Origin of the sequence: Cupriavidus oxalaticus, assembly GCF_016894385.1 — a bacterium.
Lineage (GTDB): Bacteria > Pseudomonadota > Gammaproteobacteria > Burkholderiales > Burkholderiaceae > Cupriavidus > Cupriavidus oxalaticus.
Map to the genome: position 1 here is coordinate 1,127,807 of NZ_CP069812.1, position 55,690 is coordinate 1,183,496.

Annotated in this window: 56 protein-coding genes and 1 tRNA gene (1 of these 57 only partly in view); 39 read left to right on the forward strand and 18 right to left on the reverse strand. The window is 65.7% G+C overall.

Annotation, left to right across the window (positions count from 1 at the left end):
* Nucleotides 1-196: 196 nt before the first annotated feature.
* The 10 genes from JTE92_RS17535 (at nt 197) to ftsB (ending at nt 10,433) form a co-directional block, all read left to right on the forward strand.
* The gene (locus tag JTE92_RS17535; protein WP_063238425.1) at nt 197-1,672 is read left to right on the forward strand and encodes a circularly permuted type 2 ATP-grasp protein; all 1,476 of its coding nucleotides are present in this window, start codon (nt 197-199) and stop codon (nt 1,670-1,672) included.
* Between the two features lie 67 nt (nt 1,673-1,739).
* Nucleotides 1,740-2,693 (forward strand): alpha-E domain-containing protein, encoded by a 954-nt coding sequence (locus tag JTE92_RS17540; RefSeq protein ID WP_029046887.1) that lies wholly within the window; start codon nt 1,740-1,742, stop codon nt 2,691-2,693.
* Nucleotides 2,694-2,746: 53 nt separating this feature from the next.
* The gene (locus JTE92_RS17545) at nt 2,747-3,592 is read left to right on the forward strand and encodes a transglutaminase family protein (protein WP_063238700.1); all 846 of its coding nucleotides are present in this window, start codon (nt 2,747-2,749) and stop codon (nt 3,590-3,592) included.
* Between the two features lie 143 nt (nt 3,593-3,735).
* Nucleotides 3,736-4,557, forward strand: a complete 822-nt coding sequence (locus JTE92_RS17550; protein ID WP_116386765.1) for a proteasome-type protease — start codon at nt 3,736-3,738, stop codon at nt 4,555-4,557.
* A 14-nt stretch (nt 4,558-4,571) separates the two neighbouring features.
* Nucleotides 4,572-5,375: an alpha/beta fold hydrolase gene (locus JTE92_RS17555; protein ID WP_063238427.1), complete on the forward strand. Its 804-nt coding sequence runs from the start codon at nt 4,572-4,574 to the stop codon at nt 5,373-5,375.
* Between the two features lie 183 nt (nt 5,376-5,558).
* Complete coding sequence (gene pyrG / locus JTE92_RS17560) at nt 5,559-7,211, forward strand: CTP synthase (protein WP_063238428.1); 1,653 nt, start codon at nt 5,559-5,561, stop codon at nt 7,209-7,211.
* Between the two features lie 27 nt (nt 7,212-7,238).
* Nucleotides 7,239-8,108, forward strand: a complete 870-nt coding sequence (gene kdsA, locus JTE92_RS17565) for a 3-deoxy-8-phosphooctulonate synthase (RefSeq protein WP_063238429.1) — start codon at nt 7,239-7,241, stop codon at nt 8,106-8,108.
* Between the two features lie 81 nt (nt 8,109-8,189).
* Complete coding sequence (locus JTE92_RS17570) at nt 8,190-8,483, forward strand: DUF1330 domain-containing protein (protein ID WP_063238430.1); 294 nt, start codon at nt 8,190-8,192, stop codon at nt 8,481-8,483.
* 88 nt (nt 8,484-8,571) lie between these two features.
* A complete protein-coding gene (gene eno, locus JTE92_RS17575; RefSeq protein WP_063238431.1) occupies nt 8,572-9,861 on the forward strand; it encodes a phosphopyruvate hydratase in 1,290 nt (429 codons plus the stop codon).
* Nucleotides 9,862-10,091: 230 nt separating this feature from the next.
* On the forward strand, nt 10,092-10,433 hold the full coding sequence (gene ftsB, locus JTE92_RS17580; RefSeq protein ID WP_063238432.1) for a cell division protein FtsB: 342 nt from the start codon (nt 10,092-10,094) through the stop codon (nt 10,431-10,433).
* Between the two features lie 36 nt (nt 10,434-10,469).
* Here ftsB and JTE92_RS17585 read toward each other — a convergent pair whose 3' ends face one another.
* The 3 genes from JTE92_RS17585 to JTE92_RS17595 all read right to left on the reverse strand — a co-directional run bounded on the left by JTE92_RS17585 (nt 10,470) and on the right by JTE92_RS17595 (nt 12,596).
* Entirely contained in the window at nt 10,470-10,901 is a 432-nt protein-coding gene (locus JTE92_RS17585) for a hypothetical protein (RefSeq protein ID WP_063238433.1), read from the reverse strand.
* Between the two features lie 114 nt (nt 10,902-11,015).
* Nucleotides 11,016-12,023, reverse strand: a complete 1,008-nt coding sequence (gene hslO, locus JTE92_RS17590; RefSeq protein ID WP_063238434.1) for an Hsp33 family molecular chaperone HslO — start codon at nt 12,021-12,023, stop codon at nt 11,016-11,018.
* Nucleotides 12,024-12,071: 48 nt separating this feature from the next.
* Complete coding sequence (locus JTE92_RS17595; protein ID WP_063238435.1) at nt 12,072-12,596, reverse strand: gamma carbonic anhydrase family protein; 525 nt, start codon at nt 12,594-12,596, stop codon at nt 12,072-12,074.
* A 147-nt stretch (nt 12,597-12,743) separates the two neighbouring features.
* Between JTE92_RS17595 and JTE92_RS17600 the strand changes: the two genes are divergently transcribed.
* Entirely contained in the window at nt 12,744-13,598 is an 855-nt protein-coding gene (locus tag JTE92_RS17600; RefSeq protein ID WP_063238436.1) for a ferritin-like domain-containing protein, read from the forward strand.
* Here JTE92_RS17600 and JTE92_RS17605 read toward each other — a convergent pair.
* Complete coding sequence (locus JTE92_RS17605) at nt 13,595-15,334, reverse strand: acetate--CoA ligase (protein WP_063238437.1); 1,740 nt, start codon at nt 15,332-15,334, stop codon at nt 13,595-13,597. The two genes, JTE92_RS17600 and JTE92_RS17605, sit on opposite strands and share 4 nt — an antisense overlap.
* 151 nt (nt 15,335-15,485) lie before the next feature.
* Between JTE92_RS17605 and JTE92_RS17610 the strand changes: the two genes are divergently transcribed.
* Nucleotides 15,486-16,379, forward strand: coding sequence for an alpha/beta fold hydrolase (locus JTE92_RS17610; RefSeq protein ID WP_063238438.1), 894 nt, complete (start codon nt 15,486-15,488; stop codon nt 16,377-16,379).
* 14 nt (nt 16,380-16,393) lie between these two features.
* Here the strand turns inward: JTE92_RS17610 and JTE92_RS17615 are convergent, their stop codons facing one another.
* Nucleotides 16,394-17,473, reverse strand: coding sequence for an NAD(P)/FAD-dependent oxidoreductase (locus tag JTE92_RS17615; RefSeq protein WP_063238439.1), 1,080 nt, complete (start codon nt 17,471-17,473; stop codon nt 16,394-16,396).
* Nucleotides 17,474-17,654: 181 nt separating this feature from the next.
* Here JTE92_RS17615 and JTE92_RS17620 point away from each other — a divergent pair, with 181 nt between their 5' ends.
* The 7 genes from JTE92_RS17620 to JTE92_RS17650 all read left to right on the forward strand — a co-directional run bounded on the left by JTE92_RS17620 (nt 17,655) and on the right by JTE92_RS17650 (nt 23,711).
* Nucleotides 17,655-18,500, forward strand: coding sequence for a 3',5'-nucleoside bisphosphate phosphatase (locus JTE92_RS17620; RefSeq protein WP_084254509.1), 846 nt, complete (start codon nt 17,655-17,657; stop codon nt 18,498-18,500).
* Nucleotides 18,501-18,540: 40 nt separating this feature from the next.
* Nucleotides 18,541-19,164 (forward strand): L-threonylcarbamoyladenylate synthase, encoded by a 624-nt coding sequence (locus JTE92_RS17625; RefSeq protein ID WP_063238441.1) that lies wholly within the window; start codon nt 18,541-18,543, stop codon nt 19,162-19,164.
* Between the two features lie 97 nt (nt 19,165-19,261).
* Nucleotides 19,262-19,927 (forward strand): site-2 protease family protein, encoded by a 666-nt coding sequence (locus JTE92_RS17630; RefSeq protein ID WP_063238442.1) that lies wholly within the window; start codon nt 19,262-19,264, stop codon nt 19,925-19,927.
* A gap of 12 nt (nt 19,928-19,939) precedes the next feature.
* Nucleotides 19,940-20,530, forward strand: coding sequence for a class I SAM-dependent methyltransferase (locus tag JTE92_RS17635; RefSeq protein ID WP_063238443.1), 591 nt, complete (start codon nt 19,940-19,942; stop codon nt 20,528-20,530).
* A 148-nt stretch (nt 20,531-20,678) separates the two neighbouring features.
* Nucleotides 20,679-21,563, forward strand: coding sequence for a 4-hydroxy-tetrahydrodipicolinate synthase (gene dapA, locus JTE92_RS17640; RefSeq protein WP_063238444.1), 885 nt, complete (start codon nt 20,679-20,681; stop codon nt 21,561-21,563).
* A gap of 48 nt (nt 21,564-21,611) precedes the next feature.
* On the forward strand, nt 21,612-22,850 hold the full coding sequence (gene bamC / locus JTE92_RS17645) for an NlpB/DapX family lipoprotein (RefSeq protein ID WP_063238445.1): 1,239 nt from the start codon (nt 21,612-21,614) through the stop codon (nt 22,848-22,850).
* A 72-nt stretch (nt 22,851-22,922) separates the two neighbouring features.
* Entirely contained in the window at nt 22,923-23,711 is a 789-nt protein-coding gene (locus JTE92_RS17650) for an MBL fold metallo-hydrolase (protein ID WP_063238446.1), read from the forward strand.
* Nucleotides 23,712-23,789: 78 nt separating this feature from the next.
* Here the strand turns inward: JTE92_RS17650 and JTE92_RS30445 are convergent, their stop codons facing one another.
* The gene (locus JTE92_RS30445) at nt 23,790-24,041 is read right to left on the reverse strand and encodes a hypothetical protein (protein WP_084254510.1); all 252 of its coding nucleotides are present in this window, start codon (nt 24,039-24,041) and stop codon (nt 23,790-23,792) included.
* Between the two features lie 200 nt (nt 24,042-24,241).
* Complete coding sequence (locus tag JTE92_RS17655) at nt 24,242-25,447, reverse strand: cupin domain-containing protein (protein WP_174544852.1); 1,206 nt, start codon at nt 25,445-25,447, stop codon at nt 24,242-24,244.
* Between the two features lie 11 nt (nt 25,448-25,458).
* On the opposite strand from JTE92_RS17655, the gene JTE92_RS17660 reads away from it, so the two are divergent.
* Entirely contained in the window at nt 25,459-25,992 is a 534-nt protein-coding gene (locus tag JTE92_RS17660) for an FKBP-type peptidyl-prolyl cis-trans isomerase (protein ID WP_063238448.1), read from the forward strand.
* An 85-nt stretch (nt 25,993-26,077) separates the two neighbouring features.
* On the opposite strand, the gene JTE92_RS17665 is transcribed toward JTE92_RS17660, so the two are convergent.
* The 6 genes from JTE92_RS17665 to JTE92_RS17690 all read right to left on the reverse strand — a co-directional run bounded on the left by JTE92_RS17665 (nt 26,078) and on the right by JTE92_RS17690 (nt 32,948).
* The gene (locus tag JTE92_RS17665) at nt 26,078-27,112 is read right to left on the reverse strand and encodes a metallophosphoesterase family protein (RefSeq protein WP_063238449.1); all 1,035 of its coding nucleotides are present in this window, start codon (nt 27,110-27,112) and stop codon (nt 26,078-26,080) included.
* A complete protein-coding gene (gene mutS / locus JTE92_RS17670; RefSeq protein WP_232353346.1) occupies nt 27,109-29,820 on the reverse strand; it encodes a DNA mismatch repair protein MutS in 2,712 nt (903 codons plus the stop codon). Before mutS ends, JTE92_RS17665 begins: the two co-directional genes overlap by 4 nt.
* A 216-nt stretch (nt 29,821-30,036) precedes the next feature.
* Entirely contained in the window at nt 30,037-30,471 is a 435-nt protein-coding gene (locus JTE92_RS17675; RefSeq protein ID WP_063238451.1) for a universal stress protein, read from the reverse strand.
* 64 nt (nt 30,472-30,535) lie between these two features.
* Nucleotides 30,536-31,657 (reverse strand): polyphosphate kinase 2, encoded by a 1,122-nt coding sequence (gene ppk2 / locus JTE92_RS17680; RefSeq protein WP_063238452.1) that lies wholly within the window; start codon nt 31,655-31,657, stop codon nt 30,536-30,538.
* Nucleotides 31,658-31,672: 15 nt separating this feature from the next.
* Nucleotides 31,673-31,888 carry an HP1242/YdcH family protein gene (locus JTE92_RS17685; RefSeq protein WP_063238453.1) on the reverse strand — a complete coding sequence of 72 codons (216 nt, stop codon included), beginning with the start codon at nt 31,886-31,888 and terminating at the stop codon, nt 31,673-31,675.
* Nucleotides 31,889-32,126: 238 nt separating this feature from the next.
* Nucleotides 32,127-32,948: an inositol monophosphatase family protein gene (locus tag JTE92_RS17690; RefSeq protein WP_063238454.1), complete on the reverse strand. Its 822-nt coding sequence runs from the start codon at nt 32,946-32,948 to the stop codon at nt 32,127-32,129.
* A 191-nt stretch (nt 32,949-33,139) separates the two neighbouring features.
* Between JTE92_RS17690 and JTE92_RS17695 the strand changes: the two genes are divergently transcribed.
* Together JTE92_RS17695 and cysE are read left to right on the forward strand one after the other, a co-directional pair.
* On the forward strand, nt 33,140-33,988 hold the full coding sequence (locus JTE92_RS17695) for an RNA methyltransferase (RefSeq protein WP_084254512.1): 849 nt from the start codon (nt 33,140-33,142) through the stop codon (nt 33,986-33,988).
* A 309-nt stretch (nt 33,989-34,297) separates the two neighbouring features.
* Entirely contained in the window at nt 34,298-35,041 is a 744-nt protein-coding gene (gene cysE / locus JTE92_RS17700; RefSeq protein WP_063238701.1) for a serine O-acetyltransferase, read from the forward strand.
* Nucleotides 35,042-35,085: 44 nt separating this feature from the next.
* Here cysE and JTE92_RS17705 read toward each other — a convergent pair whose 3' ends face one another.
* The 4 genes from JTE92_RS17705 to JTE92_RS17720 form a co-directional block, all read right to left on the reverse strand.
* Nucleotides 35,086-35,883, reverse strand: coding sequence for a UDP-2,3-diacylglucosamine diphosphatase (locus JTE92_RS17705; RefSeq protein WP_063238456.1), 798 nt, complete (start codon nt 35,881-35,883; stop codon nt 35,086-35,088).
* A gap of 99 nt (nt 35,884-35,982) precedes the next feature.
* Nucleotides 35,983-36,483 carry a peptidylprolyl isomerase gene (locus JTE92_RS17710; RefSeq protein WP_063238457.1) on the reverse strand — a complete coding sequence of 167 codons (501 nt, stop codon included), beginning with the start codon at nt 36,481-36,483 and terminating at the stop codon, nt 35,983-35,985.
* A gap of 20 nt (nt 36,484-36,503) precedes the next feature.
* The gene (locus tag JTE92_RS17715; RefSeq protein WP_063238458.1) at nt 36,504-37,088 is read right to left on the reverse strand and encodes a peptidylprolyl isomerase; all 585 of its coding nucleotides are present in this window, start codon (nt 37,086-37,088) and stop codon (nt 36,504-36,506) included.
* A gap of 72 nt (nt 37,089-37,160) precedes the next feature.
* The gene (locus JTE92_RS17720) at nt 37,161-37,925 is read right to left on the reverse strand and encodes a tetratricopeptide repeat protein (RefSeq protein WP_063238459.1); all 765 of its coding nucleotides are present in this window, start codon (nt 37,923-37,925) and stop codon (nt 37,161-37,163) included.
* Between the two features lie 205 nt (nt 37,926-38,130).
* Here JTE92_RS17720 and cysS point away from each other — a divergent pair, with 205 nt between their 5' ends.
* The 13 genes from cysS (at nt 38,131) to JTE92_RS30640 (ending at nt 50,709) form a co-directional block, all read left to right on the forward strand.
* Nucleotides 38,131-39,519: a cysteine--tRNA ligase gene (cysS, locus tag JTE92_RS17725; RefSeq protein WP_063238460.1), complete on the forward strand. Its 1,389-nt coding sequence runs from the start codon at nt 38,131-38,133 to the stop codon at nt 39,517-39,519.
* Complete coding sequence (locus tag JTE92_RS17730) at nt 39,516-40,355, forward strand: DNA-3-methyladenine glycosylase family protein (RefSeq protein ID WP_063238461.1); 840 nt, start codon at nt 39,516-39,518, stop codon at nt 40,353-40,355. The genes cysS and JTE92_RS17730 overlap by 4 nt, the downstream gene beginning before the upstream one ends.
* Nucleotides 40,356-40,470: 115 nt before the next feature.
* Nucleotides 40,471-41,442, forward strand: coding sequence for an acetyl-CoA carboxylase carboxyltransferase subunit alpha (locus JTE92_RS17735; protein ID WP_029046926.1), 972 nt, complete (start codon nt 40,471-40,473; stop codon nt 41,440-41,442).
* Nucleotides 41,408-42,847, forward strand: a complete 1,440-nt coding sequence (gene tilS / locus JTE92_RS17740; RefSeq protein ID WP_174544853.1) for a tRNA lysidine(34) synthetase TilS — start codon at nt 41,408-41,410, stop codon at nt 42,845-42,847. Before JTE92_RS17735 ends, tilS begins: the two co-directional genes overlap by 35 nt.
* A 134-nt stretch (nt 42,848-42,981) precedes the next feature.
* Nucleotides 42,982-44,232, forward strand: coding sequence for an aspartate kinase (locus tag JTE92_RS17745; RefSeq protein WP_063238703.1), 1,251 nt, complete (start codon nt 42,982-42,984; stop codon nt 44,230-44,232).
* A gap of 130 nt (nt 44,233-44,362) precedes the next feature.
* A tRNA-Ser gene (locus JTE92_RS17750) sits at nt 44,363-44,456 on the forward strand.
* Nucleotides 44,457-44,540: 84 nt separating this feature from the next.
* A complete protein-coding gene (locus tag JTE92_RS30785; RefSeq protein WP_354006090.1) occupies nt 44,541-44,984 on the forward strand; it encodes a DUF6538 domain-containing protein in 444 nt (147 codons plus the stop codon).
* 218 nt (nt 44,985-45,202) lie between these two features.
* Nucleotides 45,203-45,634, forward strand: a complete 432-nt coding sequence (locus JTE92_RS17755) for a hypothetical protein (protein WP_063238462.1) — start codon at nt 45,203-45,205, stop codon at nt 45,632-45,634.
* Between the two features lie 485 nt (nt 45,635-46,119).
* Entirely contained in the window at nt 46,120-47,838 is a 1,719-nt protein-coding gene (locus JTE92_RS17760; protein WP_169834804.1) for an FAD-dependent oxidoreductase, read from the forward strand.
* Nucleotides 47,839-47,847: 9 nt separating this feature from the next.
* The gene (locus JTE92_RS17765) at nt 47,848-48,798 is read left to right on the forward strand and encodes a succinate dehydrogenase/fumarate reductase iron-sulfur subunit (protein ID WP_084254514.1); all 951 of its coding nucleotides are present in this window, start codon (nt 47,848-47,850) and stop codon (nt 48,796-48,798) included.
* On the forward strand, nt 48,798-49,661 hold the full coding sequence (locus JTE92_RS17770; RefSeq protein WP_084254515.1) for a CoB--CoM heterodisulfide reductase iron-sulfur subunit B family protein: 864 nt from the start codon (nt 48,798-48,800) through the stop codon (nt 49,659-49,661). The genes JTE92_RS17765 and JTE92_RS17770 overlap by 1 nt, the downstream gene beginning before the upstream one ends.
* A gap of 35 nt (nt 49,662-49,696) precedes the next feature.
* Nucleotides 49,697-50,410, forward strand: coding sequence for a Bug family tripartite tricarboxylate transporter substrate binding protein (locus JTE92_RS30635; RefSeq protein ID WP_147318548.1), 714 nt, complete (start codon nt 49,697-49,699; stop codon nt 50,408-50,410).
* Nucleotides 50,371-50,709, forward strand: a complete 339-nt coding sequence (locus JTE92_RS30640) for a Bug family tripartite tricarboxylate transporter substrate binding protein (protein WP_169834805.1) — start codon at nt 50,371-50,373, stop codon at nt 50,707-50,709. The genes JTE92_RS30635 and JTE92_RS30640 overlap by 40 nt, the downstream gene beginning before the upstream one ends.
* Nucleotides 50,710-50,732: 23 nt before the next feature.
* Here the strand turns inward: JTE92_RS30640 and JTE92_RS17785 are convergent, their stop codons facing one another.
* A complete protein-coding gene (locus JTE92_RS17785) occupies nt 50,733-51,452 on the reverse strand; it encodes a GntR family transcriptional regulator (RefSeq protein WP_063238467.1) in 720 nt (239 codons plus the stop codon).
* Nucleotides 51,453-51,624: 172 nt separating this feature from the next.
* Between JTE92_RS17785 and JTE92_RS17790 the strand changes: the two genes are divergently transcribed.
* From JTE92_RS17790 to JTE92_RS17805, 4 genes are all read left to right on the forward strand, one after another.
* Nucleotides 51,625-52,590, forward strand: a complete 966-nt coding sequence (locus JTE92_RS17790; protein ID WP_063238468.1) for a Bug family tripartite tricarboxylate transporter substrate binding protein — start codon at nt 51,625-51,627, stop codon at nt 52,588-52,590.
* A 178-nt stretch (nt 52,591-52,768) separates the two neighbouring features.
* On the forward strand, nt 52,769-53,953 hold the full coding sequence (locus tag JTE92_RS17795; protein WP_084254518.1) for an aromatic ring-hydroxylating oxygenase subunit alpha: 1,185 nt from the start codon (nt 52,769-52,771) through the stop codon (nt 53,951-53,953).
* A 34-nt stretch (nt 53,954-53,987) separates the two neighbouring features.
* Nucleotides 53,988-55,013 carry an NAD(P)-dependent oxidoreductase gene (locus tag JTE92_RS17800; protein WP_063238470.1) on the forward strand — a complete coding sequence of 342 codons (1,026 nt, stop codon included), beginning with the start codon at nt 53,988-53,990 and terminating at the stop codon, nt 55,011-55,013.
* A gap of 14 nt (nt 55,014-55,027) precedes the next feature.
* Nucleotides 55,028-55,690 carry the 5' portion of a PDR/VanB family oxidoreductase gene (locus JTE92_RS17805; protein WP_063238471.1) on the forward strand. Its footprint extends 303 nt past the window's final position, so the window shows 663 of its 966 coding nt (coding positions 1-663); the start codon lies at nt 55,028-55,030; its stop codon lies beyond the right edge, outside the window.

The following is a 55,690-nucleotide window of genomic DNA, read 5'->3' on the forward strand; positions in this document are numbered from 1 at the left end:
CGCCAGCTTGCGGCTTTCGCCGGTACAGGTATGCTGAAAGGGCCAGTGACTCGACAGCATCGCCGCGCCAATGCCATCGGAGACCATCCCGAACAACGCGCGGCGGGCTTGTGGCAGGACAGCCAGGTCAAACCAGGGCGGCCGGATGCGGGGCAGTGGCAGCACCCGACGCCCACTACATGGAGGAACGGCCATCATGGCGGGGCGGTTTTTCGACGAGATGCTGGACTGGCGCGCCGACGGGGCGCCCACGGTCATCCAGGCAGGGCAGGCATTGCCCGACGGGGCGGTACGCCCGCATTACCGGCATTTCGCTGACTGGCTGGCGCGGCAGTCCGGCAGCACCATGGACAACAAGCGAGCCGAGGCGGACCTGATCTTCCGGCGCGTGGGCATTACCTTTGCCGTCTATGGCGACAAGGACGAGGCCAACAGCGGCACCGAGCGCACCATCCCCTTCGACGTGATCCCGCGCATTTTCCCGGCCAGCGAATGGGCGCTGCTGGAAAAAGGCCTGCGCCAGCGCGTGGCCGCGCTGAACCGGTTCATCCACGACATCTACCACGGCCAGGACATCATCCGCGCCGGCGTGATCCCGCCCGACCAGATCTACAACAACGCCCAGTACCGGCCGGAGATGCTTGGCGTCAACGTACCGCACGACATCTATGCGCACGTCGCCGGCATCGACGTGGTGCGTGCCGGCGAGGGCGAGTTCTACGTGCTGGAAGACAACCTGCGCGTGCCCTCCGGCGTGTCGTACATGCTCGAGAACCGCAAGATGATGATGCGGCTGTTCCCGGACCTGTTCGCGCGCAACCGCGTTGCGCCGGTGGCGCACTATCCGGACCTGCTGCTCGACATGCTGCGCGGCGTGTCGCCGCAGGCGATCGCCGATCCCACGGTGGTGGTGCTGACCCCGGGCATGTACAACTCGGCGTACTTCGAGCACGCCTTCCTGGCGCAGCAGATGGGCGTTGAACTGGTCGAAGGCAGCGATCTGTTCGTCGAGGACGACCACCTGTTCATGCGTACCACGCAGGGGCCGCAGCGCATCGACGTGATCTACCGGCGCGTCGACGACGACTTCCTCGACCCGCTGGTGTTCCGGCACGATTCCGCGCTGGGCGCGGCCGGGCTGCTGTCGGTCTACCGTGCCGGCAACGTGACCATCTGCAATGCGATCGGCACCGGCGTGGCGGACGACAAGTCGATCTATCCGTACGTGCCCGACATGATCCGCTTCTACCTCGGCGAGGAGGTCATCCTCAATAATGTACCCACGTACATGTGCCGGCGTCCCGACGACCTGCAGTACGTGCTCGAGCATATGGACGAACTGGTGGTCAAGGAAACCCACGGCGCGGGCGGCTACGGCATGCTGGTGGGACCGGCCGCGACGCGCGCCGAGATCGATGCCTTCCGCGAGGTGGTCAAGTCCAGGCCCGAGCAGTACATCGCGCAGCCGACGCTGGCGCTGTCGACCTGCCCGACCTATGTGGAGTCGGGCATCGCCCCGCGCCATATCGACCTGCGCCCGTTCGTGCTGTCGGGCAAGGAGGTGCGCATGGTGCCCGGCGGGCTGACGCGCGTGGCGCTGCGCGAGGGCTCGCTGGTGGTCAATTCCTCGCAAGGAGGCGGCACCAAGGACACCTGGGTGCTGGAACGATGACGACGACACCCCATCACGCAATCAACACCGGCAACAACCCCGCCGCCGCCATGCGAGGAGAGCCCACATGCTGAGCCGTACCGCCGACCACCTGTTCTGGATGGCCCGCTACACCGAGCGCGCGGAAAACACCGCGCGCATGCTCGACGTCAACTACCAGACCTCGCTGCTGCCGCAATCGGCCGAGGTGGCCGAGCAGGGCTGGTGGGCCATGCTGGATATCTCCGAGCTGACGCAGGCCTTCGACCACAAGTACGGCTTGCTGTCGCGCGACGACGTGATCGATTTCATGGTGCGCGACATGACCAATGTGTCGTCGATCATGAGTTGCCTGCGCGCGGCCCGCGAGAACGCGCGCGCGGTGCGCGGCTCGCTGACCACCGAAGTCTGGGAAACCGTCAACACCACCTGGCTCGACGTGCAGCGCATGATCGCCGACGGCGTGCTCAGGGAAGACCCGTCGCGATTTTTTGAATGGGTCAAGTTCCGCTCGCACCTGGCGCGCGGCGTGCAGTTCGGCACCATGCTCAAGGACGATGCCTTCCACTTCATGCGGCTGGGCACCTTCCTGGAGCGCGCCGACAATACCGCGCGAATCCTCGACGTCAAGTTCCAGGCCTCGGGCAGCGACGACAGCAATCCCAACCGCGAGCAGAACGATTTCTACCACTGGGCCGCGGTGCTGCGCTCGGTGTCCGGCTTCGAGGTCTACCGCAAGGTCTATCGCGCGGTGGTCACGCCGCAGCGCGTGGCCGAACTGCTGGTGCTGCGCCCCGACATGCCGCGCTCGCTGGTGTCGAGCATGGACGAGGTGGTGACGATCCTGGCCATGGTGCGCAACCAGCAGTCGGCGGAGACCGAGCGGCAGGCTGGTAAACTCCACGCCGACCTGAAGTACGCGCGCATCGACGATATCTTTGCCGTCGGCCTGCACGCGTACCTGACCAGCTTTCTGGAGCGCATCGGCGATCTCGGCAACGGCATCAGCCGGGACTTCCTGGTGCCGCTGCAGGCGGCCTGACATGGGCACGCCGGCGGCCATGTGCTGTGGCCGCCGCGTCGTGCCCTGATACCGTGAAATACAAGATCCATCACCATACCGTCTACCGCTATGCCGAGCCCGTGCGCCGCAGCGTGCACGAGCTGCGGCTCGAGCCGCGCTCGGGCCCGCTGCAGACCGTGCACAGCTGGCGGCTGAGCACGCCGGGCAACCCGTCGGCGGCGCGCGATGGCTTCGGCAACATCGTGCACAACTTCACCGTGGCGGGCCCGGCGGACACCATCGCCATCGAAGCCAGCGGCGAAGTGGAAGTGCTGCCGCCACACGGCGACCTTGACCGCGATGGGCACCATGCTTTCTGCGATGCGCCGCCGCCAGGCGAATCGCGGGTGTCGCCGCTGTACTTCCTTGGCAGCACGCCGCTGACCACGGCGCCGCCCGAGATGCAGGCCTTTGCCGCGCCGTTCCTGGCCTCGGGCCACGAGATCCCCGCGCTGCTGGCGCTGGCGCAGGCCATCGGCGAGCGCGTACGCTACAAGCCCAACACCACCGACGTCGGCACCTCCGCCGCCGAGGCCTTCAGCCTGGGTAGTGGCGTTTGCCAGGACCAGGCGCAAGTGATGGTGGCCGCGTGCCGGGCCCTGGGTATCCCTGCGCGCTATGTGAGTGGATACTTCTATGATGCGGTGGCCACCGATCTGGCCAGCCATGCATGGGCAGACGTCTGCCTGGATCCCGAGCGCGAGATCTGGTGCAGCCTCGATATCACCCACGGCTGCGTGACCGACGAGCGCCACGTGCGCCTTGCGGTGGGGCGTGATTACCAATCCGCTGCACCGGTCCGGGGCATCCTGAAGGGGGGCGCCGGCGAGACGCTTGAAGTCAATGTCAGCATCACGCCACTTCCGGACCAGGGCTGAGACACTGGCTCGCGCGGAGATGCGAGTTAGGTGCGGCACTCCATATCGGCACATCAAGGCGGCAGCGGCGCTAGAATCCCGGTTACTGCAGGCCTCCGGCCCGGCCACTCCCGGCCGCCCGGCAAGAACACCACAACAAGACCATGACGTATTGTGTAGCCATGCGGCTCGACGCCGGCCTGGTATTCCTGTCCGACTCCCGCACCAACGCCGGCGTGGACGCCATCTCGACGGCACGCAAGATGACGGTGTTCGAAGAACCCGGCGACCGCGTCATGGTGCTGATGACCGCGGGCAATCTCGCCATCAGCCAGTCGGTGCGGCAGATCCTGGCCGAGAACCATGACGACAAGCGCTCGCTGTGGAATGCGCGCGACATGTTCGAGGCCGCCTCCATCGTCGGCGACGCGGTGCGCCAGGTGCACAAGCGCGACGCGCACGCGCTGCGCGATGCCGGCATCGAATTCAATGTCAGCCTGATCTTCGGCGGCCAGGTCCGGGGCGAGCGGGTGCGGCTGTTCAACATCTATGCTGCCGGCAACTTCGTCGAAGCCACCCCGGAAAACTGTTATTTCCAGATCGGCGAGGCCAAGTACGGCAAGCCCATCATCGACCGCGTCGTGCATCCTTCGTTGCCGCTGGCCGAGGGGGCAAAATGCGCGCTGATCTCGATGGATTCGACGCTGAAGTCGAATATTTCGGTGGGTTTGCCGCTGGACCTGCTGGTCTACGAGGCGGATTCGCTGCGCGTGACACGTTTCGTCAACATCGATGAACGCAACGCCTATTTCCGCATGATCCGCGATACCTGGGGCCACCGGCTGCGGCAGGTGTTCGGCGAAATCCACAATCCCGAATGGGATCCGGCCCAGCAGGCCGATTTCCCGCTCGCACGCAGTGGCGAGGGCGACTGCTGGGGGCAGCCCGTGCGCGCCAGGCGCAATCCCTCCCGCACCCAGGAATGAGGGGCGGGGCGGCGATGCGCGAGATCATCCATTTTTCGCATGCCAACGGCTTTCCGGTCACGACGTACCGCAAGCTGTTCGGCGAACTGGACGGCGAATTCGAATTCCGCGCCGTGGACCGTTACGGCCACCGGCCCCAGTTTCCGGTCACGCGCGGGTGGCCACACCTGGTGGAAGAACTGCTCGAGGAAGTGGGGCGCCAGTACCGCGAGCCGGTCTGGCTGGTGGGCCATTCGCTGGGCGGCTTCCTGTCGATGATGGCGGCGCTGCGCCGGCCCGAATGGGTGCGCGGCGTGGTGATGCTGGATTCGCCGATCATTGACGGCTGGCGCGCCTCGCTGCTGAAGACGGCGCAGGTGCTCGGCATCGACGAAAAGCCCGGTCCGGCGGCGGTGACGAAGAACCGGCGCACGCACTGGCCCGATGCCGAGGCCGTGTGGCAGCACTTCCGCGGCAAGCCGAATTTTGCCGTGTGGGACCAGGAGGTGCTGCGCGACTATGCGCTCCACGGCACCGAGCCGACCGGCAAGGACAACGAGCGGCGCCTGCGCTTCGACCGCGAGGTCGAGTACTGGATCTACCGCACGCTGCCGACCAGCCTGGGACGCAAGCTCAGGCGGGGCGCGCCGGTGCCGGTCGGCTTCGTCGCCGGCACGCGCTCGCGCGAGGTGCGCCAATGCGGCCTCGCGGCGACCCGCAAGCTGGTGGGCGAAAACCTGCGCTTTATCGAGGGCGGCCATTTGTACCCGATGGAGCGGCCGCAGGAAACGGCGCAACTGGTGCGCGACCTGATCGGAGCGATGCGCGGCGGGCGCTGAACAGGCGCTGAACAGGCGCTGAGCGGGCATGCGGCGCATGCGCCGCAGCGCTGCCGCCGGACGCTGGAATGCCCCGGCAAGCCACGCGCGCACCGGCGCTGGCGGGCGGCGTTGTCACAATTTCCGGGTCGGCGGAGATCGGGCTCTCATGTATAATCCCGATTTCCCCGGCAAGCTCGGTTTATGACCAAATTCGTCTTCGTCACCGGTGGCGTCGTCTCTTCTCTCGGCAAGGGCATCGCTGCTGCCTCGCTCGCGGCCATTCTTGAGTCGCGCGGCCTCAAAGTCACCCTCCTCAAGCTAGATCCCTACATCAACGTCGATCCCGGCACGATGAGCCCCTTCCAGCATGGCGAGGTGTTTGTCACGGAAGACGGTGCGGAAACCGACCTCGATCTCGGCCACTACGAGCGTTTCGTCTCGGCCAAGATGCGCAAGTCGAACAACTTCACCACCGGCCAGATCTACGAATCGGTGATCCGCAAGGAGCGCCGCGGCGAGTACCTGGGCAAGACCGTGCAGGTGATCCCGCATATCACCAACGAGATCCAGGCCTTCATCGAGAAGGGCGCCGCTGCCTCGCACGACGGCAAGGCCGACGTGGCGCTGGTGGAAATCGGCGGCACCGTGGGTGACATCGAATCGCTGCCGTTCCTGGAAGCCGCGCGCCAGATGAGCCTGCGCATGGGCCGCAACCATGCCGCCTTCGTGCACCTGACGCTGGTGCCGTTCATTGCCAGCGCCGGCGAACTGAAGACCAAGCCGACCCAGCACTCGGTGCAGAAGCTGCGTGAAATCGGCATTTCGCCGACCGCGCTGCTGTGCCGCGCCGACCGCCCGATCCCGGACGACGAGCGCGCCAAGATCTCGCTGTTCGCCAATATCCCGCAGGACGCCGTGATCTCGGTGTGGGACGCGGACAGCATCTACAAGATCCCGCAGATGCTCAACGAGCAGGGCCTCGACCGCCTGATCTGCGAGGAGCTGCGCCTGGACCCGCGGCCGGCCGACCTGTCGATGTGGCAGAAGCTGGTCAACGCGCAGGAAAATCCCGAGCACGAAATCACCATCGGCATGGTCGGCAAGTACGTCGACCTGACCGAGTCGTACAAGTCGCTGATCGAGGCGCTGCGCCACGCCGGCATGCACACCGCCACGCGCGTCAATATCGAGTACATCGATTCCGAGGAACTGGAATCGGGCCACCTCGAAGTGCTGACCCCGCTGGACGCCATCCTGGTGCCGGGCGGCTTCGGCAAGCGCGGCACCGAAGGCAAGATCCGCGCGATCCAGTACGCGCGCGAGAACAAGATCCCGTACCTGGGCATCTGCCTGGGCATGCAGCTGGCCGTGATCGAATTTGCCCGCCACGTGGCCAATATGGCCGATGCCAACTCGACCGAGTTCAACCTCGAAACCGAGCACCCGGTGGTCGCGCTGATCACCGAGTGGGTCGACCGCGAAGGCAAGGTCGAGCAGCGCTCGGCCGATTCCGACCTGGGCGGCACCATGCGCCTGGGCGCGCAGCGCGTGCCGGTCAAGGAAGGCACCAAGGCCAACGCCATCTACGGCGCCGAGGTCAACGAGCGCCACCGCCACCGCTACGAGGTCAACAACCACTACGTGCCGACGCTGGAAAACGCCGGCATGGTGATCTCGGCCCGCACCCCGACCGAGAACCTGCCGGAAATGATGGAACTGCCGGAGTCGATGCACCCGTGGTTCGTCGGCGTGCAGTTCCACCCGGAATTCACTTCGACGCCGCGCGACGGCCATCCGCTGTTCAAGGCCTACGTCGAAGCCGCGCTGGCCAGCCAGCAGCGCAAGGGCGCCTGAAGCCAGGCGGCAAGAGAGGAGTCTGTCATGAAACTCTGTGGATTCGAGGCCGGCCTCGACAAGCCGTTCTTCCTGATCGCCGGTCCGTGCGTGATCGAGTCCGAGCAGATGGCGCTGGATACCGCCGGCGAGCTCAAGGCCATCACCGCTGAACTGGGCATTCCGTTCATCTACAAGTCGTCGTTCGACAAGGCCAACCGTTCTTCCGGCAAGTCGTTCCGCGGCCTGGGGCTGGAGAAGGGCCTGGAGATCCTGGCGACCGTCAAGCGCGAGGTCGGCGTGCCGGTGCTGACCGACATCCACGAGATCGACGAGATCAAGCCCGTCGCCGCCGTGGTGGACGTGCTGCAGACCCCGGCGTTCCTGTGCCGCCAGACCGATTTCATCCGTGCCTGCGCCCAGAGCGGCAAGCCGGTGAACATCAAGAAGGGCCAGTTCCTGGCGCCGCACGACATGAAGAACGTGATCGACAAGGCCCGCGATGCCGCGCGCGACGCCGGCCTGCCCGACGACGTCTTCATGGCCTGCGAACGCGGTGTCTCGTTCGGCTACAACAATCTCGTGTCCGACATGCGCTCGCTGGCGATCATGCGCGAGACCGGCGCCCCGGTGGTGTTCGACGCCACCCACTCGGTGCAGCTGCCCGGCGGGCAGGGCACCAGCTCGGGCGGCCAGCGCGAGTTCGTGCCGGTGCTGTCGCGCGCGGCGGTCGCCACCGGCGTGGCCGGCCTGTTCATGGAGACGCATCCGGACCCGAGCAAGGCCATGTCCGACGGCCCCAACGCGGTGCCGCTGTCGCGCATGAAGGAACTGCTGTCGGTCCTCAAGGACCTCGACACGCTGGTCAAGCGCGCCGGCTTCCTGGAAGACAACTTCGGCTGGCCGGCCTGCGCCTGAGCCTGGCCAGGTTTGTCGCCGCTGCATGCCAGCGGTGACAAACCATATCGAAAGACAATACAAAAAATCGGGAGATTCTCCATGGCCGCGGGCTATATCATCGCCTACGTCGACGTGACCGACCCCCAGCAGTACGAGGAATACAAAGTGCTGTCGAGCCAGGCCATGCAGATCCATGGCGCCGAGGTGCTGGTGCGCGGCGGCAAGACCGAGCCGCTGGAGGGCGAGTGGGCGCCGACCCGTGTCGTGGTGCTGAAATTCCCCAGCTATGAAGCCGCCAGGTCGTTCCACGACGGCGAAGCCTATCGCGCCGCCCGCAAGGCGCGCGAGCATGCGGCAAAGATGAACATGATCGTGGTGGAAGGCGCTGCCTGAGGGTTGTCGGGCAGTTTGACATGCGCCTGACACGGGCACAGGTTGCAGTAATCAGCAGCAGCAAGAATCAACAGTCAGAGAGGAATTCATGAGTGCAATCGTAGATATCATCGGTCGCGAGGTTCTCGACTCGCGCGGCAACCCCACCGTCGAATGCGACGTGCTGCTGGAATCCGGCGTGATGGGCCGCGCCGCGGTGCCGTCGGGCGCATCGACCGGTTCGCGCGAAGCCATCGAACTGCGTGACGGCGACAAGTCGCGCTACCTGGGCAAGGGCGTGCTGAAGGCTGTCGAGCACATCAACACCGAAATCTCCGAAGCCATCATGGGCCTGGATGCCTCCGAGCAGGCCTTCCTGGACCGCACCCTGATCGACCTCGACGGCACCGAGAACAAGGGCCGCCTGGGCGCCAACGCCATGCTGGCCGTGTCGATGGCCGTGGCCAAGGCCGCCGCTGAAGAAGCCGGCCTGCCGCTGTACCGCTACTTCGGCGGTTCGGGCGCGATGCAGCTGCCGGTGCCGATGATGAACATCGTCAACGGCGGCGCGCACGCCAACAACAGCCTGGACATCCAGGAATTCATGGTCATGCCGGTGTCGCAGACCAGCTTCCGCGAAGCCCTGCGTTGCGGTGCCGAGATTTTCCACGCGCTGAAGAAGATCCTGGCCGACAAGGGCATGTCCACCGCGGTGGGCGACGAGGGCGGCTTCGCCCCGAACTTCTCTTCCAACGAGGAATGCCTGAACACCGTGGTGCAGGCCATCGAGAAGGCCGGCTACCGCGCCGGTGAAGACGTGCTGCTGGCGCTGGACTGCGCCGCCAGCGAGTTCTACCACGAGGGCGAAGGCGTGTACCAGCTGGAAGGCGAAGGCCTGAAGCTGACCTCGACCCAGTTCGCCGACTACCTGGCCAACCTGTGCGACAAGTTCCCGATCGTGTCGATCGAGGACGGCATGGCCGAAGGCGACTGGGACGGCTGGAAGACGCTGACCGACAAGCTGGGCAAGCGCGTGCAGCTGGTGGGCGACGACCTGTTCGTCACCAACACCAAGATCCTGAAGGAAGGCATCGAGAAGGGCATCGGCAACTCGATCCTGATCAAGATCAACCAGATCGGCACCCTGACCGAAACGTTCGCCGCCATCGAGATGGCCAAGCGCGCCGGCTACACCGCCGTGATCTCGCACCGCTCGGGCGAAACCGAAGACAGCACCATTGCCGACATCGCCGTGGGCACCAACGCCGGCCAGATCAAGACCGGCTCGCTGTCGCGCTCGGACCGCATGGCCAAGTACAACCAGCTGCTGCGCATCGAGGAAGACCTCGGCGATATCGCCAGCTACCCGGGCAAGGGCGCGTTCTACAACCTGCGCTAACACCTGTGGTTGTCGTCCCCGCGAAGGCGGGGACCCAGTGTCTTCATCCCCGAAGGGGACGTGAAAGACGCTGGATTCCCGCCTTCGCGGGAATGACGTGTGGCGATAGAAAAGGCGGTGGCACGGATAACATCCGGCCACCGCTGTTTTTGTATCGAAATCTGCCTGGCAATTGCCTTCCGGGCCGACTTCGCAGATCATTGTGCGGAATTTCTCGTCCGCAACCTTTCATGCGTTTGATTTCGCTGCTGTTGTTCGTGCTGCTGCTTGCGATCCAGTATCCGCTCTGGCTGGGCAAGGGTGGCTGGCTGCGCGTCTGGGACCTGAACCGCCAGCTGACCGAGCAAGGATCCCGCAACCAGACGCTCAAGCTGCGCAACGCCAAGCTGGAAGGGGAAGTTGCCGACCTGCAGGACGGCACCGGCGCGATCGAGGAACGTGCCCGCTATGAGCTGGGCATGGTGAGGGAAGGCGAGGTGTTCGTGCAGTTCGTGGCGCCGGCACCGAAGGTCAGCGCCACGCCGCCGCTGCCGCCGCCGGCGAATTCCGTCGCCGGGCGCGGCGGGCACTGATCAACGTTCTGATTCCTGCCGACGGCACCGTGGCCGTCACCACCAGTACGGATAGCCGCCCCAATAGCCGGGCATTCCCACGCTGACGCCGCCACCCCAGTGGCCGCCACCCCATCCTCCGTAGAACAGGTTCCAGCTCGTGTTGGGATAGGCATACGCCGCACGCGCATAGGCCTCGGCCTGTTGCTGCCGCGCGATGGCGTCGGCCTGTTCGCGCAGTACCTCCTGGTTCAGGGCATCGAGCTTTTGCCGCGCTTCGGGCGTCAGCCGGGCCGGTGGCATGGCGTTCGGCGCGAGCCGCGCCGTCGGGGGCGAGCCGTTGGCGTCGCGCGGGATCTCCGCGCAGCCGGCGGCCATTAGCAGGCCGCCGGCCGCAGCGAATGCAATAGCGCCACGCAGCCGGCCGCGCGTGGCGGCGGCGGTCGTGGCGCTGGATTCGGGTAAGGGGGTAAAGGCTTCGGCGGACATGGCGGTTCTCAGGCTCGCGGGTACAGCGATCGTACAGCCGTTGGACAGGGCGGCGCGCCGGATGTTTCCGTTACGCCGCTCTGTCCGTGCCGTGCCCGGAGCCTGGATAGCGCCTCAGTGGTGCTGATGCGCGCCCGCCCCGGCGCCGGTGGCAATATGCGTGGCCGAGAACAGCTGGGCGCAGTCGACCGGGTCGAACTCATAGCGCTGGCCGCAGAAATCGCAATGGATCTCCACGTTGCCGCGCTCGGCGATGATGCCCTCGATCTCTTCACGCCCCAGCGACTGCAGCATGCCGGCCACTTTGGGCCGCGAGCACGAGCAATGGAAATGCGGCGTCATCGGCTCAAACACGCGCAGGCCGGCGTCCTGCAGGTCTTCCCAGAACAGGCGGCGCAGCAGCGTCTCGGGCGACTCGGCCAGCAGTTCCTCGGCCTTGAGCGTGGTGCCCAGCTGCACCGCGCGGTCCCAGGTATCCAGGTCCTGCGCCTTGGCATGGCTGGCCAGCGGTGCGCCGGTCTCGCCCACGTCGGCGGTGCCGCCGTAGGAGGGCAGCTTCTGCAGCAGCATGCCGGCGGCGACGCGGTCGTCGGCGGCCAGCCACAGGCGCGTGTCGAGCTGCTCGGAGGCCTTCATGTAGTGCTCCAGCACCGCGCTGATCGACGGCAGCGGGCCGTGCTCGTCCGCCAGCGGCACGATGCCCTGGTACGGCTGCTGGCCCGGCAGCTTGTCCTTCGGGTCGAGCGTGATGGCAAAGCGGCCGTGGCCGTGCGCATGGACCAGCTCGGCCAGCGTGGCGTCGTCGGCAATCTCCGCGCCCTCGGCCAGCTTGGCGGTGGCGCGCATCGACAGGTCGGACAGGCATTCCACCACCAGCATCCGCACCGGGCCGTCGCCGTGCAGCTGCATCACCAGCGCGCCGTTGAACTTCAGGTTGGCCGACAGCAGTGCCGCGGCGGCCATCATTTCGCCCAGCAGCCGGCGCACCGGCGTGGGGTAGCTGTGGCGGCCCAGCACTTCCTGCCAGGTGGCTTCCATGCGCACCAGTTCGCCGCGCACGGGGGCGGCGTCGAACAGGAACTTCTGCAGGGTGTCGGGGGTGGTGGGGGTAGTCTGGGTCACGTTGTCTGTCGAGTAATGCGATGGATGCCGCCGCGGCGCCGGCCGGGTTCAGCCGATCCGCTTGAGCTGTTGCTTGTACATGGCCTGCCGCGAGGCGTAGGTTTCGGCGTTGCGGTACAGGTTGGCGACGTCCTCGTCGGTCAGCTGCCGCACCACCTTGGCCGGCGCGCCCAGGATCAGCGAGCGGTCCGGGAAGACCTTGCCCTCGGTGACCACGGCGCCGGCGCCGACCAGGCATTCCTTGCCGATCACGGCACGGTTCAGCACCACGGCCTGGATGCCGATCAGCGAGCCTTCGCCGACGGTGCAGCCGTGCAGCATGGCCTGGTGGCCAATCGAGACCTTGTCGCCCAGGGTCAGCGGGCAGCCCGGGTCGGTGTGCAGCACCGAGCCCTCCTGGATATTGGTGTCATGCCCCACCACGATCGGCTCGTTGTCGCCGCGGATCACGACACCGGGCCAGGCGCTGGCGCGGGACTTGAGGGTCACGTTACCGATGACGGTGGCTTCCGGGGCCACGTAGGCTTCGCTGTCGATATTGGGCTTGACGTCGCCGAGCTGGTAAAGCGCCATGAGGTCTCCTGCACGAAAGGCTTGTGTTGAAATGGGGGTTGCCGCCGGACTTTAAAGAGTCAGCGGGTCTGTGGGGAACTGCATGGCCAGGCACGCGGGTGGGTGCCGGCGAGGCCCTACAATGGCGGCAGTCCGGATTTTACGCCCATGCCAGAAAAAACACCCGCCACCGCTTTGCCTGATCCGTCACTTTCGCCGCGCCATCGCGCGCTGGTGGTGCTGTGCATGACCGATCCGCGCGAAAAGGCCGGCGCCGCGCGGGCGTTGTACCGCGATGCCATGGCGCTGTCCGATGGAGCGCTGCGTGCGGACGAGGCGATCGATGCCGACGGGGGCCATATCATCCCGGGACGTCCGGAGCGGCCGGTGCTGGTAGCGCCGCAGAGCGTCGAACGGCGCCGCTCGCTACATACGGCTGCCGGGCGCGCGGCGATGATCCACGCGCTGTGCCATATCGAATTCAACGCCATCAACCTCGCGCTGGATGCGGTGTGGCGCTTTGCCGGCATGCCGCCGGCCTACTACCGCGACTGGCTGCGCGTGGCGGATGAGGAAGCGCTGCACTTCACGCTGCTGGCCGACCATCTGGGCACGCTGGGTGCGGCCTACGGCGATTTTCCCGCGCACAACAGCCTGTGGGAGATGACCGGCAAGACTGCTGGCGACGTGCTGGCGCGCATGGCGCTGGTGCCGCGCACGCTGGAAGCGCGCGGGCTCGATGCCTCGCCGCCGGTGCGCGCCAGGCTGGCCGGCGCCGGGGATCATGCCGCCGCGGCGATCATCGACATCATCCTGCGCGACGAGGTTGGGCATGTTGCGATCGGCAACCACTGGTACCGCTGGCTGTGCGCGCAGCGCAAGCTGGAGCCGGTGGCTACCTATGCGCAACTGGCCGAGCAATACCGCGCGCCGAAGCTGCGCGGGCCGTTCAACCTCGAGGCACGGCGCGCGGCCGGGTTTGATGAGGATGAACTGGCCTGGCTGGAGGCGTCGGCCGGCTAGGCCAACTGCCGGCGCTGCGCCGCCCGCTCTTCCTCCAGCAAGCGCAACACCCGCCGCTGGATCTTCCCGGTGGTCGTCATCGGCAGCTGGTCGATAAACTCGATCGCCTTCGGATACTCGTACGGTGCCAGCTGCCCGCGCACATGCGCCTGCAATTCCGCCACCAGCGCCGCGTCGCCGTCGAACGAGCGCGCCACCGCCGGCGTCAGCACCACGAAGGCCTTGACCACCGCGCCGCGCTCGGGATCGGGCGAGGGCACCACCGCGCAGTTGGACACCGCGGGATGCTTGAGCAGGCAGTTCTCGATCTCGCTCGGCCCGATGCGGTAGCCCGAGGACTTGAACACGTCGTCGGCACGGCCCTGGTACCACAGGTAGCCGTCGGCATCGATGCGCGCGAGATCGCCGGTGCGGCACCAGCGCAGGCCGTCGCGCTCGACGTACTTGCCCGCGGTCGCCGCCTCGTTCTTCCAGTAGCCGAGGAAGAACACCGGGTCCGGATGCCCGGCGCTATCGGTGGCGCAGACCGCGACCTCGCCGTCCTCGCCCGGTGCGCAGGGGCGGCCTTCATCGTCGATCACCTGCACGCGATGGCCGGGGTAGGGGCGGCCCATCGAGCCGGGCCGCGCCGGCCAGCCCAGGCGCTCGCCGTCGTTCTGCGCGGTGCAGTTGCCGACGATGTAGTTGATCTCGGTCTGGCCGAACATCTCGTTGACGATCACGCCGAGGGCATCGCGGCACCAGCCGAACACGGTCTCGCCAACCGCTTCACCGGCGCTCATCAAGGCGCGCAGCCTGATGTCATAACGCTGCCGCGGTTCGGGGCAGGCTTTCATCATCTGCTTGAGCGCGGTCGGGAACAGGAAGGTGTTGGTGACGGCGTAGCGCTCGAGCAGTTCGAAGGCACGCTCGGCGGAGAAACGGCCCTGGTAGCCGACGATGGGCTTGCCAAAATACAGCGCCGGCATCAGCGCATCCCACAGCCCGCCGGTCCAGGCCCAGTCGGCCGGGCTCCAGAACACGTCGTCGTCCTGCGGATACCAGTTCTGCGAGCAGACAAAGCCGGTCAGGTTGCCGATCAGCGCGCGGTGCGGGATCAGCGCGCCCTTGGGCGGGCCGGTGGTGCCGCTGGTGTAGATCAGCACGGCAGCCTCGCCGGCTTTGGTCTCTTCGGCAGTGAAGCTGGGCAGTTGCGCGGCCAGCAGCACGTCCCAGTCGTGGTCGCCGCGTCCGTGCGCATCGCCGGCGGCGATCACGGTGGCCAGCGCCGGGCATTCCGGGCGCGCCGCGAGCACGTTGTCGATCGAGGTTTCGTCGGCAATCGCCACGCAGGCTCCGCTGTGTGCGATGCGGTAGGCCAGCGCCTCCGGCCCGAACAGCATCGACAGCGGCATCGCGATCGCGCCCAGCTGGTAGATCGCCATGTGGGCGATCACGGTCTCGATCCGCTGCGGCATCACGATCGCCACCCGGTCGCCGCGCGCCACGCCCAGGTCGCGCAGCGCCGCCGAGAGCCGGTTGGCCTCGGCCTGGATGTGGGCGAAGGTATGCGCGTTGCGGCGGCCGTCCTCGTGCTCGGTATAGACGGCGATGCGGTCCATGGTTGCCGGGTCCCGCGCCCAGCGGCCGCAGCAGGCTTCGGCAATGTTGAAGTCCGGGGGGATTTCCCAGCGGAAGGATTCGTACAGCGCGCGGTAGTCGTCGCGCCGGCTTGCCGGCAAGGCAGCTGCGGCCATCCAAGGTCTCCTGAAGGTCTTCGGTCCGCCGAGACGCGCCCTGCCGCAAACCGCCGCGGCCGCTATAATGCGCACAAGCGAACGATCGTTCTATTTTGTCGAGGCTTCCGCCCGCCCCGCGGCAGGAAGACCCGACGCAAGGGTGGAGACAATGACAATCAAGGAAACCTCGCGGTCTGAATTTATCACGTTGCGCGGGCTGCGCTACCACGTGCGCCACTGGGGCACGCCCGGCGCGCGCAAGCTGTTCATGCTGCATGGCTGGATGGACGTGGCCGCCTCGTTCCAGTTCCTGGTCGACCACCTGCGCGGCGACTGGCACGTGATCGCACCCGACTGGCGCGGCTTTGGCGAGACCGACTGGCCCTCGCGCTATCCCGGCACGCAGTCGTACTGGTTCCCCGACTACGTCGCCGACCTGGAGGCGCTGCTCGACCACTACCAGCCGGAAGGGCAGGTCGACCTGGTCGGCCACAGCATGGGCGCCAACGTGATCTGCCTGTATGCCGGCATCCGCCCCGAACGCGTGCGCCGCGTGGTGGACCTGGAAGGCTTCGGCATGACGGCGACACGGCCGGCGCATGCCCCCAGGCGCTACGCGCGGTGGCTTGACGAGCTGCGCATTGGCGGTGAGCTGAGGACCTACGACAGCGTCGACGGCGTGGCCGCGCGCCTGCAGAAGACCAACCCGCGCCTGCCGGACGACCGCGCCGCGTTCCTGGCCGCGCACTGGTCGCGCCGGAATGCCGACGGCCGCTGGGAAATCCTGGGCGACCCGGCGCACAAGCTGGTCAATCCGATGCTGTACCGGCTCGATGAAGTGATGGCGATCTGGGAACAGGTCACAGCGCCGGTGTTGCATGTGGAAGCGCGTAATTCGGAGACGCTGCGCAATATCGCCCACAAGCAGAGCATCGACGAATTCAAGGAGCGCTTCCGCGCGTTCCGCGATTTCCGTGAAGCGGTGATCGACGATGCCGGCCACATGCTGCATCACGACCAGCCGGCCGCGGTGGCGGAACTGGTCGAGGCGTTCTGTCGTTAAGCCGGTGAGCGCGCTCAGGCGTGCGTGAGCTTTTCCTTCAGCGCGGCGTTGTTGCTGGTGTGCACATGCACCAGCGCCTTCTCCGGGAAGGCGTAGTGATATGCCTTGCGCAGCGCCAGCGCGGCTTCATGGAAGCCTGACAGGATCAGCTTCTGCTTGTTGGGGTAGAAGGCGATATCGCCCGCGGCAAAGATGCCGCGGCGCGAGCTTTCATATGTGGTGGTGTCGACCAGGATGCGGCCGGCGCGCATGTCCATGTCCCATTGCGCGATCGGGCCGGGTTCGGACACCAGGCCGTACAGCGCCACCAGCTCGTCGGCGGGCAGCATCTGGCTGCCGTCGCGGGTGCGCACTTCCACTTCGGCCAGTGCCTCGCCGTCGGTGCGCAGGGCGCCCAGCATGCCGACCACGAAATCCATCTCGCCGGCCGCCACCGCGGCGCGCATCTCGGCTACGGTGCCATCGGCGGCGCGGAAGCCCTCGCGCCGGTGCAGCAGCGTCACGCGCGCAGCCACCTTGCGCAGCGCCAGCGCCCAGTCCAGCGCCGAATCGCCGCCGCCGGCGACGATCACCCGCTTGCCGGCAAAGCGCGAGACATCGCGCACGGCGTAGTGCACGTGGCGGTCCTCCAGCGCTGCGGCTTCCGGCAGCGCCACGCGCTGCGGCGCGAACGCGCCCGCGCCGGAGCAGACCAGCACCGCCGCGACATCGAAGCGCTTGCCGCCATCGGTGGTGACCAGCATGCGCGGGTGCGCCGGTTGGCCGTCCTGCGCTGGCGCGCCGGGCATTTCGGACACGCTTTCGGCGCGCTGGCCGAAATGCATCGGGAAGGCGAACGGCTCGCATTGCTCCAGCAGCCGGTCCACCAGTTCCTGCGCCAGGCAGCCGGGCACGGCCGGGATGTCGTAGATCGGCTTCTCGGGATACAGCTCGGTGCACTGGCCGCCGGCGCGGTCGAGCACGTCGATCAGTTCACATTTGAGGCCGAGCACGCCGGCCTGGAAGGCGGCGAACAGCCCGACCGGACCGGCGCCCACGATCAGGACGTCAGTGGTGGCGACGGCGGGCGTGGCGGTGGTGGTGTCGATAGACATGGTGGGCAAGGCGGGCACGGACGGCCCGCGGAAGAGGGTGCAAAGCCCGACTATACCCCGCACCAGCCCGTTTCCCGGCGACGCCAGCGTTGCCGGCAGGGCTTTGCCATGGGCGCCAGACCACCTCCGGCACGCCGCGGGCGCCACGCAGGCGAAGGGCGACCGGAGTAGAATGAGCCCCATGCAAAACGCCCACGCCATCAACGCCGACCTGCACTGCCATTCCACCGTGTCCGACGGCACGCTGTCGCCTCGCGCGATAGCGGAAATCGCGCGCGATGCGGGCGTCCAGTACTGGGCACTGACCGACCACGACGAGGTCGGCGGGCAGGCCGCGGCGCGCGCCGCGGCCGAGGAATTCGGCATGCGCTATGTGCCGGGCGTGGAGATCTCGGTGACCTGGGCCGGGCAGACCGTGCATATCGTCGGCCTGCAAATCGACCCGTTCTGTCCCGAGCTGATCGATGGCCTGACCGACACCCGTACCGGACGTGCCCGGCGTGCGCGCGACATCGGCGACGCGCTGGCCAGGGTCGGCATCGAGGGCGCCTACGCAGGCGCGCTGAAATACGTGGGCAATCCCGATCTGATCTCGCGCACCCATTTCGCGCGCTGGCTGGTTGACCAGGGCCGGTGCGCAACCATCGGCGATGTGTTCAGCGAATACCTGTCGGAAGGCCGGCCCGGCTATGTCGGCCATCGCTGGGCCAGTCTGTCCGAAGCCGTGGGCTGGATCCGCACCGCCGGCGGCATCGCCGTGCTGGCGCACCCTGGCCGCTACCACTACACCGACACCCAGCACGATGCCCTGTTCGACGAGTTCAAGTCGCTCGGCGGTGGCGCCGTCGAAGTCGTGACCGGCAGCCACACGCCGGACCAGTACCGCCGCTATGCCGAGGTGGCGCGCCACTATGGGCTGCTGGCCTCGCGCGGCTCGGATTTCCACGGGCCCGGCGAAGGCCGGGTCGAGCTCGGCACGCTGCCGCCGCTGCCGTCCACGGTCACGCCGGTCTGGCACGACTGGTAACCCGCCAGCCAAACGAAAAGCCAAACCAAAGGCGCCCTGCATGTCCCAGTACTTCGAGATCCATCCGCTCAACCCGCAGTCGCGCCTGATCAAGCAGGCCGCGCAGATCCTGCAGAAGGGCGGACTGATCGCGCTGCCGACCGATTCCAGCTACGCGCTCGCCTGCCAGCTCGACGACAAGCACGCGGTCGAGCGCCTGCGCCGGCTGCGCGGCATCGACGATCGCCACCACCTGACCCTGATGTGCCGCGATCTGTCCGAGCTGGGCAACTTTGCCCGCGTCGACAACCGCCAGTACCGCTGGATCAAGGGCGCCACGCCGGGGCCATACGTCTTTATCCTGGAAGCCACCAAGGAAGTGCCGCGGCGCCTGTCGCACCCGGCGCGCAAGACCATCGGCATGCGCGTGCCCGACCACGCCATCCCGCTGGCGCTGCTGGGCGAAACCGGCGAGCCGCTGATCACGGCCACGCTGCAGATGCCCGGCGACGACGAGCCGCTCAACGACCCGGCAGAAATCCGCGTCCGGCTGGAAAAACAGCTCGACCTGGTGGTCTGCGGCGGCCCGGCGCCGGCGCAGCCGACCACGGTGATCGACCTCACCGGCGGCGAGCCCGAGCTGGTGCGCGCCGGCCGCGGCGACATCTCGCGCTTCGGGCTCTGAGTTCGGGCGCTGAACGTGAGCTGCTGAACCCGCGCTGCGCCGCCAGCGGTGCGCCGCCGTGCGCCTGGCAAGCCGGCGGCCCGTTACAATAGCCGTCATGGATTCCTCTCTTATCCAGACCTTCGCGGTCTATGCCCTGCCGGTGCTGCTCGCCATCACGCTGCACGAGGCGTCGCACGGTTATGTGGCCAAAGTGTTTGGCGACAACACGGCCTATTCGCTCGGGCGGGTCAGCCTGAACCCGATCCGCCATATCGATCCGATCGGCACCGTGGCGGTGCCGCTGCTGCTCTACATCATGACCAGCGGCCAGTTCGTGTTTGGCTACGCCAAGCCGGTGCCGGTGGTGTTCGAGCGCCTGCGCAACCCGCGCTGGCATGGCATGTGGGTGGCACTGGCGGGCCCGGCCAGCAATGTGGTGCAGGCCTTCGCCTGGGTGCTGCTGGCGATCGGCCTGACCTGGGGCGGGGTGCGTGAGCCCTTCTTTGGCGAAATGGCGCTGGCGGGCGTGCGCGTCAACCTGGTGGTGGCCGCCTTCAACCTGTTCCCGGTGCCGCCGCTGGACGGCGGCCGCGTGCTGACCGCGCTGCTGCCGCAGGGCGTGGCGCGCGCAGTGTCGCGTATCGAGCCCTACGGGATTTTCGTGGTGCTGGCGCTGGTCGCCGCGGGGGTGATCACCTCCATCTGGATGACGCCGGTGGTCAATGTGCTGATGTCGCTGATCGAGCTGATGCTGCGCCCGATCGTGATCCTGCTGCACTGACGGGGGGGCGCCATGATCGACGTCCAAGCCGCGCCGCATGCCGGCCTGTCCGCACCGTCCGCGTGGGTCGCCCGCTGGGCGCACCTGCTGCGCCCCGGCGCCCGCGTGCTCGACCTGGCCTGCGGCAGCGGCCGCCATGCCGCCTGGCTGGCCGCGCGCGGCCATGCGGTGCTGGCCGTTGACCGCGATGCCGCCGCCATTGCCGGGCTGCCGTCCGGCGTGACCGGCTGCGTGGCCGACCTGGAGCAGGGTACCTGGCCGCTGGCCGGCGAGGCGCCGTTCGACGCCATCGTCGTCACCAACTACCTGCACCGGCCGCTGTGGCCGCACCTGGCTGCAGCGCTGGCGCCGGGTGGCGTGTGGCTGTACGAGACCTTTGCGGCAGGCAACGAGACCGTCGGCAAGCCCTCGCGGCCCGATTTTCTGCTGCGTCCCGGGGAATTGCTCGAAGTGGCGCGCACGCACGGCCTGCGTGTCATCGCTTATGAAGACGGCGTGCAGGAAGTGCCGAAAACGGCCTTCGTGCAGCGTCTGTGTGCGGTGCGCGAGGCCGCCGCCGCGCCGGATGCGGCCACCCCGGCACGCTACCGCCTGGACCCCTGAAAGTGCATGTGCGCTGTCGGCGAGAATGCCGCTGCACACGTTGAAACAGTTGGTATCAACCCCGAGCCAACCAGCTTCCCGCCGGCGGTCGAAGCCGCCTGCGGTTCCGGTACAATCCCGTTATTCGCATCCCGAATTCCTTAACGTTATGACACAGATTACCGGCAGCATCGTCGCCATCGTCACCCCGATGCATGAGGACGGCAGCCTGGACTTCCCGGCCCTGCGCGCACTGGTCGACTGGCACGTCGCCGAGGGCACCGATGGCATCGTGATCGTCGGCACGACCGGTGAATCCCCGACGGTTTCCGTCGAGGAGCACTGCGAGCTGATCCGCGTGGCCGTCGAACAGTCCGGCAAGCGCATCCCGATCATCGCGGGCACCGGCGGCAACTCCACCAAGGAGGCCATCGAGCTGACCGCCTTCGCGAAGAAGGTGGGCGCCGATGCATCGCTGCAGGTCGTGCCGTACTACAACAAGCCGACCCAGGAAGGCATGTACCGCCATTTCCGCACCATCGCTGAAGCGGTGGAACTGCCGGTGCTGCTGTACAACGTCCCGGGCCGCACCGTTGCCGACATGAGCAACGACACCATCCTGCGCCTGGCGCAGGTGCCGGGCATCGTCGGCGTCAAGGAAGCCACGGGCAATATCGACCGGGCCGCGCAGCTGATCAACGACGCGCCGGAGAGCTTTGCCATCTACAGCGGCGACGATCCCACCGCGGTCGCGCTGATCCTGCTGGGCGGCAAGGGCAATATCTCGGTCACCGCGAACGTGGCCCCGCGCAAGATGCACGAGATGTGCGCGGCGGCACTGAAGGGCGACGTCGTCACCGCGCGCCGCCTGCACATGGAACTGATCGGACTGAACAAGGCCATGTTCGTCGAAGCCAATCCGATCCCGGTGAAGTGGGCCCTGCAGCAGATGGGCAAGATGGAAGGCGGCATCCGCCTCCCGCTGACCCCGCTGTCGGAATCCAACCACGAAACCGTACGCAAGGCACTGGCCGCCGCCGGCCTGCTGGCCTGATTTACCGCGGCGTCTTGCTGTCGCTCCCTCAACTAGGATTGCGTGTCAATGAAATCGAAGCTTAACCGCCGCGGCGCGACGCAAGTCCGCCGCGCCGCCCTGGTTGTGCCTGTGCTGGCCGCGGGCGTGATCACCGGCTGCAGCAGCATCAATGAAGCGATGCAGCCCGACAAGATCGACTACAAGTCGTCGGCGTCGAAGCGCACGCCCACGCTGGACATTCCGCCGGACCTGACCAAGCTGGAAGGCGACCGCCGCTACTCGGTGCCCGATGCCAACGGCACCTCGACGCTGTCGACCTACAGCCAGGCGGCCAAGGTACGCGAGCAATCCCCGACCGAGAACGTACTGCCCTCGGCGCAGGGCATCCGCATGGAGCGCGACGGCAACACGCGCTGGCTGGTGATCAGCAACGGCATGCGCGGCGACCAGCTGTGGCAGCAACTGCGCGGCTTCTGGCAGGAAAGCGGTTTCCTGCTGGTGCAGGACTCGCCCGAGACCGGCATCATGGAAACCGACTGGGCCGAGAACCGCGCCAAGATCCCGCAGGACATCATCCGCAATACCATCGGCAAGGTGTTCGACGGCCTGTACTCGACCTCCGAGCGCGACAAGTTCCGCACCCGCGTCGAGCGCGCGCAGAACGGCACGCTGGAAGTGTTCATCAGCCACCGCGGCGCGCAGGAGCAACTGACCGGTATCGACAAGTCCAGCACCGTGTGGACTCCGCGTCCGGCCGATCCCGAGCTGGAAGCCGAATTCCTGTCGCGCCTGGCGCAACGACTGGGCGTGCAGAAGGAGCAGGCCGACCGCATGGCCAAGAGCCCGGCGCCGGCTGGCAGTGACGCGGCGACGGCTGACGCGGCGGCTGGCGCAGCGGGTGCCACGGGTGCCACGGGTGCGGTAGCCGGCGGTGCTGCCCAGAAGTCCTACCTGGCCCAGGTCAATGGCGCCCCCGCGCTGCAGCTGCCGGAGCCGTTCGACCGCGCGTGGCGCTCGGTCGGCCTGTCGCTGGATCGCGTCAACTTCACCATCGAAGACCGCGACCGTGCCCAGGGCCTGTACTACGTGCGCTACGTCGATCCGCGCACCAACGTCGACAACCGTGGCTTCTTCTCCAAGCTGTTCACCAAGCCGGACGATCCCAAGACCGCCAAGAAGTACCGCGTGGCGCTCAAGGGCACCGGCAGCGGCACGCTGGTGACGGTGCTCAACGATGCCGGCCAGCCGGAGAACGGCGAAATCGGCAAGCGCATCCTGTCGCTGCTCGACGAGCAACTGCACTGAGCCGGCGGTGACCGGTTCAACCACCGGCCGTCCTGGCCGGCCTGCCAACTGCACGGCGGGGAGGGCGCGGCCATGATGCGCTTCGCCTTCCTCGGCAGCGGCAGCGAGGGCAACTCGCTGCTGATCGAATCCCGCGAAGACACCACCACCACGCGCGTGCTGCTCGACTGCGGCTTCGGCATCCGCGAGACCGCGCGTCGCCTGGAGCGGCTTGGCGTCACGCCGGACCAGCTCGACGCCGTGCTGGTCACGCACGAGCATGGCGACCATGTCGGCTCGGCCTACGCCTTTGCGGCCCGGCACCGGCTGGCGGTCTACACCAGCCACGGCACGTGGCTGGCGACCTCGCACATGCGCGGCGCCGACCTCGCCGATGTGCGCGTCTGCGGTGCCGACCACGCTTTTGCCATCGGCGGCATCCAGGTGATGCCGTACACGGTTCCGCACGACGCGCGCGAGCCGCTGCAGTTCGTGCTCTCCGATGGGCAGTCGCGTCTGGGCGTGCTGACCGACGCCGGCATGGAAACGCCCTATGTGACAGCGCGTCTGTCAGGTGTGGATGCGCTGGTGCTGGAGTGCAATCACGACCGCGAGTTGCTGCGCAACTCGGTCTACCCGGCGTCGCTGAAGCGGCGGATTGGCGGTGACTTCGGCCATTTGGCCAATGAGGTGGCGGCGAGCATTTTGGGGCAGGTCGCGCATGCCGGCCTGAACCGCGTCGTGGCGGCGCACCTCAGCAAGCAGAACAACACGCGGGAGCTGGCCACGGGCGCGCTGGCGGCGGCGCTGGGCGCGTTGCCTTCGGAAGTGCTGGTGGCCGATCAGGAAATGGGGCTGGACTGGCAAGCGGTGCGAGCCTGAACCGGGTGCGCGACGCGCCTTGCGGCGACCAATAAAAAAACCGGCCCCAGGGCCGGTTTTTTTGTCGGGCGAAGCCGATTACTGCTTGGCAGCCGGAGCCGAAGCGTCAGCAGCCGGGGCTTCAGCAGCGGGAGCCGAAGCGTCAGCAGCGGCAGCAGCCGGGGCTTCTGCAGCGGGAGCCGAAGCTTCAGCGGCGGGAGCTTCTGCAGCCGGAGCGGTGGCAGCCGGAGCAGCCGTGTCAGCGGCCGGAGCAGCCGGTTCTTCCTTCTTGCCGCAAGCGGCGAGAGCAACAGCGGCCAGCAGCGATGCGATCAGGAGAGACTTCTTCATTGTTCGTCCTTTAACTTGTAATAACGAAAAACAGGCGATGAATAATTACCGGTAATTATCGCTCTTGAACTGCAAAAATAGAGGCCCTCCCGGGTGCCGACATATACAGTGGTCCACAGTACTAGCCAGCCGACGATTATATCCGCGTTTTCCCGGCTTGTGTAGCATCGAAAATTACTGAATTGCAATGTTACGCATTATTACAGGCGTGGTCCCAATTGTAGCCATCCCTCCTGCGTCCAGTGATGAAAAGTCTCCATCAGGTCAGGCAGGCTGGCGCATACCGCAACCTCATCGCCGCTAAGGTGGCGATTATCGGCCAGTTTTTTCAACCAGGGCATCAGTTCGGCCGGGGGCTCGTAGGCTTCCCCATTGAGGAAGAAATTGTGCCGGTCGTAAAGTGCAATCGAGGCAGACGCAAGAACGACGCCATGCTGGGCCGCAAGTTTCTCATAACGGCGCTGCGGCAGGTCGGATATCTCCGCGAATTCGACCCCGGGCTTCGGTTCTGACAGATGAGAGCCAAGAAATTCCGACACCATCTGCGAATTCCATTGCAGTGCCTTGAGCCGCTCGGCTACTGCCTTGGCCATGCCGGCGGGCAGTTGCGCGGGCTTCGTCGCCGCACGTTCGCCGGCGTCGGCGTAACGCCCGCTGAGGTCTTCGTTGTCCTCCACCGTCTCGGAAAGCCACGCCAGGAAATGACCCGCCAGTTCACGGTAGGCCGGGGCACGGAAGCCGATCGAGCAGGTCATGCATTCGCCTTCGGCCACGCCGTCGTGGGCGTATTGCGGCGGCAGGTACAGCATGTCGCCCGGCTCCAGCACCCATTCCTCCTCGGCGCTGAAATCGGCGAGGATCTTCAGCGGCATGTCGGGGACCAGTTCCAGGCTGGTCTGCGACGAGATGCGCCAGCGACGCCGGCCCGAGACTTGCAGCAGGAACACGTCGTAGGAATCGAAGTGCGGGCCGACGCCGCCGCCGTCGGACGCGTAGCTGATCATCAGGTCGTCCAGGCGCGCGTCGGGCACGAAGCGGAAGCGTCCCATCAGCTCGGCCGCCGCGGCATCGTGCAGGTTCACGCCCTGCACCAGCAAAGTCCACTGGCGGGCCTTGACGGCAGGCAGGTTTTCGCGCGCAAATGGACCATGTTCGAGCTTCCAGCGATTGCGGAAGTGCGTCACCAGGCGCGATTCGACTTCGTCGCGATCGGCAAGGTCGAAAAGCGCATCGCGCGACACAGGCGGCACGATTCCGGGTACCGCCTGTCGAATCAGCAGTGGCTTGCGGTGCCAGACATCCCGCATGAATGCAGCCGGCGTCATGCCACCAAGCAGGTCGAGCGGAGTGTCTGGATCGACGGGGCCAGGGGGCAGGGCCTGCGCGTATAATGCGGAATCGTTCATGGAGTCAAGAATTGAAAATCGCTAAGAACACGGTAGTGTCCGTGATGTACAAGCTGTCGGACGCGCAAGGCAATCTGATTGAGGAGTCAGATGAAGCCATGGTCTATTTGCACGGCGGGTATGATGGCACGTTCCCCAAGATCGAGGAAGCGCTCGACGGCCATGACACCGGCTTCGAGACCCAGCTGCAGCTTGAACCCGAAGATGCCTTTGGCGACTACGATGCCGAGCTGGTCAAGGTCGAGCCGCGCGACCGCTTTCCCGAGCCGCTGGAAGTCGGCATGCAGTTCGAAGGCATGCCCGAGGACGGCGATGAAGAAGACTCCGTCATCTACACCGTGACCGACGTTGCCGAAGACAAGGTGGTGCTGGACGGCAACCACCCGCTGGCCGGCATGGCGCTGCGCTTCTGGCTGAAGGTCTCCGAGGTGCGCGAGGCTACCGCCGAGGAAATCGAGCACGGCCACGCCCATGGCGCCTCGGGCATCGAGGTGGTGGACGAGGACGAAGACGAGGGCGACGATACCCCGCGCACGCTGCACTGATCGCGCGCCCTCCGTGGCCCATGAAGGAAGCCGGCTTAGCCGGCTTTTTTCATGGGCGCGGACATCGCGGCTCCAGGCGCGCGGCTCAGGGCGTGGCCGGCGCATCCCTGAGCGATGCCGAGAACGGCGCCGCCGCGTTCGGCGTGATCACCAGCTCGGTCCATTGGGCCGCCGTGTTGATCGGCAGCGAAACCCGCGTGAAATTCTGCAGCACCTTGCCGGCGCTGTCGCGTAGCGGCTTGTCGATGCCGAAGCCGCTCTCGCCCGCATGCACCAGCAGCACCTGGCCGGGAAAGCGCGCGCTCAGGTCGCGCAGCTGGCGCTTGAACTCCAGGTAGCCGTCGCGCGTGCGGTGGCGCATGAAACCGTCCAGCAGCGTCGGGCGGCCCTTCTTCTCCCAGCCGTTGGCGAAGTGCGGGTCGGCATGGGCCACCACGACGATGCCGTTCATGCCGCGCTGCCGCGCCAGCGAGAACGCGCGCGCCAGCCACTGGCGGTTGGCCTCGCGCCGGTCCTCGAACTCGCTGTTGCGCCCGCCCTCGTTGCGGTAGTGGTTGTTGTCGCCCGGCACGTTCAGGCCGACGATCAGGATGTCGCCCAGCGTGAGGCGGACGTTCTCGCGAAAGGTGCGGAACAGGGCCTGGTCGGACTGCCGCACCACCGGCCGCGGACGCTGGCCCAGCGTGGCGTCCTCGGAGAAGAACAGCTCGCGCAGGCGGTTCAGCCGCTCGACCGAGTCGAACTTGCCGTTGACCGGGAGCCGGCATTCGGCCCAGTCTGTTTCGCCCGGCACGTAGAGCAGCGGCAACGGCGACTGGGCGAGCAGCTGCTGGCGGCTCGCCAGGATGGTGTCGCTGCAGGATTCGGTATCGCCCTTGATGCCGCCGGCGTGGATCACCAGGTCGAGCTTGCGTTCGGCAAAGCTGTCGAGCAGTGCGGCGGCGTTGGCTTCGGCGGCAGGCCATTGCGGCAGGTCGGCGATCAGCGCGACGCGCATCACCTTCGGTTTGGGCGCGGCCTTGCCCCCGCGGCCGGCGGGTGCCGGCCATGCGGTGCTGGCCGCGCACAGCAGCAAGGCCGCGGCGAGGATGCGGCCGGCATGCCGGCGCCTGGCGTTCATGCCGTGCCGACCGCCTCGCCTGCAAGCGCCTTGAGCCGGTACAGCGCATCGAGCGCGGCACGCGGCGTCAGGCTGTCCGGATCCAGGTCGGCCAGCGTGTCGATCAGCGCGGCATGCTCCGGTGCAAGGTCGGCCGGCTGCGGTGTGGCGGCTGCATAGCCGTCGCCCCCCTCGTACCCATCGCCTTCGTCGTCATCGGTGTCCGGCAGCGTCGGCGCGGCGAACAGGTCGAGCTGCGGCGTCGGCGTGGCATCGGCCGATTGCTGCTCCAGCCATGCCAGGTGCTTGCGCGCGGCGCGGATCACCGGCTGCGGCACGCCGGCCAGCTGCGCCACCTGCAGGCCATAGCTCTGGCTGGCGGGACCATCCTGCACCGCATGCAGGAACACGATGCCGTCGCCATGCTCCACCGCGGACAGGTGCACGTTGGCGGCCTGCGGGAATTCCTGCGGCAACTGCGTCAGCTCGAAATAGTGCGTCGCGAACAGCGTATGGCTGCGGTTGTGCGACAGCAGGTGGCGCGCGATCGCCCACGCCAGCGCGAGCCCGTCGAAGGTGGACGTGCCGCGGCCGATCTCGTCCATCAGCACCAGCGAAGACGGCGTGGCATGGTGCAGGATGCCGGCGGCTTCGGTCATTTCCACCATGAAGGTGGAGCGCCCGCCGGCCAGGTCGTCGGCCGCGCCGATGCGGGTAAAGATGCGGTCGATCGGGCCGATCACGGCGCGCCGCGCTGGCACGTAGGCGCCCACGCAGGCCAGCAGCACGATCAGCGCGGTCTGGCGCATGAAGGTCGACTTGCCGCCCATGTTGGGACCGGTGATCAGCAGCAGCTTGCGCGCTTCGTTGAGCTGGCAGTCGTTGGCGATAAACGCCACCGATTCCGCTGCCAGCTGGCCTTCCACGACCGGGTGGCGGCCCTGCACGATGTCGACCACGTTCTCGCGCACGCGCTCGGGCGCGGACCAGTCCAGCGTCTGCGCGCGCTCGGCCAGCGCCGCCAGCACATCGAGGCGCGCCAGCGCGCCGGCCACGCGCTGCAGCTCGCCGATATGCGGCAGCAGCGCCTGCAGCAGGCCGTCGTACAGCTGCTTCTCGCGCGCCAGCGCGCGGTCCTGCGCCGACAGCGCCTTGTCCTCGAACGCCTTCAGCTCGGGCGTGATATAGCGCTCGGCATTCTTCAGTGTCTGGCGGCGGCGGTAGTCGTCGGGCACCTTGTCGGCCTGGCCATTGGTGACCTCGATATAGAAGCCATGCACGCGGTTGAATTCGACGCGCAGGTTGGCGATGCCGGTGCGCGTGCGTTCGCGTGCTTCCAGGTCGATCAGGAACTGGCCGCAGTTCTCGGAGATATCGCGCAGCTCGTCCAGCTGGGCGTCGTAGCCGCGCGCAATCACGCCGCCGTCGCGCACCACGGAGGCGGGTTCTTCGGCGACCGCGCGCACCAGCAGGTCCAGGGGCGCCTGCGGTACGGCCAGGTCCTGCAGCGTCTGCGCCAGCAGCTCGCTGTCCTGTTCGTCGCGGATGCAGCCCTGCACGTCGGGCAGCGCGCGCAGCGTATCGCGCAGCGAGGACAGGTCGCGCGGGCGCGCGCTCAGCAGCGCCAGGCGCGAGGTGATGCGCTCGACGTCGGCCAGCCGGCGCAGCGCGCCGCGCAGCGTATCGGTGCCCTGGTCGATCAGCGCGCCGATGGCCTGCTGCCGCGCCTGCGGCACGGCCGGGTCGCGCAGCGGATGGTGCAGCCAGTGCCGCAGCGCGCGGCTGCCCATCGTGGTGCAGCAGGTATCCAGCAGCGAGAACAGCGTCGGCGACTCGCCGCCGCGCAGCGTCTCGGTCAGCTCCAGGTTGCGGCGCGTGGCCGAATCCAGGCCAATGTATTCCGACTCGCGTTCGACCTTCAGGCCCTGCACATGGCGCAGCGACTGGCCCTGCGTGGTGGCGGCGTAGTTCAGCAGCGCGCCGGCGGCGCCGATTGCCGCGCCCAGACCGGCACAGCCAAACGGATCGAGGCTGGCCACGCCCAGCTGCTCGCGCAGCCGGCGCGAGCCGGCATCCTGGTCGAAATGCCATTCGGGCAGGCGCGTGCGCGCGCAGGCCAGCGCCGGCAGGTCGATGCCGTCGGCATAGAGCAGTTCGGCCGGGCGGATGCGCTCCAGCTCGCGGCCCAGCTGCGCCACCTCGCACTCCAGCAGGCGCAGCTCGCCGCTGGCCAGGTTCAGCCACGCAAGGCCGGTCTTGCTGACGCCGCGGCGCGTCGTCTGCTGGTGCACCGCCATCAGGAAGGTGTCGACCTTGTCCGGCAGCAGCGCCGCGTCGGTCAGCGTGCCCGGCGTGACGATGCGCACCACCTTGCGCTCTACCGGTCCCTTGCTGGTGGCGGGATCGCCGATCTGCTCGCAGATCGCCACCGACTCGCCCAGCTTCACCAGCCGGGCCAGGTACTGGTCCGCCGAATGGAAGGGAATGCCGGCCATCCGGATCGGCACGCCATTCGAGGCGCCACGCGCGGTCAGCGTGATGTCGAGCAGGCGCGCGGCCTTCTCGGCGTCGTCGTGGAACAGCTCGTAGAAGTCACCCATGCGATAGAACAGCAGGGTGTCGGGGTGGTCTGCCTTGATGCGCAAATATTGCTGCATCATGGGAGTGTGGCGGCTGCCTGCGGCGTCTGCCTGTGCCTGTTCAGGGTCGGTTTTCTTCTGCAATCCCATTGCCATTTAGCCTGTCTGGCGGTGGGCCTGCGTTGTGCGGCCCGATCCGCTCGGAGCGCCGCCTTGCGTGTTGCGGAAAAGCGCCCCCGCGGGGGCGGCCGGGCGCTGGTCCGGCGGCCTGTGGCCGCGGCACGAAGGGGCGTTTTCGAATATGGGCGATATGGTACAGCACGGTGCCGCCGCCGACGTGCTGCAGACGGGTGTGCCGGCCCCGGATCAGCGGAACACCAGCACCGGGATGTCGGTATGGGTCAGCACTTTCTGCGTTTCGCTGCCCAGCAGCAGCCCGCTGAGTCCCTTGCGGCCGTGCGAGGCCATGAAGATGACGTCGCAGCCCAGTTCTCCGGCGGCATGGATGATGCCCTGGTACGGCACCGAAGCGCTGGAGACGTGGCCGGTACATGGCACCCCCGCGAGCGCTGCCGCGGCCTCGACCTTGGCGAGCTCCTGGCGCGCCTCGGCTTCCACGCGCTGCTGGTACACCTCGCGCTTTTCGTGCGAGCTGTCGCTGGACAGCGCATACGGATAGCTCTCCACGCACATATACGGCGTGAGCCGTGCCGCCGCGGTGCGGGCAAACTGGATGGCCGCGGAAACGGCCTTGTGCGAAAGGTCCGAGCCGTCGACGGGGAGCAGGATGTGCTTGAACATGGGGTCCTTTTCTGGTGAGTAAGGCGAAAGGGGGCAGGCGGCGTCCTGCGTTGCCGCACGGGAGTCAGTTGGCCAGCGCGCGCCCGACGATCAGCGGATCGGCTTGGCCGATCGCAGTGGTGTCCCGGTTGGCATAGGGGAAGCGCGACAGGATGTAGCGCAGCGCATTGAGCCGCGCGCGCTTCTTGCAATCCGAGCGGATCACCGTCCACGGCGCGTCGGCGGTATCGGTATGCGCGAACATCGCCTCCTTGGCGCGGGTGTACTCCTCCCATTTGTCGAGCGAAGCAATGTCGACCGGGCTGAGCTTCCATTGCTTGAGCGGATGGATCTCGCGTTCGCGGAAGCGGCGGCGCTGCTCTTTCTGGCTGACCGAGAACCAGAACTTGAACAGGTGGATGCCGCTGCGCACCAGGTGGCGCTCGAACTCCGGGGCCTGCTGCAGGAAGTCCTGGTACTCACGCGCGGAGCAGAAGCCCATCACGTGTTCGACGCCGGCGCGGTTGTACCAGGAGCGGTCGAACAGCACGATTTCACCGGCGGCCGGCAGGTGCTGCACGTAGCGCTGGAAATACCACTGTCCGCGTTCGGATTCCGTCGGTTTTTCAAGTGCCACCACCCGGGCGCCGCGCGGGTTCATGTGTTCCATGAAGCGTTTGATGGTGCCGCCCTTGCCGGCGGCATCGCGGCCTTCGAACAGGATCACCACGCGCTGCCCGGTCTCGCGTACCCAGGCCTGGAACTTGAGCAGCTCGACCTGCAGGCGGTATTTCTGCTTTTCGTAATTGCGGCGCGACATCAGGTTCTGGTAAGGGTAGGCGCCGTCGCGCCAGCCGGCCGCAAGTTCATCGTCGGGCTGCCGCCGGCGGCCTGCCTGCCAGGCACCGGGATCGCCTTCCAGGATCAGGCTGCGCAACTGCGCGGCCTCATCGGGCGCCAGGCCGTCGAGCAGCGTGCGCATGGCGTCGAGCATGCTGGCACCATGCCCGGCGTGGCTGGCGAGGATGTCCTGCATGCTGCTGGCGGCTACCTGCACGGCGGCATCGACGGCGCCGCTGATTTCATTGCGTTCGGCCGACAGGGCCGTGTTGGTCGGCAGCACATCGCCGCGCGCGGCAGGGCGGGGCTGCGAAGTGACGTGGGTATGGACGTGAGCATGGGGGGCAGGCGTGTCGCGATCGGTCATGTGCAGTCCTTTCGTTCAGGCCACACGCTGGCGCAGGATCTGGTAGAGCTGGTCCTTGATCTGCAGCTTCTCCTTTTTCAGCCGCTCGATCTCGAAGCCCGACGCCGGCACCAGGCCGGACTCCATGTTGTGGATCTCCTGGTCCAGCGCATTGTGGCGATGGAACAGGCGGGCGAAGCGGGTGTCCTGCGTCTTCAGGAGCGAGATCTGGTCGCGGTATTCGGGAAACATGCGGGCTCTCCTCGGCTTGATCCGCGCACACGGGGCGTGGCGCATGGATTCATTCTGGGGAGGGCAGGGAGGCGCGACATTGACGGGGATCATGGTCGGCCGGGGCGGCGGGAAATATGCGAATAGTCTGTGCGCGCCGGCAAGCGCCGCGGCCGGAAAGCAAAACGCCCGCCGGGGTGAAGTTCACCGCGGCGGGCGTTTGTGTCGCGGGCGATGGCCATCAGGCCATGCCGCGGACTCAGGCAGTGGCCGGCTTGGCGTTGTCGAGCGAGTACGGCGACAGCAGGCGCACCATCTGGGCAAAGGCCTTGGGGTTGCCCGCCAGCACTTCGCCTTGCTCCATCTGGCGCGGCTCGCCGTTGTAGTTGCCGACCAGGCCGCCCGACTCGGTGATCAGCAGCATGCCGGCGGCCATGTCCCACGGCTTCAGGCCGCGCTCGAAGAAGCCGTCCAGGCGGCCGCAGGCGACATAGGCCAGGTCCAGCGCGGCGGCGCCCGGGCGGCGCAGGCCGGCGCAGCTGCGCGTCATCAGCGAGAAGACCTCGAGGTATTCATCCACGCCTTCCAGGTCGCGGAACGGGAAGCCGGTGCCGATCAGGCAGTCGGCCAGCTTGTCGCGGCGGGTCACGCGGATGCGGCGGTTGTTCAGGAAGGCGCCGGCGCCCTTGCTGGCGGTGAACAGCTCGTCGCGGGTCGGGTCGTAGACCACGGCCTGCACCGGCGTGCCGCGGTGCAGCTGGGCGATCGAGACCGCGTACTGCGGGAAGCCGTGGATGAAGTTGGTGGTGCCGTCGAGCGGGTCGATGACCCAGGTGTATTCGTGGGCGTCTTCGCCTTCGGCCCAGGACTGGCCGGACTCTTCCGCTAGAATGGCGTGTTCCGGGTAGGCGGTGCGGATGATCTCGATGATCGCGGCTTCGGCGGCGCGGTCGACCTCGGTAACGAAATCGTTGTGTTGCTTGCGCGAGACGCGCACCAGATCGACGTCGAGCGACGCGCGGTTGATGATGGATCCCGCCTTGCGGGCCGCCTTGATGGCGATATTGAGCATCGGATGCATGAATCTCTCCAGGCCGGCCATGAAGATGCGGCGGGGCGCCACGGCACCGCGCGCCCGCTCATGGGCAGCTGACAACACAACGGATTGTAGAAGAACGCAGGGCGTCGCCGGTCCGGTACTGGATGTGCCGCGAAAGTCTCGCGGGCACGCCCCGACCTGGCGCCGCGCCAGAGAAGAACCCCGAATTGTATATGAACCCGGCAAATGATACGAGCCGCCCCGCGGGCGGGCCTGATGCGCCACACCCGGCCGGTGCAGGGCCCGATGCCTTCGGCCGCGTGCGCTTCGTGCTGGTCGAGACCAGCCACCCGGGCAACGTCGGCTCGGTCGCGCGGGCGATCAAGACCATGGGCTTCGGCAGCCTGGTGCTGGTCTCGCCGCGCGAGCCTGACGTGCTTCGGCATGCCGATGCCATCGCCATGGCCAGCGGGGCCGACGATGTGCTGGCCGGCGCCGTCATCGTCGACCAGATCGACGCGGCCCTGGCCGGCGCGGCGCTGACCGTGGCCATGACAGCGCGCCAGCGCGAGTTCGGGCCGCCCCGGCTGCTGCCGCGCGCCGCGGCCGCGCGCGCCTGCCGGACGCTGGCCGGCAGTGGCGACATCGCCTTTGTCTTTGGCAACGAGCGCTATGGGCTGCCCAACGAAGTGGTCGAGCGCTGCGCGGCAGTCACGCATATCCCCGCCAACCCCGCCTATACCTCGCTCAACCTGGCACAGGCCGTGCAACTGATCGCGTACGAGATGCGGATGGCGCTGCTCGATGCAGTCCCCGCCGCCGCTGCGGCGGCGGACGCGGGCGCCAATATCGGCTATGCTGGTGAGCCGGCGACAGCAGAGCAGGTCGAGGCCATGTTCGGGCACCTGCAGTCAGGCCTGGAGGCGATCGGCTTTCTCGATCCCGCCAACCCGCGCAAGCTGATGTCGCGGCTGCGCCGGCTGCTGGCCCGCAGCGGGCTGGAGCGCGAGGAAGTCAACATCCTGCGCGGCATCGCCAAGCATATGCTGGTGGCGCGGGGCCAGCCGGACCGCAAGGCGTAACTGGAGAGAAGCACAGTGGCAGCAACCCGCAGCATTCCGAGGCTGGACGACGCAGGCGTACGTGGCAAGCGCGCACGCTGTCGGCCCGTCGCGGCGGGTTGGCGCGCGCCGGGGCGATGTTGATCGCCGCACTGCCGCTGCAAGATCCCTGACGGATCCGGGGCCAATGGCCGGCGCCAGAACGCCGGCCGCAAATCCCTTACACTCCCTGATCCCGTCCCCACCGGCCACCGACCTCGCCGGCGACCCTGCCCCAGGTGCAAGCCTTGCGTGGCGCGGCGCACGGCGCGGCAACACGACACGACCAAGATGTTCTCTCGCCTTAAGGAAGATATCGACACGATCATGCTGCGCGATCCCGCCGCGCGCAGCCGCCTGGAAGTCCTGACCTGCTATCCCGGCCTGCATGCCGTGGTGTTCCACCGCTTTGCGCACGCGTGCTGGAACGGCGGCTTCCATTGGCTGGGGCGCTGGATCTCGCACTGGTCGCGCTTCCTGACCGGCATCGAGATCCATCCGGCGGTGAAGCTGGGGCGCAGGGTGTTTATCGACCACGGCATGGGCGTGGTGATCGGCGAGACCGCCGAGATCGGCGACGACTGCACCATCTACCAGGGCGTGACGCTGGGCGGCACCTCGCTGTACAAGGGCCAGAAGCGGCATCCGACGCTGGGCGCGAACGTGGTGGTGAGCGCGGGCGCCAAGGTGCTGGGCGGTTTCCTGGTGGGCGACGGCGCGCGCGTGGGCTCGAACGCCGTGGTGCTCAAGCCGGTGCCGCCCGGCGCGACCGCGGTGGGCGTGCCGGCGCGCATCATCCTGCCCGATGCGCCGGCGGCGCAGCAGGGCGCCAGGCAGGAGTTCTCGGCCTACGGCATCACGCCCAATGCGGACGACCCGGTGTCGCTGGCGCTCAAGAGCCTGATCGACAATGCCGCGCGCCAGCATGAGCGCATCGAGGCCGTGCTGGCCGCGCTGGACCGGCTGGGCGAGCATCTGGAGAACACGCCGAACGACCGCTTCGATGCGAGCGAGTTGCGCAAGCTGATGAAGTAGAGAAAGAAGGCGGCCGCAAATGGCCGCTTTTCTTTTGCGTGATCTCAGTCGGTCTGCGGCAGCAGGCTGAAACCGCCGCCGTCGAGCTGCAGCACGGCGGCGCGCGGATGGCGGCCGTCCAGGTCCCAGTCGGTCAGCACCCAGCGCACGCCCGCAGCGTGTTCGTGGCGCGCCGGGCGATGGGTGTGGCCATGCACCATCAGCCGGGCGCCGGCCATGCCGAAGAGTTCGGCCGCGGCAGCGGGCGCCACGTCGCCATAGACCACCGGTACGCCGTTGCCCTCGGCGGCCTGCCGCGCGCGGTTGCCTTCGCTGTCCGCGCGCAGCTTGCGTGCGATCGATAGCCGCGTACGCAGCGGCAGTGCCAGGAACAGCCGCTGCACCCAACCCTTGCGGGTCCAGCGGCGGAAACGGTTGTAGCGCTCGTCGTCGATGCACAGCATGTCGCCGTGGCTGAGCACCACGCGCTGGCCGGCGCAATCGATCACCGTGGGGTCGGGCAGCAGCTTCGCGCCCGCGGCGGCGGCAAAGCGCTCGCCAAGCAGGAAGTCGCGGTTGCCGTGCATCAGGTAGACGGCAACGCCGCGTGCGGCCAGCGCGCGCAGGGCGCCGGCCACGCGTTGTGCGAACGGCGAGTCGGTTTCCTCGTCGCCGATCCAGAATTCAAAGAAATCGCCCAGGATAAACAGCGTGCGCGCGCCGTGCGCGGCGCGCTCGAGCGTGCGCTCGAACGCCGCCAGCGTGCGTGGCATGCCGGGCGTGAGATGGAGGTCTGAAATGAACCACGCCGGCGCCTGTACCGCGAAGGGACCGGCCACCGGCGTGCGGGGGATTGCGGTCATGCGCGGGGTCGGGAAGCAGGTGCCGGCAGGGCCGGGCGCGCGTAACCGCAATCAGGGTGCATGGCTTGCTCGACGCCTGGTCGACGATTTAGTCGACGATTACTCGACGACGGTGGCCTTCTCGATCACCACGTCTTCCAGCGGCACGTCCTGGTGGAAGCCCGAGCTGCCAGTGCGCACGCCCTTGATCTGGTCGACCACGTCGGTGCCCTCCACGACCTTGCCGAACACGGCGTAGCCGAAGCCCTGCGGCGTCGGCGAGGTGAAGTTCAGGAAGTCGTTGTCGACCACGTTGATGAAGAACTGTGCGGTGGCCGAGTGGGGCGCATTGGTGCGTGCCATGGCCACGGTGTAGCGGTCGTTCTTCAGGCCGTTGCCGGCTTCGTTCTCGATCGGCGCGTCGGTGCCCTTTTGCTTCATGCCGGGCTCGAAGCCGCCACCCTGGATCATGAAGTTCTTGATCACGCGGTGGAAGATGGTGTTGTCATAGTGGCCCTTGCGGACGTACGACAGGAAGTTCTCGACCGATTTCGGTGCCTTCTCGGCGTCGAGTTCGATGGTGATGACACCCTGGTTGGTTTGGAGCTGGACCTTGGTCATGGTTTCCTCTGTACGGTGTGTTATTTGACGACAGTGGCCGACTCGATCACGATCGGCGAGGCCGGCACATTGCGCATGGGGCCGTAGGCCGTGGTCGGCACGCCCTTGATCTTGTCGATCGTGTCCATGCCTTCCACCACCTTGCCGAAGACTGCGTAGCCGTTGCCGTCCGGCTGCGGGTAGTCGAGATTCGGATTATCCACCACATTGACGAAGAACTGCGCGGTGGCCGAATCGGGGTTGCTGGTGCGCGCCATGGCGAGCGTGCCGGCCTTGTTCTTCAGGCCGCCGCGGGCTTCCAGCGGGATCGGCGCGCGCGTGGGCTTTTCCTTCATGTCGCGGTCGAAGCCGCCGCCCTGCACCATGAAGCCGTTGATCACGCGGTGGAAGATGGTGCCGCTATAGAAGCCGCTCTTCACGTATTCCAGGAAGTTGGCCACGGTCTTGGGCGCCACGTCCGGGTACAGCTCGACCGTGAAATTGCCGGCGCTGGTGACGAACTGGACGCGCTCGGCGGCCTTCTGCTGCGCCAGCGCGCTGAACGACGACAACGCGAGTGCGCCTGCGGTCAGTGCGGCCAGGGCGATGCGACGGGAACGGATCATGGATGGAACTCCGGTGAGTCGGGATGCAAACGGCCCGGACGCCATTGCGCCCGGACCTTCTTGGCAGGGGCGTCAGTTGGCTGCCGGGGCGCTGGCCGGGGCCGGGCGCTGTGCCGGAGCCGGCTTGCGGGTGCCGGCCGGCGCGGCAGTTGTCCCGGTCGTGCCTGTCGCCGCCGGCGTGCCGGTGGCCGCGTCCGGGCGCAGCTGGCGCAACCCGGTGCTGGCGCGGGTGTCGGCCGGATTGCGGCGCAGTGCCTCGGCATAGGCCTGCTCGGCCAGGCGGCGGTAGACGTCGCCCAGGTTGGTGTAGGCGATGGCAAAGGCCGGCTTGACCTCGGTGGCCAGCAGCAGTTCGGCCTCGGCGCGCTTCAGGTCGCCGCGCTTGGCGTAGAGCAGCGCCAGGTTGTTATGGGGCTCGGGCAATTCGGGGAAGTCCGCCGCCATTTCCGTGAAGGCCTGGATGGCGGCGTCCTCGCGCCCGGACTGCGCCAGCGCCCAGGCGCGCTGGAAGCGGGCCTGCGCGTTGCGCGGATTGGCCGCGATCACGCGGTCGAAACCCTTGATGGCTTCGTCATAGCGGCGCGCATTGGCGGCCTGCTGGGCCTCGCTCATGCCGGGGTCGGTCGAGCGGATGCCGTCCACCGGCGAGGTGGGCGCGGGCAGCGACAGCGGTCCGTGCTGGGCCTGCGCGGGGCCGGCCAGCGCGGCGGCAAGCGCCAGGACGGCCGCGGCGGCCAGTGCCTGACGCAAGTGGAGCGGGCGGAGCGGGCGTGCAGGCGCGGCGATCGACGCGTCGGCGGACGCGGCTGGGGACGAGGAGGGCAGCAGCAGGCTCATTGAAGACGGGTCCGTTATACTCGGCGGCATTCTAGCAAAGCGGCACGGCCGGCACTAAAGCCATGGCCCGGGCAAGCGCTGGCAAGCGCTGGCGGCCGCGGCAAGTTCCCCAGGCGCGCGGCCTACCGGCACATCGCCTTCCGGTAAGATATGGGGCGCGGCGGAATTGCGCCAGTGCCGCCCCCCTGACCATTCACTTCGTTTCATGCAGCCTCTGAACATCTACAACACGCTCGCGCGTGAGAAGCAGCCATTCGTGCCCATCGAACCCGGCAAGGTCCGCATGTATGTCTGCGGCATGACGGTGTACGACTACTGCCACGTCGGCCACGCGCGCGTGATGGTGGTGTTCGACATGGTGCATCGCTGGCTGCGTGCCGCCGGCTACGAGGTGACATATGTGCAGAACATCACGGATATCGACGACAAGATCATCCGCCGCGCCGCCGAGAACGGCGAGACCATCGGCGCGCTGACCACGCGCTTCATCCAGTACATGCATGAGGATGCCGCCGCACTGGGCGTGATCCGTCCCGACCACGAGCCGCGCGCGACCGACTACGTGCCGCAGATGCTCGACATGATCGGCAAGCTGGAGGCGAAGGGGCTGGCCTACCAGGCCAGCGATGGCGACGTGAACTACTCGGTGCGCAAGTTCGACGGCTATGGCAAGTTGTCCGGCAAGTCGCTGGAAGACCTGCGCGCGGGCGAGCGCGTCAGTGCCAACGATGCCAAGCAGGACCCGCTCGACTTCGTGCTGTGGAAGTCCGCCAAGGCCAGCGAGCCGCCCGAGACCAAGTGGCAGTCGAAGTGGGGCAGCGGCCGCCCGGGCTGGCACATTGAATGCTCTGCCATGAGCTGCGCGCTGCTGGGCGAGCATTTCGACATCCATGGCGGCGGGGCGGATTTGCAGTTCCCGCACCATGAGAACGAGATCGCGCAATCGGAAGGCGCCAGCGGCAAGCCGTTCGTCAACATGTGGATGCACAACGGTTTCGTGCGCATCAACGACGAAAAAATGTCCAAGTCGCTCGGCAATTTCTTCACGATCCGCGAAGTGCTGAAGGCGTACGACGCCGAAGTCGTGCGCTTCTTCATCCTGCGCGCGCACTACCGCAGCCCGCTGAACTACAGCGACGCGCACCTGGACGACGCGCGCCATGCGCTGACGCGCCTGTACACCGCGCTGAAGGACACGCAGCCCGGCGGCTGCGCGGTCGACTGGGACGAGCCGCACGCCAGGCGCTTCGCTGAAGCCATGGGCGATGACTTCAACACGCCGATCGCGATGTCGGTGCTGTTCGACCTGGCCAGCGAGATCAACCGCACCGGCTCGACCGCCGCCGCGCGCCAACTCAAGGCGCTGGCCGGCACGCTGGGGCTGCTCGAGCGGGATCCGCATACCTTCCTGCAGGGCGGCAAGTCCGAGGATGGTCCCAGTGCGGAGGAAATCGAAGCCAGCATCGCTGCGCGCAAGGCGGCCAAGGCCGAGCGCAACTTCGCCGAAGCCGACCGCATCCGCGCCGAACTGCTTGCCGCCGGCATCGTGCTGGAAGACAAGCCGGGCGGTGCGACCGAGTGGAGGCGTGCTTGAACGCTGCCGCGCGCAAGCCTGCCAACGCCGCCGTGCCGGCAGCAGCCGGCCGGTCGAAGGCGTCCGGCCCGCGTCCGGGCAAGGCGGGCGCCAGCGAGGCGCCGCTACCGGAAGGCGCGGCTGCGGGCAAGGCGGCGGCCAAGGCCACGCGCAACGCCAAGGCGGTATTGCCCGAGGCCGACGCGGTACCGCTGCCGGTCGAGACCGTCATCGACGCGGTCCGTCCCGCTTACTGGGACGAGGCCTGCGCCGACCTGATGAAGCGCGACCGCATCCTGCGCAAGATGATCCCGACCTACGGCCCGGCGCACCTGGTGTCGCGCGGCGATCCGTTCGTCACGCTGGCGCGCGCCGTGGTGGGCCAGCAGATCTCGGTCAAGGCGGCACAGTCGGTGTGGGAGCGCCTGCACGCGGCCTGTCCCAAGCTGACGCCGGCGCAGTTCCTGCGCGCGGGCACCGAGAAGCTGGCCGGCTGCGGATTGTCCAAGCGCAAGGCCGAGTACATGATCGACCTGGCCGATCACTTCAAGGCGGGCAGGGTGCACGTGGCCGAATGGGCGCAGATGGACGACGAAGCGGTGATCGCGGAGCTGACGCAGATCCGCGGCATCGGCCGCTGGACCGCCGAGATGTTCCTGATGTTCAACCTGATGCGGCCCAACGTGCTGCCGCTCGACGACATCGGCCTGATCAATGCGATTTCCGCCAACTATTTCAGTGGCGAGCCGGTCACGCGCAGCGAGGCGCGCGAGGTGGCGGCCAACTGGGAGCCGTGGCGGACGGTGGCAACCTGGTATATGTGGCGTAGTCTGGACCCGTTGCCTGTGACGTACTAGGCATCGGGACAACAAAAATCAGAAGCAGGTGCATCGCACGCTATCTGGCAGGCGCTAAGATAGCGGCCAATTTCCGGTAGAATGCGCCCCTTCACAGACAGGTACGTGTGATTTTATGAAAACCACCTTCCTGGATTTTGAGCAGCCCATTGCCGAGCTCGAGGCAAAGATCGAAGAACTGCGCTTCGTGCAGGACGATTCGGCTGTCGATATTTCCGAAGAGATTTCGCGGCTGGCCGGCAAGAGCCAGCAGCTGACCAAAGACATCTACGCCAACCTGACCCCGTGGCAGGTTGCGCAAATCGCCCGCCATCCCCAGCGCCCCTATACGCTGGACTACGTGCGCGAGATCTTCACCGATTTCCACGAACTGCACGGCGACCGCACCTTTGCCGACGACCTGTCGATCGTCGGCGGCCTGGCGCGCTTCAACGGCCAGGCGTGCATGGTGATCGGCCACCAGAAGGGCCGTGACACGAAAGAGCGCGCCCTGCGCAATTTCGGCATGCCCAAGCCCGAGGGCTACCGCAAGGCCAAGCGGCTGATGGAACTGGCCGACAAGTTCGGCCTGCCGATCTTCACCTTCGTCGACACCCCGGGCGCATTCCCCGGCATCGACGCGGAAGAGCGCGGCCAGTCGGAAGCCATCGGCCACAACCTGTACGTGATGGCCGGCCTGAAGGTGCCCCTGATCGCCACCATCATCGGTGAAGGCGGTTCGGGCGGCGCGCTGGCGATCGCCGTCGGCGATGTGGTGCAGATGCTGCAGTTCGCCACCTACGCGGTGATCTCGCCGGAAGGCTGCGCCTCGATCCTGTGGAAGACCGCCGAGAAGGCGCCGGAAGCCGCCGAGGCGCTGGGCCTGACCGCGCACCGCCTGAAGGCGCTCGGCCTGATCGACAAGATCGTCAACGAGCCGCTCGGTGGCGCGCATCGCGATCACAAGGCCATGGCGGCGCTGCTCAAGCGCACGCTGGCCGAGTCGCTGCGCCAGTTCCAGGGCATCAGCGTGAAGGAGCTGCAGGCGCGCCGCTACGAGCGCCTGCTGGCCTATGGCAAGTTCAAGGAAACCGGCGCCCCGGAATGATCCGTCCGCCCGGCTGACCGACAAGGTCGCACAGGCCCTGCAGGGCGGTGCGGCCTTTGTTGTTTCTGGGGACGGCGCGCCGGTGATCGCGGTGGCGCTGTCGGGCGGGCGCGATTCGGTCGCGCTGCTGCATGCCGCGTGCGCCGCCACGCAGGGCACGGCGGCGCGCGTGGTGGCGCTGCATGTGCATCACGGCCTGCAGGATGCCGCCGACGACTGGGACCGCTTCTGCGAGGCGTTGTGCGCGCAGTGGCAGGTCGGCTATTTCGTGCGCCGGGTCGCGGTGCGGCAGGCGGCGGGCGAGGGCGTGGAAGCCGCCGCGCGCCGCGCGCGCTATGCCGCGCTGGCGGCGATGTGCGCCGACAGCGGGGCGCGCCTGCTGCTGTTCGCGCATCACCAGGACGACCAGGTCGAGACCGTGCTGCTGCGGCTGTTTCGCGGCGCCGGGGTGGCTGGCATGGCCGGCATGCCGGCAATGCGGCCGCTCGATGCGCACGGCGGCGTGATGCTGCTGCGGCCGTGGCTGGCCGTGGGCCGCGATGAGATCGATGCCTACTGCGGCGCCAATGCGCTGCGCTGGATCGATGATCCCTCCAATGCCGACGCGCGCTATGCCCGCAACGCCCTGCGCGCGCACCTGCCGGCGCTGGTATCGGCCTTTCCCGCGCTGCACGCCAACGTGGTCCAGGCCGCGGCGCATTTCGCGCAGGCCGGCGACCTGATCGACCAGCTGGCCGCCGCCGCGATGGCGCAGCTGGCGCATCCGGGCCGCGATGCCGATACGCTGGCCGAACTCGACCTTGCTGGTTTGCGCGCGCTGCCGGCGGCGCAGGCCGATGCGGTGCTGCGGCTGTGGCTGCGCGACCTCGGCGCGCGCGCGCCATCGACCGCGCGGCTTGCGGCGATGCGCGCGCAACTGGTCGCACACGAGGGCGGCGAGCCTGCCATCGCCCACGACGGCCTGGTTCTGCGCCGCTTCCGCGACCGCGTGCTGGCCTGCACGCCGCCGCCTGCGCAACCTCCCCAAGCCGTATCGCTGGACTGGCGCGGCGAGGACCGCATCGTCGTGCCCGCATGGCGCGGCGAGCTGCGCTTCTACCGCGACGACAGCTTCGGCGTGCCGGAAGCCGTGCTGCGCCAGCCGCTGCGGCTGGCGCCGCGTGCCGGCGGCGAACGGCTGGTGCTGCGTCCCGGCGGCCCGGCGCGGGCGCTCAAGCAAGCCTGCCAGGAAGCTGGCATCCCCGCCTGGCGCCGGGCGTGGCTGCCGCTGCTGTGGGCGGGCGACACCCTCGTGCTTGCCGCCGGCCTCGGCATGCACCGCCGCTGGCCGGCGGAGGCGGCGGCACCGCGCTGGCGCGTCGAATGGCATGCGCAGCCCCCGCAAGTGCCGGGCGCGCCGCGCTGAGCGCCCTGTCCGCGGGAGCGGCAAGCCGCGTTGATCACATCGGGAAAGCCCGCAAAGCTCGGCTTCGCCTTGCCTGATAAGCCTTGTTCGTGTATTTTCAAGGGCTTTGCACAATCGCTGGCGTCGACAAGAAGATGGCTCTCATCGTTCACAAATACGGCGGCACTTCGATGGGTTCCACGGAACGCATCAAGAATGTCGCCAAGCGCGTTGCCAAGTGGCACCGCGCCGGTCACCGCGTAGTCGTGGTGCCTTCGGCCATGTCGGGCGAGACCAATCGCCTGCTGGGACTCGCCAAGGAAATTTCGCCGCAGCCGAATCCGCGTGAACTGGACATGCTCGCCTCCACCGGCGAACAGGCCAGCGTGGCACTGCTGGCAATCGCCCTGCACGGCGAGAACATCGACGCGGTCAGCTACACCGGCTGGCAAGTGCCGGTGAAGACCGACTCGTCGTACACCAAGGCGCGTATCGAATCGATCGACGACGAGCGCATCCTCGGCGACCTCGACGCCGGCCGCGTGGTTGTGATCACTGGCTTCCAGGGCATCGACGACGACGGCAACATCACCACGCTGGGCCGCGGCGGCTCGGACACCTCGGCCGTGGCCATTGCCGCCGCGATCGAAGCCGACGAGTGCCTGATCTACACCGACGTCGACGGCGTGTACACCACCGACCCGCGCGTGGTCGAGGACGCCCGCCGCCTGGACCAGATCACCTTCGAGGAAATGCTGGAAATGGCCAGCCTCGGCTCCAAGGTGCTGCAGATCCGCTCGGTGGAGTTCGCCGGCAAGTACCGCGTGAAGACCCGCGTGCTGTCGTCGCTGACCGACCCGCTTATGCCGCTCGAGCAGGAAATGCACTCGGGCACGCTGATCACTTTTGAGGAAGAGTCTGAAATGGAAGCAGCCGTCATCTCCGGCATCGCCTTTGCCCGTGACGAGGCCAAGATCACCGTTCTGGGCGTGCCGGACAAGCCGGGCATCGCCTACCAGATCCTGGGTCCGATCGCCGACGCCAACATCGACGTCGACATGATCATCCAGAACCAGTCCGTCGACGGCAAGACCGACTTCACCTTCACCGTGCCGCGCGCCGACTACCAGCGTGCGCTGGCGATCCTGGACGACGGCGTGAAGACCCATATCGGCGCCGGCAGCGTGTCGGGTGACCCGAAGGTGTCGAAGGTGTCGGTGGTGGGCGTTGGCATGCGCTCGCACGTGGGCATCGCCAGCAAGATGTTCCGCACGCTGTCGGAAGAGGGCATCAACATCCAGATGATCTCCACCTCGGAAATCAAGATCTCGGTGCTGATCGACGAGAAGTACATGGAACTGGCCGTGCGCGCCCTGCACAAGGCCTTCGAACTGGAACAGGCGTGATCCGTTCGTAAGCATTTTCTGGCGGCGCCGCAGATTTTGTGTTGAGTCATCGATTTTTCATTGACCAACCCGCGCGGCGTCGCTAGAATACGCGCTTCGTTGTGTGGCTCCCTCACACAACGCAAGTTTGGGAGACGTGGCCGAGAGGTCGAAGGCACTCCCCTGCTAAGGGAGCATCCGGGCCAAAACCTGGATCGAGGGTTCGAATCCCTCCGTCTCCGCCACTACATCTGTATTGGCGGCAAACCCCGGAAGATCGCGGTCTTCCGGGGTTTTGTTTTTTGGGGCTGGGGTTCAGGCGGTACACTATGCCGCGCAGGTGTTACACCGGTACCTGTGAGAACCCGAATGGCAACGAACATCCAGCTTCGCGGCACCGTCTACGACTTCCGCCGCAAATTCCCCTAGACCTTATCGAGCAGCACAGCGGCACGCGCGAGATTATCCGCAGCTTGGGCACAAAGAATCGGGCCGAGGCAGAGCGCCTTGCGGACGAGTACGCAGAGAAAGTAGTCGAGGAAGAAGCGGACAGGCTCAGCGTGTTATCGCATCGTAGAGCGCCGCAGAGTGGAGGTAGGGCACGGCCCCATCCCACCGCCATTCGTGCCGCTGCGGAGCCGCTAAGGGCCGCGGGCCAGTCAGCCAAGGCAATCAAGCCTGCGATATCAAGCCAGACGCTCGAATCCATCATCCCACTTTGGCAGCGAGATAAGCAGCCCACGGCAAGGACGGTTGATGCTGTTATCCCGTGAGGAAGGCGACGACCGGCAGGCAGGTCAAGAAGTCCGGCATCTCCGGCTTTGCTGACCAGCGCGGGCATGCATTTCAGCCATGCCCGCGTCCAATTAAGGGGTGACCGTGTCCGGAGACACGGGGGGCAAATCCATATGGTAAGGTTGAGGAATGAGTTTGTGGACTTCAGTTGGTGATGCATGGACCGCACTATATCGTGCTGGCAGAGTGATGCAGCGTGAGTGATGCGAAGCAGGAAACGCAGCGCGCGCTGCGGACTGAGAGAGTTTCAATCAGCCGGGCTCTGCGCCTGAGCGTGCCGCCAGAGGCCAGGCCTGCGCCGGTCAACCGGAAAGACTGGCTGCGGCAGAGGAAGGAGCAATTGCAGGCCGCCCGTGCTGCTGCCAAGCAACGGCGCGATCTGCTAAGAGCCGAAATCATGTCGGCAGTGCAAGATGTTGCCCGAGAGGAACGCACTGCTGCGCGGCTGGAAGTTGAACGCCTGAAGGCGGAAACCAAGACCGCGCGGACCTACGCGCGGGAGGACGCACGCGCCGCCGCCAAGTTCGAGCGCGGCCAGCCAACCCGCTCGGCGTCCAAGCGAAAGACGCTGGCTAATGAGAAACGCAAGCTGGTCTCTTACGCTGATCTGTTGCGGATGCGTGGGTGATCTGGCGAAAGGTCGATAGGGCCGACTACGTTCGATTTCGTGGAAAGCGGGGTTGATCTGGTGATCCGATTCGACGGGTTGCCGGCGGTCGACCTGCATTCGCTACCGACCCCACCACAGTTATTCGCGCACAGTTCTCCGACCGGCCAAAGTCCGGCCGTCACAGCCATTCGAGCGGGATGGCGGGAAGACTAAAGTCCCCCAGCCCTGCCGGCGATCATGCCTGCTCGGCCTGCCTCCGTTCGTCAGGACGCTCGAACGACAATCCCGCCTCCACCAGGATCCGCGTCGTGCTCTGCAGAGGAAGGGCCGAACTCGCAGGCTGGCGTTCTAAATCCCACTCTGGTGCCAAGGGGGCGATCTCTGCGAATGTTTTTTGACAAAGCAGAACCCAGCGCCTAGCATGAATAACTAGTCAACTAGTTGTCTGGACGGAGTGACGTGACGGGAATATGTCATGTGCGCGACTGCCCATAAAAACTACCATGCCCCCCAGCCCCAACCGATTGGTTGAAACCGACGTGGTCGTAATCGGCGGCGGTTCAGCCGGTGCTCATGCCGCGCTTCAAGCCCAGGCCGACGGCTTGCGGGTTCTGATGATTGTTAAAGGTTTTCTTGGCCGAAGCGGTGCCTCGATCTTTGCGGGCAACCTCCAGCTTACCGAAACGCGCGACCCGGAAGCGACCGAACGCTTCATTCAAATCCGCTGCCGCTATGGCAGTAGCTATCTCAGCGACCAGGACTATCTGCGCCGAGTCAGCCAGTTTACCGAGCGCACCTTCTTTCCAGACATGGAGAAGCGTGGACTTTATATCCGTCGCCACGATGATGGTCAGCTAGTGACGAGTGGCGACCGCAAGGCTGGCAACGTCTGGGCACCGAACCAGGGATTTTCGGGCACGTTCATTATGGAATTACTGCGCAAGGATGTGCTCGTGCGCGGCATCCCGTTGCTGCAGGAAACCATGGTTACCTCGTTGCTGACCCACGAGGGACGGATCGCTGGTGTGATTGCCTATGACATCGTGCGTGGAGAGTGGGTCGTGGTCAGAGCCAAAGCGGTGATCGTGGCCACTGGACCGAGCAATTATTTGTCGACGCGCGCTACCGGAACGCGCGAGCAGTGTGCCAATGGCCTGGCCATGGCGTGGCGCGCGGGGGCAGAACTGCAGGACATCGAGATGCAGTGGTTCCATGCGTCGGACATTGCGGCACCCAGGTCATGGATGCGGCTCCATATCTATCCGAATCCAATGCCCAACACGGACAAGACAGTCCGGCTCTATGGCAGCGATCGTGAGATGTTCTTTCACCAGGGTATGTATCCGAAGGCAAAGCAGCCGTATTACCTTCAGTTGCGCAATCTGTATCACCAGGTGCGTCGCGGCAATGCGAACTGGACCGGGGGCTACTACGGCGGCTACACGCATATTGAGCCGGAGATTATGCAGCGCTACAGCTATCAGGCGCAGTTTTTCCGGCAGCTAGACATCGATATCAACGAACAGCTCGTAGAACTGGGCGTTACCTGGCATATGACGTTCGGGGGCATTCGGACGAACGCCGCAACCATGGAGACCAGCGTTGATGGACTTTACGCGGCGGGCGGTGTTGGCAGTCATGGTGTGGGTTCGATCACCTTTGTTGGTTACGACGGCACAGTGGCAGCGCAACTTGCTGGTGACCGTGCACGCAAAATGGAATTGCTGCCGCTCGATGGTGAGCAGGTGGCGCGTGAAGCCGCGCGCGTAGAGTCAAAACGCGTAATGCGTCCGCAAGATGGTTATCTGCCTCAACAGGTGAAGACGCGCATCCGTGCGGTGATGGCCGATCGCATGGGCTATGTGAAGACAGAGGCCAGCATGCAGGCCGCCTTGGCCGAACTGGACGAAATCCGTCAGACCATGGTGCCGCGCATGGGACTGTCTACTATCACCGGCCATTGGAATTACGACCTGGTCGATGCACTGGACGTCGAGGACATGCTCGAGATCTGTGCGATCACGATCAAGGCTTCGATGGCACGTAAGGAGAGCCGTGGTTACTTCTTCCGCGAGGACTATCCGATGATCGACAACGGGAACTGGCTGGTTCACTCGGTGTTAAGCCGTGAAGGCGATGACACGCGCATCAACCACGTGTCGGCAAGACAGACGTATGGACCTGACGAGGCCGTCGAGGATTTCCTGACAGCAGACTATTGAGGAGACACGATGCCAGTCGCCCCTGCCGTAGTGCGCGCGCGGATATTCCGGTTCGATCCGGAAACGGACCAAGGCCCTCGCTATGACACGATCGAAATTCCGTACCAGCCGCATATGCGTGTGCTTGATGTACTTGATCAGGCCGTGGACAGCTGCGGACTAGGCGTCGGCTATCGCTATTTTTGCGGCATAAAGCGGTGCGGAATGTGTGGGGTATCGGTCAATGGAAAGCCGGTTCTCGCATGTTGGGAGGCAGCGAGTGCCGAGATGACCATCGAGCCGCTTCCCAAATTACCGGTGATCCGTGACCTTGCAGTCGATCGTACCATCTTCGAAGGCGCGACTGTCGGGCTGCATCCGGTGCTTGAGCGACATGAACCGTACGAGGGGTTTCCGGAGCCACTTACGCATGTGGAGATGCATGACGCATTCAAGTTAATGAATTGCATTGAATGCTACGTTTGCTCAACATCGTGCCCTGCGGTGCCGGACCAAGGTCCACACGAGTTCAAAGGTCGAGATTTTGTTGGTCCAGGCACGTTGGTACAAATCGCCAAGGCCGCGCTACATCCGCGCGATGGACGGGACCGCAGTGGTGAACTGGAGTTGGCCAGCCTGGATAACTGCATGTCGTGCGGCCGCTGTGAGGAGGTGTGCCCGAACAGCATTCCAATACTTAGCGGGGCTATCGCGCCATTGAGAGCCCGGGCGACAAAAGGACCCCGGGGCCTGGCACGTCTGCCGATGGAATTCTCAGAGAACGTGCGCGCCAATGGCAACGTCAATAGTGCTGCACTCTTTCTGCGTACGCGCGGTTGGCTGCGCACATTGGCCTCGGCGCCGATGCTGATCCGTATGTTCTTTCATCGAAAGACCAGGCTGTTTCCGCGCTTCAGTGCGGAGGCACGGCGCAGTATCGACGCAGTGTTTTCGATCACGTCATCCGGAGAACGCAAGTGATGCGCTTTGCCTACTATCCCGGGTGCTCGGCCAAGGCCAGCACACGCGAGCTCGACCGGGCAGCTCATTGGCTGGCTGAAGCGCTCCGCATCGAATTGGTAGAGCTGGTTGACGCCGGTTGCTGCGGCTCCTGTGAAATCAAGAACCTTGATCCAGAGCGGCATTTGCTACTCAACGCGCGGATCTTGTCGCTGGCGGCAACACAGAATCTAGAAATCCTGACGGTTTGCGACACCTGTCAGGCCAACTTGCTGCAAACCAGTCGGCTGATGCGAGGCGATGTCGGTGCGAGCGTTCGCATTGTGCGCAAGCTTGAGGGAGTTGGCGTTCGCTATCCTCATACGCCAATTACAAGGCATTTCCTCACGATCATGATGGAGGAGTTCGGTATCGAACGGCTTCGCGGGCTCGTAACACGATCGCTACAGGGCGTACGGGTGGCACCGTTTGCGTGTTGCCACGCGTTTCGTGGTCCGGGAGCTTCTCCGGGTGCGAGGGGATACCTTGACGATGCGGTGCGCATCACAGGCGCCGAGGTTGTGCCGGTACGGCTAGATAGCGATTGCTGCGGCTTTCACGTCCTGATGTCCAATGAGGCGCTGTCAGCCAAGGCATCAGGAAAATTTCTGTCACGCTGTGTGGATATGGGGGCCGACTGCGTGGTTACCAGCAGTCCTCTTTGCCACACCGCGCTTGACATGTTTCAGCGCAAAGCAGAAGCGGTAACTGGCCGTCGCCTCGATGTGCCGGTGCTTCATGTAGAGCAGCTGCTGGGTTTGGCAATGGGAGCGTCGCCCAAGACCATCGGGCTTGATCGACACCTCGTCTCGGCGCGCGGCCTGTTGGATCGGCTGACCGTCTGATTTAGATCCTCAACTCACGCGCGGAGGAAACTACCGTGAAGACCTGGAATTCTGCATTGGCTCGCTGCGCCTGCCTGATGGCGATGCTGGCGATTTTCGGCGTGTTGGCGGTAGTAAGGCCAGCGTTCGCGCAAGCGCAATCGGCTTCGAACTGGCCTTCTCGGCCGATTCGGCTTGTGGTCAGCTGGCCACCGGGTGGAGGCGCGGATATCGTGGCCCGCATGTTGGCGAAACATTTCGAGGCAAACCTCAGGCAGCCGATCGTGATAGACAATCGTGCCGGCGGTGGAGGCACGGTAGGGGCGCTTACTGTCGTCCATGCAGACCCAGACGGCTATACGCTGCTGTTCGCATCCGATGCGGAGTTGACCATCGCGCCAGTCGTCAACGCAGCAGCCAACTACAACCCCGCAAAGGACCTGGCGCCAATCTCGTTGGTGAGTAGTGGTCCGTTCATGCTTGTCGCAAATCCGAAGTTTCCGCCTAACACGTTGCAGGAGCTTATCGCCTATGCGAAGACCAACCCCGGGAAAGTCAACTATGGCTCATTCGGACCTGGGACAAACGGCCATATGCTGGGCGAGCAATTGAAGGCGATAGCGCATATCGATACGATCCATGTAGCCTACAAGGGTAGTGCACCAGCGATGGTGGATTTGATTGGCGGGGAAATTCAGTATGCTTTTTTTTGCCGATGGCCGCACTTGACATGGTCAAGGCGGGAAAGATCAAGTCGATCGCTGTGTTAGCGCCGGAGCGCTTGGCGAACGCAGGCACTATTCCAACCAGTGCGGAAGCGGGCTTGCCTGCACTAGTGGGAGGGACACGCTTCGGGATCCTGGCACCGGCGAAAACCCCTCGCTACGTCATTGATCGTATGCACGAGGCCGTGAAGACGACCCTGGCCTCGCCAGAGGTCAAGGCGTCATTGGCGCAGCTCTATACATTGCCAATCGGTAGCTCGCCGGATGAGTTTACAAAGTTCATCACGACAGAGACCGGCAAGTGGCGAAAACTGGCTGCGGATATCGGGATGCGAGCGGAATAGGGGACCTGCCGGGCGACGCATGCCTATGCCACCGCAGCAGCTCGGCTCCGAAACGCGGCGGCGAAGTCGGCCGCGTTTCCAATGTGCTCGCGCATCCGCAGTTCCGCCAGGTCGGGATCGCGCTTTTCGAGTGCATCCAGGATGCGCTCCAGTTCGCCTACCGCATCCTTCATACGCAAAGGCGGGGAGGGCGTCATCTTCTTGAGCCACCGGAGCTTGTCCAGTAGATTGAGCAGACTGTCTGTCATGAGCCCATTGCCCGCGGTTCGGTAAATGGTCGAGTGAAACAGTGAGTCCAACTCATTGAAATCGTCGAACGCGTCTGCTTCGAAATCGGCGTCACTATGCGGCATGAATCGACGAAACGCGACTCTCAGCTTGCGCAGCGTGTCTTCAGTCATCCGCGTCGCTGCCTGTCGAGTCACGTACGTCTCTAACAGAAGACGGTATTCGAAAATCTCGTGGATCTCTTGTTCGGTCAGCGAGCGCACATAGGTTCCACTTTGCGGGCTCACGGCGATCCAGCCATCGTTCTTAAGCTGAGCGAAGGCGGTGCGGATCGGCGAGCGACCGCAGCCTAGTTCGTCCGCGAGGCGGGCTTCGGAGAGCTTCTCGCCAGGCGGGTAGTGCAGGCTGATGATGCGCTGCTTGATTTCGTTGTAGACGAGGGCAGCCACTGCGGAACTTTCCGGGACCTTCAACTCGTTGCCGATCTTCACCTGCTTCTCCCCGTTGGCAAGCATTTAGCTTTGCACTGAAATTGTATCAATGTAGTTGTCCAGTTTGGCGCATACGCCATTTCCGATGCTGGAATTTTGTGCTTTATGTGCACTGTTGGTGCTAGTAATCATTCTAGTTGACTAGTTGTCTAATTGATCTAGCATGGGTATCGCCCCCACAACGAGGAGAACCCTCATGTCCTTCCTTCGCCCCCTCCGCGGGCTGGCATTGGTCGCCAGCCTTCTCGCTTCTGTCGCCCATGCTCAATACCCCGACAAGCCGATTCGTTTCATCGTTCCGTTCCCGCCGGGTGGCGCCGTTGACGTTCTTGGACGCGTCTCGGCCAAGATGATCAGCGATTCAACGCACCGGCCTGTTGTCGTCGACAACGTTGCTGGCGCTGGCGGGGCCATCGGCTCCAAGATGGCGGCACAGGCAAGTCCCGATGGCTACACGCTGTTGATGGGATCCACGAGTTCATTGTCGATCAATCCGATCTACCAGAAAGTCGGCTACGACCCGGTAAAAGACTTCACACCTATCGCCTTGGTGGCATCCGTTCCGCATGTGCTCGTCGTGGATCCCGCGTTGCCTGTGAAGACCCTGCAGGAGTTCATTGCCTATGCCAAAGCCCGCTCCGGCAAACTCAACTTCGCGTCGTCGGGTCCCGGCACGCCTCATCATGTAGCGGGCGAAATGTTCAACCAGATGGCAGGGGTGAATTTGGTCCACGTGCCGTACAAGGGTACGGGACCCGGGCTTATCGACGTCATGAGCGGCCAGGTGTCACTGATGTCGGTAGAGATTCTCGCTGCAGCCCCCCAAGTCATCGCAGGGAAGGTCCGCGCGCTGGGCATTGCCGCCGACCAGAGAAGTCCATTGCTTCCCGATGTTCCGACGGTAAGTGAAGCGGGGCTGAAAGGGTTCGAGGTGACGTCCTGGTACGGCGTGGTAGCGCCTGCAGGCATTCCCCAGGCAGTCGCAACAAAATTGTCTGCAGCGATCGGGCAAGGCTTGACCTCTCCGGAAGCCGTGGAAAAGCTTAAGGCGTTGGGTGCGCGGCCTGTCGGCGGTACGCCCGACCAGTTCCGGTCATTCCTGCAGAACGAAAACACGAAATGGGGAAAGGTCATGATGGCCTCCGACATTTCCAACAAGTAACTCGCCCGCCGCTCACGCACCCGGGAACGCGACCGTTCGGGACCGGGAAATCCCTATCCCCTCTTGACTCTGAAAGCTACGTTATCTACTCTGCTAACCATACTAGTTGACTAGTTATCCAGATGGATTTGCAGTCTCATTGCCGAAGACTCCAGCACACCGCCCAAACGAGGATCAGATGACAACGAACATCTTTGCCCCCGAGCACTACGCCGCCACCCGGCTTCCCTTGCATGAAGCCTCCCCTTTGCCGGGCTGGTGCTATACGTCCCCCGAGTGGTACCAACGCGAGGTCGACACCATGTTCCGCAAGGACTGGCTGTGTGTCGGCCGTGTTGAACAGGTGGCAGAGCGAGGGAGCTATTACTCCGTTGAGGTTCTGGGTCAACCGCTGATCGTCGTGCGCGACGAGAACGATGAAGTGAGGGTGCATTCGGCCCTGTGCCGCCACCGCGGCGCGATCATCACGGAAGGCGCGGGCAAGTGCCGCGCGTTTACCTGTCCGTATCACAGTTGGACCTACGCGCCGAGCGGCAAGCTGCTCGGCACACCGGGCAATCCGCCGCCCATGGCAGGCGTCGCCGGCTTCAAGGCGTCGGAGCATGGTTTGCGCTCCATTCGCAGCGACATCTGGGCCGGCTTCATTTTCATCACGTTCAATGCGGACGCCGAGCCGCTGATGGCATGGCTCGGAGACCTGCCGAGTTACATGGCAAGCCACAAGCTCGACGACATGCAATGGACCCACCGGGACGAATACGTCGTGGACTGCAACTGGAAGGTGTGGCTGGAAAACGCATTCGAGAACTACCACGTGCCCACCATCCATCGAAAGCACGTTGATCCCAAGAATCCGCAGAACTGGGAGTTCGAGAAGACCCAGGGTTCCTGGGAGGCGATGTATAGCCGGCGCAGCATTGTTGCCTATTCAGGCTTGCCTGAAATTGAGGGGATTGAGCCGGAAAAGGCGAACTGCCTCTTTCACATCTGGGTGCAGCCGACCTTGCAGATCATTGTGACGTCGTCCTACATGAAGTTCCGTCAGTATTTCCCGGAGGGTCCCGAGAAGCTCAGGCTGTACGAGAACTGGACGTTCCCGCGCAGCACAGTGGAACGTACGGATTTCAACGAGATCGTCGGTCCGGCCTATTACGAGAAATACTCGCAGATTGTCATCGAAGACCTGAGTATCAACCCCAACGTGCAGAAGGCAATGCGTACCGGTGCCTACGAACCCGGTCGCTTCTCGCTCGAAGAGTACATCGTGCACCGGATTGCCAATCACGTTCTCGATCGCGTGGTCGGGCCCGACTCCGAAGCTTCCCGCCAGAACCGTGAAGGCCCGGCCCTGAAGGCCGCCTGAACTGCGCTTCACTTCCAAACTTCGGAGGATATTCATGACGCTCAACGCAGCCAGCCGCCAATACTCGGAAGCAGACCCGCTCCACATCCATATCGAGAACTCCCGCACGATGATGCCCGTATTTACGGTGCATCCCGAGCAATACGAAGCGGCACTGTCACGCCACCCCGATATAGCAGCGCGCATCCGGACAACGTGGGGCAGCGATCAGGACATCTATCAGGATGCGATGCAGACTGCCGATGCAATGATTACGTATCGGTTCCCGCACAAGTCCCTGGCCAGCGATGCGAAGCGATTGAAACTGCTGCAGGTCCTGGGCGCAGGCGTGGATTACCTGCTGCCGCTGGACTGGGTGCCCGCCGGCATTCAAGTGCTGACCAATAGCGGAGCTCACCTCCCCAAAGCCGCGCAGTCTGGCCTGATGGCCCTGCTGATGGTCAATGCCCGCATGCCGGCACTGATGTGGAACCATCGGCGCCACGCGTGGGACCGCCAGTTCACGTCCGCGTTGAATGGCAAGACTGTGCTGATCGTCGGCGTCGGCTCGATCGGTGGGGGCATCGCCGAACTCGCAAAGCAGTTTGGGATGCATGTCATTGGCATCCGCCGCAGCGGGGCGCCTCATCCGCACGTCGACAGCATGCACAAGCCGGAAGCGCTGCACACTTTGCTGCCCCAGGCCGATTTTGTGCTTCTCAACACGGCTCTTACGGAAGAAACACGCTTTTTGATCGGTGAGGGCGAAATCGAGCTCATGCGCACGGGGGCTGGCCTCATCAACATGTCGCGCGGCGGCCTGATCGATCCGGCGGCACTTGATGTCGCGCTGAGGGCTGGGAAGCTCGGTGGCGCCATGATCGACGTGACATATCCCGAACCGGCGCCCGCCGACTGGCCGTATTGGGAAACGCCAAATCTGGTTATTACTCCCCACGTGCTATCGGATGATATCGAGCACTACATTCCGCACACGCTGGATCTCTTCTTCAACAATATCCGCCGCCACTTCAACGGAGAGACGCTGACGAATCTGGTCGACCTCTCTCGCAGCTACTGAAAGGAACCCGCATCATGAGTCAGGTTACCGACGAGCTTCGCCTGGTGAAGGTCGCGGCGATGCGCGAGGTCGCCGCCGACATTGTGCAATTCGACTTGTGCGCGGCGGACGGGCGGCCACTGGCGCCATTTGCCGCGGGCGCGCACATTGATGTCCACACGCCATCCGGTCTGGTGCGACAGTATTCCCTCTGTGGATTGCCGGGCGAAACAGCGCAGTACAGCATTGCCGTCAAGCATGAACGTGGCGGGCGCGGTGGTTCGGCCAGCTTGCATGGCAATGTCGAGGTGGGCAGTGCCCTGGGCATCTCGCCTCCCCGCAATCATTTCCCGCTGGCGGACGATGCGCTGCATACGATCCTCGTCGCGGGCGGAATCGGTATTACGCCGATTCTCGCAATGATCGCGACGCTGGAGCAGGCCGGGAAATCCTGGGAACTGCACTACTGTGCGCGGTCCGAGCGCCATGCCGCCTATCATGCGCAACTGCGAGAGCGGCATCCTGGAAAAATCACCGAGTACTTCAGTGAAGAGCCGATTTTTCCGATCCAGGACGTTGTCGGCAAGATGGCGGCATCCTGGCTGAACATTCATCTGTACTGCTGTGGCCCGGCCGGCCTGATGCACGCGGTGCAGGCTTCTACGCCCGAGGCGGCTTCACAGCGGGTGCATTTCGAA

Bases quoted from the DNA above. Each gene is read 5' to 3' on its own strand.
- JTE92_RS17620 (WP_084254509.1), top strand. From the start codon at position 17,655: ATGCAAAACGCCCACGCCATCAACGCCGACCTGCACTGCCATTCCACC.
- bamC (WP_063238445.1), top strand. From the start codon at position 21,612: ATGAAATCGAAGCTTAACCGCCGCGGCGCGACGCAAGTCCGCCGCGCC.
- JTE92_RS17790 (WP_063238468.1), top strand. From the start codon at position 51,625: ATGTCCTTCCTTCGCCCCCTCCGCGGGCTGGCATTGGTCGCCAGCCTT.
- JTE92_RS17800 (WP_063238470.1), top strand. From the start codon at position 53,988: ATGACGCTCAACGCAGCCAGCCGCCAATACTCGGAAGCAGACCCGCTC.
- JTE92_RS17695 (WP_084254512.1), top strand. From the start codon at position 33,140: ATGAACCCGGCAAATGATACGAGCCGCCCCGCGGGCGGGCCTGATGCG.
- JTE92_RS17535 (WP_063238425.1), top strand. From the start codon at position 197: ATGGCGGGGCGGTTTTTCGACGAGATGCTGGACTGGCGCGCCGACGGG.
- JTE92_RS17595 (WP_063238435.1), bottom strand. From the start codon at position 12,596: ATGGCGCTTTACCAGCTCGGCGACGTCAAGCCCAATATCGACAGCGAA.
- JTE92_RS17735 (WP_029046926.1), top strand. From the start codon at position 40,471: ATGAAAACCACCTTCCTGGATTTTGAGCAGCCCATTGCCGAGCTCGAG.
- cysS (WP_063238460.1), top strand. From the start codon at position 38,131: ATGCAGCCTCTGAACATCTACAACACGCTCGCGCGTGAGAAGCAGCCA.
- JTE92_RS17610 (WP_063238438.1), top strand. From the start codon at position 15,486: ATGACAATCAAGGAAACCTCGCGGTCTGAATTTATCACGTTGCGCGGG.
- JTE92_RS17675 (WP_063238451.1), bottom strand. From the start codon at position 30,471: ATGTTCAAGCACATCCTGCTCCCCGTCGACGGCTCGGACCTTTCGCAC.
- JTE92_RS17720 (WP_063238459.1), bottom strand. From the start codon at position 37,925: ATGAGCCTGCTGCTGCCCTCCTCGTCCCCAGCCGCGTCCGCCGACGCG.
- JTE92_RS17710 (WP_063238457.1), bottom strand. From the start codon at position 36,483: ATGACCAAGGTCCAGCTCCAAACCAACCAGGGTGTCATCACCATCGAA.
- JTE92_RS17685 (WP_063238453.1), bottom strand. From the start codon at position 31,888: ATGTTTCCCGAATACCGCGACCAGATCTCGCTCCTGAAGACGCAGGAC.
- JTE92_RS17605 (WP_063238437.1), bottom strand. From the start codon at position 15,334: ATGGCCGCAGCTGCCTTGCCGGCAAGCCGGCGCGACGACTACCGCGCG.
- JTE92_RS17770 (WP_084254515.1), top strand. From the start codon at position 48,798: ATGCGCTTTGCCTACTATCCCGGGTGCTCGGCCAAGGCCAGCACACGC.
- cysE (WP_063238701.1), top strand. From the start codon at position 34,298: ATGTTCTCTCGCCTTAAGGAAGATATCGACACGATCATGCTGCGCGAT.
- tilS (WP_174544853.1), top strand. From the start codon at position 41,408: ATGGCAAGTTCAAGGAAACCGGCGCCCCGGAATGATCCGTCCGCCCGG.
- JTE92_RS17745 (WP_063238703.1), top strand. From the start codon at position 42,982: ATGGCTCTCATCGTTCACAAATACGGCGGCACTTCGATGGGTTCCACG.
- JTE92_RS17665 (WP_063238449.1), bottom strand. From the start codon at position 27,112: ATGAACGCCAGGCGCCGGCATGCCGGCCGCATCCTCGCCGCGGCCTTG.
- mutS (WP_232353346.1), bottom strand. From the start codon at position 29,820: ATGGGATTGCAGAAGAAAACCGACCCTGAACAGGCACAGGCAGACGCC.
- JTE92_RS17715 (WP_063238458.1), bottom strand. From the start codon at position 37,088: ATGATCCGTTCCCGTCGCATCGCCCTGGCCGCACTGACCGCAGGCGCA.
- JTE92_RS30640 (WP_169834805.1), top strand. From the start codon at position 50,371: ATGGTCAAGGCGGGAAAGATCAAGTCGATCGCTGTGTTAGCGCCGGAG.
- JTE92_RS17760 (WP_169834804.1), top strand. From the start codon at position 46,120: ATGCCCCCCAGCCCCAACCGATTGGTTGAAACCGACGTGGTCGTAATC.
- JTE92_RS17585 (WP_063238433.1), bottom strand. From the start codon at position 10,901: ATGTCCGCCGAAGCCTTTACCCCCTTACCCGAATCCAGCGCCACGACC.
- JTE92_RS17615 (WP_063238439.1), bottom strand. From the start codon at position 17,473: ATGTCTATCGACACCACCACCGCCACGCCCGCCGTCGCCACCACTGAC.
- JTE92_RS17795 (WP_084254518.1), top strand. From the start codon at position 52,769: ATGACAACGAACATCTTTGCCCCCGAGCACTACGCCGCCACCCGGCTT.
- JTE92_RS17570 (WP_063238430.1), top strand. From the start codon at position 8,190: ATGGCCGCGGGCTATATCATCGCCTACGTCGACGTGACCGACCCCCAG.
- JTE92_RS17555 (WP_063238427.1), top strand. From the start codon at position 4,572: ATGCGCGAGATCATCCATTTTTCGCATGCCAACGGCTTTCCGGTCACG.
- JTE92_RS17625 (WP_063238441.1), top strand. From the start codon at position 18,541: ATGTCCCAGTACTTCGAGATCCATCCGCTCAACCCGCAGTCGCGCCTG.
- JTE92_RS17635 (WP_063238443.1), top strand. From the start codon at position 19,940: ATGATCGACGTCCAAGCCGCGCCGCATGCCGGCCTGTCCGCACCGTCC.
- JTE92_RS17540 (WP_029046887.1), top strand. From the start codon at position 1,740: ATGCTGAGCCGTACCGCCGACCACCTGTTCTGGATGGCCCGCTACACC.
- JTE92_RS30785 (WP_354006090.1), top strand. From the start codon at position 44,541: ATGCCGCGCAGGTGTTACACCGGTACCTGTGAGAACCCGAATGGCAAC.
- ftsB (WP_063238432.1), top strand. From the start codon at position 10,092: ATGCGTTTGATTTCGCTGCTGTTGTTCGTGCTGCTGCTTGCGATCCAG.
- dapA (WP_063238444.1), top strand. From the start codon at position 20,679: ATGACACAGATTACCGGCAGCATCGTCGCCATCGTCACCCCGATGCAT.
- ppk2 (WP_063238452.1), bottom strand. From the start codon at position 31,657: ATGACCGATCGCGACACGCCTGCCCCCCATGCTCACGTCCATACCCAC.
- JTE92_RS30445 (WP_084254510.1), bottom strand. From the start codon at position 24,041: ATGAAGAAGTCTCTCCTGATCGCATCGCTGCTGGCCGCTGTTGCTCTC.
- JTE92_RS17690 (WP_063238454.1), bottom strand. From the start codon at position 32,948: ATGCATCCGATGCTCAATATCGCCATCAAGGCGGCCCGCAAGGCGGGA.
- JTE92_RS17705 (WP_063238456.1), bottom strand. From the start codon at position 35,883: ATGACCGCAATCCCCCGCACGCCGGTGGCCGGTCCCTTCGCGGTACAG.
- pyrG (WP_063238428.1), top strand. From the start codon at position 5,559: ATGACCAAATTCGTCTTCGTCACCGGTGGCGTCGTCTCTTCTCTCGGC.
- JTE92_RS17650 (WP_063238446.1), top strand. From the start codon at position 22,923: ATGATGCGCTTCGCCTTCCTCGGCAGCGGCAGCGAGGGCAACTCGCTG.
- JTE92_RS17655 (WP_174544852.1), bottom strand. From the start codon at position 25,447: ATGAACGATTCCGCATTATACGCGCAGGCCCTGCCCCCTGGCCCCGTC.
- kdsA (WP_063238429.1), top strand. From the start codon at position 7,239: ATGAAACTCTGTGGATTCGAGGCCGGCCTCGACAAGCCGTTCTTCCTG.
- JTE92_RS17765 (WP_084254514.1), top strand. From the start codon at position 47,848: ATGCCAGTCGCCCCTGCCGTAGTGCGCGCGCGGATATTCCGGTTCGAT.
- JTE92_RS17550 (WP_116386765.1), top strand. From the start codon at position 3,736: ATGACGTATTGTGTAGCCATGCGGCTCGACGCCGGCCTGGTATTCCTG.
- eno (WP_063238431.1), top strand. From the start codon at position 8,572: ATGAGTGCAATCGTAGATATCATCGGTCGCGAGGTTCTCGACTCGCGC.
- JTE92_RS17600 (WP_063238436.1), top strand. From the start codon at position 12,744: ATGCCAGAAAAAACACCCGCCACCGCTTTGCCTGATCCGTCACTTTCG.
- JTE92_RS17785 (WP_063238467.1), bottom strand. From the start codon at position 51,452: ATGCTTGCCAACGGGGAGAAGCAGGTGAAGATCGGCAACGAGTTGAAG.
- JTE92_RS17630 (WP_063238442.1), top strand. From the start codon at position 19,262: ATGGATTCCTCTCTTATCCAGACCTTCGCGGTCTATGCCCTGCCGGTG.